The organism is Vibrio phycocola (assembly GCF_053850235.1).
The window spans coordinates 172197-229867 of sequence record NZ_JBSQDJ010000007.1 but is presented as its reverse complement, the minus strand read 5'-3'; the positions used below and the strand labels follow the sequence as shown (position 1 = coordinate 229867).

55 protein-coding genes (2 of these 55 cut by a window edge) are annotated in these 57671 nt (G+C 42.1%); 30 read left to right on the top strand and 25 right to left on the bottom strand.

All coding sequences use genetic code 11. From position 1 onward, the window contains the following. On the top strand, positions 1 to 2760 hold the 3' portion of the coding sequence (locus ACWU4D_RS12445) for a valine--tRNA ligase (RefSeq protein ID WP_456051755.1). 102 nt of this gene lie to the left of the window's left edge; only the last 2760 of its 2862 coding nucleotides appear in the window; the start codon falls outside the window, past its left edge; the stop codon is at positions 2758 to 2760. A gap of 204 nt (positions 2761 to 2964) precedes the next feature. On the opposite strand, the gene ACWU4D_RS12440 is transcribed toward ACWU4D_RS12445, so the two are convergent. The 4 genes from ACWU4D_RS12440 to rapA all read right to left on the bottom strand — a co-directional run bounded on the left by ACWU4D_RS12440 (position 2965) and on the right by rapA (position 9426). Next, positions 2965 to 4320: a hypothetical protein gene (locus ACWU4D_RS12440; RefSeq protein WP_456051754.1), complete on the bottom strand. Its 1356-nt coding sequence runs from the start codon at positions 4318 to 4320 to the stop codon at positions 2965 to 2967. Between the two features lie 337 nt (positions 4321 to 4657). Continuing rightward, complete coding sequence (locus ACWU4D_RS12435; protein ID WP_456051753.1) at positions 4658 to 5620, bottom strand: D-2-hydroxyacid dehydrogenase; 963 nt, start codon at positions 5618 to 5620, stop codon at positions 4658 to 4660. 20 nt (positions 5621 to 5640) lie between these two features. Further along, on the bottom strand, positions 5641 to 6378 hold the full coding sequence (gene rluA / locus ACWU4D_RS12430; protein WP_456051752.1) for a bifunctional tRNA pseudouridine(32) synthase/23S rRNA pseudouridine(746) synthase RluA: 738 nt from the start codon (positions 6376 to 6378) through the stop codon (positions 5641 to 5643). 153 nt (positions 6379 to 6531) lie between these two features. Further along, complete coding sequence (gene rapA, locus ACWU4D_RS12425) at positions 6532 to 9426, bottom strand: RNA polymerase-associated protein RapA (protein WP_456051751.1); 2895 nt, start codon at positions 9424 to 9426, stop codon at positions 6532 to 6534. A 414-nt stretch (positions 9427 to 9840) separates the two neighbouring features. On the opposite strand from rapA, the gene ACWU4D_RS12420 reads away from it, so the two are divergent. From ACWU4D_RS12420 to ACWU4D_RS12400, 5 genes are all read left to right on the top strand, one after another. Further along, the gene (locus tag ACWU4D_RS12420; RefSeq protein ID WP_456051750.1) at positions 9841 to 11202 is read left to right on the top strand and encodes a PhoH family protein; all 1362 of its coding nucleotides are present in this window, start codon (positions 9841 to 9843) and stop codon (positions 11200 to 11202) included. Positions 11203 to 11342: 140 nt separating this feature from the next. Continuing rightward, positions 11343 to 12347, top strand: a complete 1005-nt coding sequence (gene argF / locus ACWU4D_RS12415; protein WP_456051749.1) for an ornithine carbamoyltransferase — start codon at positions 11343 to 11345, stop codon at positions 12345 to 12347. A 248-nt stretch (positions 12348 to 12595) separates the two neighbouring features. Further along, positions 12596 to 13525, top strand: a complete 930-nt coding sequence (pyrB, locus tag ACWU4D_RS12410) for an aspartate carbamoyltransferase (RefSeq protein ID WP_456051748.1) — start codon at positions 12596 to 12598, stop codon at positions 13523 to 13525. A 15-nt stretch (positions 13526 to 13540) separates the two neighbouring features. Then, positions 13541 to 14005 (top strand): aspartate carbamoyltransferase regulatory subunit, encoded by a 465-nt coding sequence (gene pyrI, locus ACWU4D_RS12405; protein WP_456051747.1) that lies wholly within the window; start codon positions 13541 to 13543, stop codon positions 14003 to 14005. 142 nt (positions 14006 to 14147) lie between these two features. Next, complete coding sequence (locus tag ACWU4D_RS12400) at positions 14148 to 14537, top strand: RidA family protein (protein WP_456051746.1); 390 nt, start codon at positions 14148 to 14150, stop codon at positions 14535 to 14537. A 71-nt stretch (positions 14538 to 14608) separates the two neighbouring features. Here the strand turns inward: ACWU4D_RS12400 and ACWU4D_RS12395 are convergent, their stop codons facing one another. The 8 genes from ACWU4D_RS12395 to mlaF form a co-directional block, all read right to left on the bottom strand. Then, positions 14609 to 15334, bottom strand: coding sequence for a 1-acylglycerol-3-phosphate O-acyltransferase (locus ACWU4D_RS12395; RefSeq protein ID WP_456051745.1), 726 nt, complete (start codon positions 15332 to 15334; stop codon positions 14609 to 14611). Between the two features lie 110 nt (positions 15335 to 15444). Further along, positions 15445 to 16707 (bottom strand): UDP-N-acetylglucosamine 1-carboxyvinyltransferase, encoded by a 1263-nt coding sequence (gene murA / locus ACWU4D_RS12390; protein WP_456051744.1) that lies wholly within the window; start codon positions 16705 to 16707, stop codon positions 15445 to 15447. 14 nt (positions 16708 to 16721) lie between these two features. Beyond that, complete coding sequence (gene ibaG, locus ACWU4D_RS12385; protein WP_456051743.1) at positions 16722 to 16976, bottom strand: BolA family iron metabolism protein IbaG; 255 nt, start codon at positions 16974 to 16976, stop codon at positions 16722 to 16724. Next, complete coding sequence (locus ACWU4D_RS12380) at positions 16969 to 17298, bottom strand: STAS domain-containing protein (protein WP_456051742.1); 330 nt, start codon at positions 17296 to 17298, stop codon at positions 16969 to 16971. The genes ibaG and ACWU4D_RS12380 overlap by 8 nt, the downstream gene beginning before the upstream one ends. Beyond that, on the bottom strand, positions 17298 to 17924 hold the full coding sequence (locus ACWU4D_RS12375) for an ABC transporter substrate-binding protein (protein ID WP_456051770.1): 627 nt from the start codon (positions 17922 to 17924) through the stop codon (positions 17298 to 17300). Before ACWU4D_RS12375 ends, ACWU4D_RS12380 begins: the two co-directional genes overlap by 1 nt. 53 nt (positions 17925 to 17977) lie before the next feature. After that, positions 17978 to 18457: an outer membrane lipid asymmetry maintenance protein MlaD gene (mlaD, locus tag ACWU4D_RS12370; RefSeq protein ID WP_456051741.1), complete on the bottom strand. Its 480-nt coding sequence runs from the start codon at positions 18455 to 18457 to the stop codon at positions 17978 to 17980. Between the two features lie 2 nt (positions 18458 to 18459). After that, the gene (gene mlaE, locus ACWU4D_RS12365; RefSeq protein WP_456051769.1) at positions 18460 to 19239 is read right to left on the bottom strand and encodes a lipid asymmetry maintenance ABC transporter permease subunit MlaE; all 780 of its coding nucleotides are present in this window, start codon (positions 19237 to 19239) and stop codon (positions 18460 to 18462) included. 1 nt (position 19240) lies between these two features. Further along, positions 19241 to 20044, bottom strand: coding sequence for a phospholipid ABC transporter ATP-binding protein MlaF (gene mlaF, locus ACWU4D_RS12360; protein WP_456051740.1), 804 nt, complete (start codon positions 20042 to 20044; stop codon positions 19241 to 19243). A 335-nt stretch (positions 20045 to 20379) separates the two neighbouring features. Between mlaF and ACWU4D_RS12355 the strand changes: the two genes are divergently transcribed. The 13 genes from ACWU4D_RS12355 to ACWU4D_RS12295 all read left to right on the top strand — a co-directional run bounded on the left by ACWU4D_RS12355 (position 20380) and on the right by ACWU4D_RS12295 (position 31022). Further along, entirely contained in the window at positions 20380 to 21345 is a 966-nt protein-coding gene (locus ACWU4D_RS12355) for a calcium/sodium antiporter (protein WP_456051739.1), read from the top strand. Positions 21346 to 21367: 22 nt separating this feature from the next. After that, positions 21368 to 22345, top strand: a complete 978-nt coding sequence (locus ACWU4D_RS12350) for a KpsF/GutQ family sugar-phosphate isomerase (RefSeq protein WP_456051738.1) — start codon at positions 21368 to 21370, stop codon at positions 22343 to 22345. After that, positions 22345 to 22896: a 3-deoxy-manno-octulosonate-8-phosphatase KdsC gene (gene kdsC / locus ACWU4D_RS12345; protein ID WP_456051737.1), complete on the top strand. Its 552-nt coding sequence runs from the start codon at positions 22345 to 22347 to the stop codon at positions 22894 to 22896. Before ACWU4D_RS12350 ends, kdsC begins: the two co-directional genes overlap by 1 nt. Next, positions 22893 to 23456, top strand: coding sequence for an LPS export ABC transporter periplasmic protein LptC (gene lptC, locus ACWU4D_RS12340; protein ID WP_456051736.1), 564 nt, complete (start codon positions 22893 to 22895; stop codon positions 23454 to 23456). The genes kdsC and lptC overlap by 4 nt, the downstream gene beginning before the upstream one ends. Then, on the top strand, positions 23437 to 23928 hold the full coding sequence (gene lptA, locus ACWU4D_RS12335) for a lipopolysaccharide transport periplasmic protein LptA (protein WP_456051735.1): 492 nt from the start codon (positions 23437 to 23439) through the stop codon (positions 23926 to 23928). The genes lptC and lptA overlap by 20 nt, the downstream gene beginning before the upstream one ends. 9 nt (positions 23929 to 23937) lie before the next feature. Then, entirely contained in the window at positions 23938 to 24663 is a 726-nt protein-coding gene (gene lptB / locus ACWU4D_RS12330; protein WP_456051734.1) for an LPS export ABC transporter ATP-binding protein, read from the top strand. Between the two features lie 50 nt (positions 24664 to 24713). Next, positions 24714 to 26192, top strand: a complete 1479-nt coding sequence (locus ACWU4D_RS12325; RefSeq protein WP_456051733.1) for an RNA polymerase factor sigma-54 — start codon at positions 24714 to 24716, stop codon at positions 26190 to 26192. Positions 26193 to 26219: 27 nt separating this feature from the next. Next, a complete protein-coding gene (hpf, locus tag ACWU4D_RS12320) occupies positions 26220 to 26507 on the top strand; it encodes a ribosome hibernation promoting factor (protein WP_456051732.1) in 288 nt (95 codons plus the stop codon). Positions 26508 to 26509: 2 nt separating this feature from the next. Then, positions 26510 to 26962, top strand: coding sequence for a PTS IIA-like nitrogen regulatory protein PtsN (ptsN, locus tag ACWU4D_RS12315; RefSeq protein ID WP_456051731.1), 453 nt, complete (start codon positions 26510 to 26512; stop codon positions 26960 to 26962). A gap of 13 nt (positions 26963 to 26975) precedes the next feature. Then, the gene (rapZ, locus tag ACWU4D_RS12310; protein WP_456051730.1) at positions 26976 to 27833 is read left to right on the top strand and encodes an RNase adapter RapZ; all 858 of its coding nucleotides are present in this window, start codon (positions 26976 to 26978) and stop codon (positions 27831 to 27833) included. An 11-nt stretch (positions 27834 to 27844) separates the two neighbouring features. After that, positions 27845 to 28123, top strand: coding sequence for an HPr family phosphocarrier protein (locus ACWU4D_RS12305; protein ID WP_456051729.1), 279 nt, complete (start codon positions 27845 to 27847; stop codon positions 28121 to 28123). A 119-nt stretch (positions 28124 to 28242) separates the two neighbouring features. Further along, complete coding sequence (mgtE, locus tag ACWU4D_RS12300; RefSeq protein WP_456051728.1) at positions 28243 to 29598, top strand: magnesium transporter; 1356 nt, start codon at positions 28243 to 28245, stop codon at positions 29596 to 29598. Positions 29599 to 29732: 134 nt separating this feature from the next. Beyond that, positions 29733 to 31022 (top strand): methyl-accepting chemotaxis protein, encoded by a 1290-nt coding sequence (locus tag ACWU4D_RS12295; RefSeq protein ID WP_456051727.1) that lies wholly within the window; start codon positions 29733 to 29735, stop codon positions 31020 to 31022. Positions 31023 to 31128: 106 nt separating this feature from the next. Here ACWU4D_RS12295 and pmbA read toward each other — a convergent pair whose 3' ends face one another. Beyond that, entirely contained in the window at positions 31129 to 32475 is a 1347-nt protein-coding gene (gene pmbA / locus ACWU4D_RS12290; protein WP_456051726.1) for a metalloprotease PmbA, read from the bottom strand. Between the two features lie 109 nt (positions 32476 to 32584). On the opposite strand from pmbA, the gene yjgA reads away from it, so the two are divergent. After that, entirely contained in the window at positions 32585 to 33109 is a 525-nt protein-coding gene (gene yjgA, locus ACWU4D_RS12285) for a ribosome biogenesis factor YjgA (RefSeq protein ID WP_456051725.1), read from the top strand. 53 nt (positions 33110 to 33162) lie between these two features. Here yjgA and thiQ read toward each other — a convergent pair whose 3' ends face one another. The 5 genes from thiQ to mpl form a co-directional block, all read right to left on the bottom strand. After that, entirely contained in the window at positions 33163 to 33867 is a 705-nt protein-coding gene (gene thiQ, locus ACWU4D_RS12280; RefSeq protein WP_456051724.1) for a thiamine ABC transporter ATP-binding protein, read from the bottom strand. Then, positions 33861 to 35495, bottom strand: a complete 1635-nt coding sequence (gene thiP, locus ACWU4D_RS12275) for a thiamine/thiamine pyrophosphate ABC transporter permease (protein WP_456051723.1) — start codon at positions 35493 to 35495, stop codon at positions 33861 to 33863. Before thiP ends, thiQ begins: the two co-directional genes overlap by 7 nt. After that, on the bottom strand, positions 35467 to 36450 hold the full coding sequence (gene thiB, locus ACWU4D_RS12270) for a thiamine ABC transporter substrate binding subunit (RefSeq protein WP_456051768.1): 984 nt from the start codon (positions 36448 to 36450) through the stop codon (positions 35467 to 35469). Before thiB ends, thiP begins: the two co-directional genes overlap by 29 nt. A gap of 228 nt (positions 36451 to 36678) precedes the next feature. Beyond that, positions 36679 to 37314 (bottom strand): flavin prenyltransferase UbiX, encoded by a 636-nt coding sequence (locus tag ACWU4D_RS12265; protein ID WP_456051722.1) that lies wholly within the window; start codon positions 37312 to 37314, stop codon positions 36679 to 36681. Beyond that, entirely contained in the window at positions 37315 to 38667 is a 1353-nt protein-coding gene (gene mpl, locus ACWU4D_RS12260) for a UDP-N-acetylmuramate:L-alanyl-gamma-D-glutamyl-meso-diaminopimelate ligase (protein ID WP_456051721.1), read from the bottom strand. It lies immediately after the preceding gene. A 274-nt stretch (positions 38668 to 38941) separates the two neighbouring features. On the opposite strand from mpl, the gene fbp reads away from it, so the two are divergent. Both fbp and ppa read left to right on the top strand, forming a co-directional pair. Beyond that, positions 38942 to 39955 (top strand): class 1 fructose-bisphosphatase, encoded by a 1014-nt coding sequence (gene fbp / locus ACWU4D_RS12255; protein ID WP_456051720.1) that lies wholly within the window; start codon positions 38942 to 38944, stop codon positions 39953 to 39955. A 148-nt stretch (positions 39956 to 40103) separates the two neighbouring features. Then, positions 40104 to 40631, top strand: a complete 528-nt coding sequence (gene ppa, locus ACWU4D_RS12250) for an inorganic diphosphatase (protein WP_456051719.1) — start codon at positions 40104 to 40106, stop codon at positions 40629 to 40631. A gap of 78 nt (positions 40632 to 40709) precedes the next feature. Here the strand turns inward: ppa and ACWU4D_RS12245 are convergent, their stop codons facing one another. Next, on the bottom strand, positions 40710 to 41504 hold the full coding sequence (locus ACWU4D_RS12245; protein ID WP_456051718.1) for a TSUP family transporter: 795 nt from the start codon (positions 41502 to 41504) through the stop codon (positions 40710 to 40712). Positions 41505 to 41600: 96 nt separating this feature from the next. On the opposite strand from ACWU4D_RS12245, the gene ACWU4D_RS12240 reads away from it, so the two are divergent. After that, entirely contained in the window at positions 41601 to 42515 is a 915-nt protein-coding gene (locus ACWU4D_RS12240) for a LysR family transcriptional regulator (protein WP_456051717.1), read from the top strand. 4 nt (positions 42516 to 42519) lie between these two features. On the opposite strand, the gene ACWU4D_RS12235 is transcribed toward ACWU4D_RS12240, so the two are convergent. The 3 genes from ACWU4D_RS12235 to tamA are packed head-to-tail and all read right to left on the bottom strand — an operon-like array spanning position 42520 to position 48354. Next, positions 42520 to 42876, bottom strand: a complete 357-nt coding sequence (locus ACWU4D_RS12235) for a gamma-glutamylcyclotransferase family protein (protein ID WP_456051716.1) — start codon at positions 42874 to 42876, stop codon at positions 42520 to 42522. 10 nt (positions 42877 to 42886) lie between these two features. Further along, on the bottom strand, positions 42887 to 46645 hold the full coding sequence (gene tamB / locus ACWU4D_RS12230; RefSeq protein WP_456051715.1) for an autotransporter assembly complex protein TamB: 3759 nt from the start codon (positions 46643 to 46645) through the stop codon (positions 42887 to 42889). Then, a complete protein-coding gene (gene tamA, locus ACWU4D_RS12225) occupies positions 46642 to 48354 on the bottom strand; it encodes an autotransporter assembly complex protein TamA (RefSeq protein ID WP_456051714.1) in 1713 nt (570 codons plus the stop codon). The genes tamB and tamA overlap by 4 nt, the downstream gene beginning before the upstream one ends. A gap of 126 nt (positions 48355 to 48480) precedes the next feature. On the opposite strand from tamA, the gene msrA reads away from it, so the two are divergent. The 6 genes from msrA (at position 48481) to ACWU4D_RS12195 (ending at position 53615) form a co-directional block, all read left to right on the top strand. After that, positions 48481 to 49113: a peptide-methionine (S)-S-oxide reductase MsrA gene (gene msrA, locus ACWU4D_RS12220; protein ID WP_456051713.1), complete on the top strand. Its 633-nt coding sequence runs from the start codon at positions 48481 to 48483 to the stop codon at positions 49111 to 49113. Positions 49114 to 49310: 197 nt separating this feature from the next. Further along, complete coding sequence (zrgA, locus tag ACWU4D_RS12215) at positions 49311 to 50027, top strand: zinc uptake protein ZrgA (RefSeq protein ID WP_456051712.1); 717 nt, start codon at positions 49311 to 49313, stop codon at positions 50025 to 50027. A 66-nt stretch (positions 50028 to 50093) separates the two neighbouring features. Next, the gene (locus ACWU4D_RS12210) at positions 50094 to 50795 is read left to right on the top strand and encodes an ABC transporter ATP-binding protein (RefSeq protein WP_456051711.1); all 702 of its coding nucleotides are present in this window, start codon (positions 50094 to 50096) and stop codon (positions 50793 to 50795) included. Next, on the top strand, positions 50792 to 52063 hold the full coding sequence (locus ACWU4D_RS12205; RefSeq protein WP_456051710.1) for an ABC transporter permease: 1272 nt from the start codon (positions 50792 to 50794) through the stop codon (positions 52061 to 52063). The genes ACWU4D_RS12210 and ACWU4D_RS12205 overlap by 4 nt, the downstream gene beginning before the upstream one ends. Before the next feature lie 12 nt (positions 52064 to 52075). Continuing rightward, positions 52076 to 52576 carry a DUF3299 domain-containing protein gene (locus tag ACWU4D_RS12200; RefSeq protein ID WP_456051709.1) on the top strand — a complete coding sequence of 167 codons (501 nt, stop codon included), beginning with the start codon at positions 52076 to 52078 and terminating at the stop codon, positions 52574 to 52576. Positions 52577 to 52715: 139 nt separating this feature from the next. Continuing rightward, the gene (locus tag ACWU4D_RS12195; RefSeq protein WP_456051708.1) at positions 52716 to 53615 is read left to right on the top strand and encodes a TIGR03899 family protein; all 900 of its coding nucleotides are present in this window, start codon (positions 52716 to 52718) and stop codon (positions 53613 to 53615) included. Positions 53616 to 53661: 46 nt separating this feature from the next. Here ACWU4D_RS12195 and cobA read toward each other — a convergent pair whose 3' ends face one another. The 3 genes from cobA to ACWU4D_RS12180 form a co-directional block, all read right to left on the bottom strand. Then, positions 53662 to 54537, bottom strand: coding sequence for a uroporphyrinogen-III C-methyltransferase (gene cobA / locus ACWU4D_RS12190; protein ID WP_456051707.1), 876 nt, complete (start codon positions 54535 to 54537; stop codon positions 53662 to 53664). A gap of 193 nt (positions 54538 to 54730) precedes the next feature. Next, entirely contained in the window at positions 54731 to 56116 is a 1386-nt protein-coding gene (gene dbpA / locus ACWU4D_RS12185) for an ATP-dependent RNA helicase DbpA (protein ID WP_456051706.1), read from the bottom strand. A gap of 114 nt (positions 56117 to 56230) precedes the next feature. Then, positions 56231 to 56857: a LysM-like peptidoglycan-binding domain-containing protein gene (locus tag ACWU4D_RS12180; RefSeq protein ID WP_456051705.1), complete on the bottom strand. Its 627-nt coding sequence runs from the start codon at positions 56855 to 56857 to the stop codon at positions 56231 to 56233. A gap of 232 nt (positions 56858 to 57089) precedes the next feature. On the opposite strand from ACWU4D_RS12180, the gene ACWU4D_RS12175 reads away from it, so the two are divergent. Next, a protein-coding gene (locus ACWU4D_RS12175; RefSeq protein ID WP_456051704.1) for an FKBP-type peptidyl-prolyl cis-trans isomerase crosses the window boundary here: on the top strand, positions 57090 to 57671 show its 5' portion. Its footprint extends 39 nt past the window's final position; only the first 582 of its 621 coding nucleotides appear in the window; it begins with the start codon at positions 57090 to 57092; its stop codon lies off the right edge, out of view.

The window sequence follows — 57671 nt, the reverse complement described above, 5'->3', positions numbered from 1 at the left end:
TACAGCATCATGATTCCACCACCGAACGTTACTGGTAGCTTGCATATGGGCCACGCCTTCCAAGACACCATCATGGATACGCTTATCCGCGCGCAACGTATGAAGGGAAAAAACACCCTTTGGCAAGTAGGTACTGACCACGCAGGTATCGCGACTCAAATGGTCGTCGAGCGTAAAATTGCAGCCGAAGAAGGTAAAACAAAACACGACTACGGCCGTGAAGCGTTTATCGATAAAATTTGGGATTGGAAAGCAGAATCCGGTGGCACCATCACCAAACAGCTTCGTCGTTTAGGCGCATCTGTCGATTGGGATCGTGAACGTTTCACTATGGATGATGGCTTATCAGCTGCGACTCAAGAAGTGTTTGTTCGTCTCTACGAAGAAGACCTTATCTACCGTGGTAAACGTCTGGTTAACTGGGATCCTAAACTGCATACTGCGATTTCAGATCTAGAAGTCGAAAACAAAGATAAAAAAGGGTTCATGTGGCACCTTCGCTACCCATTGGCAAACGGTGCAACCACGGCCGATGGCAAAGACTACTTAGTCGTTGCAACCACTCGTCCAGAAACCGTCCTTGGCGATACTGGTGTTGCGGTAAACCCAGAAGATCCTCGTTATAAAGATCTGATTGGTAAAGAGATTCTACTTCCTGTCGTAAATCGCTTAATTCCTATCGTTAGCGATGAACACGCCGATATGGAAAAAGGCACTGGTTGTGTGAAAATCACGCCAGCTCATGACTTTAACGATTACGAAGTCGGTAAGCGTCACCAATTACCAATGATCAACATCCTAACCTTCAACGCTGATATTCGTGAGACTGCTGAAGTCTTCACAACTAACGGCGAAGAAAGCGATGTTTATTCTGCTGAGCTTCCAGCGAAATTCCGTGGTATGGAACGTTTCGCAGCGCGTAAAGCACTTGTTGCTGAATTTGAAGAACTCGGACTACTAGAAGAAGTAAAAGATCACGACTTAACGGTACCTTATGGGGATCGTGGTGGCGTGATTATCGAACCAATGCTAACCGACCAATGGTACGTACGTACTGCTCCGTTAGCAGAGCCCGCAGTCAAAGCCGTTGAAGACGGTCAGATTCAGTTCGTTCCTAAGCAATATGAAAACATGTACTTTGCGTGGATGCGTGATGTACAAGATTGGTGTATTTCTCGTCAGCTTTGGTGGGGACACAGAATCCCGGCATGGTACGACAATGACGGCAAAGTGTACGTTGGTCGCACCGAAGAAGAAGTGCGTGAAAAGAACAATCTAGCGCCAGTGGTTGTGTTACGCCAAGACGACGATGTACTTGATACTTGGTTCTCTTCAGCGCTTTGGACATTCGGTACTCAGGGTTGGCCAGAAAATACTGACGCACTGAAAACCTTCCACCCATCAGATGTGTTGGTATCCGGTTTTGATATCATCTTCTTCTGGGTTGCTCGTATGATCATGATGACCATGCACTTCTGTAAAGATGAAGATGGCAATGCTCAAGTGCCATTTAAAACCGTTTACATGACAGGTCTTATTCGTGATGAAAATGGCGACAAGATGTCGAAATCAAAAGGGAATGTACTTGACCCAATTGATATGATTGACGGTATCGGTCTTGAAGAGTTAGTTGAGAAGCGTTGTGGTAACATGATGCAGCCTAAACTGGCCGCTAAGATCGAGAAAAACACGCGTAAAACGTTCGAAGATGGCATTGAGCCATACGGAACCGATGCACTTCGTTTCACCCTAGCTGCCATGGCTTCAACTGGTCGTGACATTAACTGGGACATGAAGCGCCTCGAAGGCTATCGTAACTTCTGTAATAAGCTATGGAATGCGAGCCGCTACGTTCTTATGAACACCGAAGAGCAGAATTGTGGTTTTGCCGCTGGAGCAGAACTTGAGTTCTCGCTTGCCGATAAATGGATTGAATCTCAGTTTGAACTGGCTGCCCGTGATTTCAACAATCACTTAGACAATTATCGTCTCGATATGGCTGCCAATACTTTGTATGAGTTCATTTGGAACCAATTCTGTGACTGGTATCTAGAGCTTACTAAGCCGGTATTGTGGAAAGGCAGTGAAGCTCAGCAACGAGCAACGCGTCAAACTCTGATTACCGTACTTGAGAAGACCTTACGTTTGGCACACCCAATCTTGCCATACATCACCGAGACAATCTGGCAAAGTGTTAAGCCGTTGGTTGAAGGTGTTGAAGGCGACACGATTATGCATCAGCCATTGCCTCAGTATGATGAAGCTAACGTCCATCAGGAAGCGTTAGATGACATCGAATGGGTGAAAGCGTTTATTTCGAGCATTCGTAACCTTCGTGCCGAATACGATATCAACCCAGGTAAACCGCTTGAAGTGATGTTGAAGTCAGCTTCTGATGTGGATACTGCTCGCGTAGAAGCAAACAGCGCAGTATTGGTGTCTTTAGCGAAGCTTGAGAGCATTCGAATTCTTACGGCTGGAGAAGAAACCCCGGCGTGTGCAACGGCATTGGTGGGTAAATCAGAAATGATGATCCCAATGGCAGGCTTAATCGATAAAGATGCTGAGTTGGATCGCCTTGCTAAAGAAGTAGCTAAAACTCAAGGTGAAATCAAACGCATCGAAGGTAAGCTTAATAACCAAGGGTTTGTCGCAAAAGCACCAGAAGCTGTGGTTGCGAAAGAACGCGAAAAACTTGATGGCTATAAAGAAACCTTAGTGAAACTGGAAGAACAAAAAGCAACGATAGCCGCGCTTTAGTTAACCCCTCATTAATACGCAAAAAGGGTCGATAATTCGACCCTTTTTTGTGCTTGAATTCTATGCAAATTAACAATATTGAAGGTGAGAGTGTTAATACCTGAGTACGAAGCCCTTACCCTCTTTGTGGCTTGTTTTTGGTCAGAAACGTATTGAATAAAAAATAAAATGAGTATTTTTTAAATCGTTTTGTCTCAACTTGCTTTATTTTTGTTGAGTTATTTTTTCCTTTTCTTTTCTCACGTGGTTAATTAGTGAGAGTTTAGGTTGGAACAGCTCGGGAACTTGTTGAAACGGAAGAAAGTATATCTTAGGGATTAATGGTTCGAGGATTTTTTCTATTTCTTCATATAGCTCTATTCGTTCTTTATGAGAATCTGGATTTAGAATCATACTTCTATAAAATAGTGCGTCCGCAACCAAAAATTGGCATTCAGGATTAGTTGATTCACTATATAGCTCTATCAACTTGTCGGCAGTTTCTTTTGCTTCTTCCTTTAGATTATTAGTTCTACTCAGAACTTTTATTTTAGCACTTAGAGTTCTAGCAAGTAATTCTTGTTCCTCAGGATCTACAGATTGATGATAGTCATGGAAGACTTTATCAATCGGCCCAACTAGCATTTTCGACAAATCTTCACTTACATCAATGTTTTCAATGGTATTTTTTTCACTCATGGCTTGAATCTGAAATATCGTAGCATAGGCAACTTGCTTCATTATTCTAGTGTTAGATGAGCGACTGAATAACGTTAATACCTCACTGAATGCTTCGATCGCTTTTTCTAAATTTTTGTATTGAGGATTTGTTATAAATATTAGGCCTTTTCTAATTAATGCCATTGCAACATAGTCTTGTATCTCGGGTTCAGAGAAGTGTTTAAATTTAGACACTAAATCATCATACGTAGAAATTTCGGTATTGATGCTTTTCTGTTTAGAATACTCGGTTGCATCTTCAAACTGCCTCATAGCTATTAATTGATTACTTTGACTTGAAAGCTTACTATTAAGCTCTCGAAAGTCATTTTCTATCTTGCTTGTAAGTTTATTTCGAGCCTCTTCAAATCTGCTTTTTTCTTCTTCAATAAATCGCTTACCTTCTTCATCAAAATATTTATTTGCTTCGGATTTCGCTTCAGCAATAGCTCGTTCTTTAGCTGACCAACCTAAGAAAATTGCGGCAATAGTAACTATTAACCCTAGGATCCCTAGAAAGAATCCAGTCGAATTCATGTAGAAAGAGAGGTCAGATATTCTATTATTTAGGTTAGAAAATTCCCGATCACGATTGACTGAGTGATAAGACGACATCTCTGTCAGCTTAAATACTTTTTCATCTAAACTTTTAATTTTTAGTTCATTCTCATTTGAAGTTTCAGCAATGACTTGTAATTTGCTAAACTCCAACTGTCTATCGTTGTTGGATACTTTGATAAAATGACTATCTTCATCTTCGCTTGACAATGTTCCTTCAGCGCTGAGATGTGTAGAAAAGCTTAAAGCTGAAATCACTAAAAAAATAGTTGTAGATAAAAGAAATCGATTTGAAGAAAACATTTAAACCCCTTTTTATATTTCAACTTTATCTCTTGAAAAATTTGAATGGTACTAATTTTCACATCTTCTTTTGACTGTAAATGTAATCCACATCTATATCATCATATTGTCTACTTTCTGATAAAACTTGCAAAAAATTAAAAATCAAAAGCTTATGTCAACTATCAATTTGCAGTAGCCATTTTTTATTATGGACATAGCTTGGTTGTTGTAGGAACTATATTTGGGACCAAAAAGGAGTCACAACAATTAAGAATTTAACTTTCTCGATATTGGTCAATCTTGAGCAGCGATTCTCACCTTGCTGTGCACTACCAAACCGAATAGTTGCTTTGTTTTACACCACTCGATTCTGTTCTCCACCGTTCAAATACACCTCGATATTATCAATCAATATATTGGCGAGCTTTTGGATCGCACTATCACTTCCCCATGCGACATGAGGTGTTAATAATAAATTCGGCATATCGATATTCGCCAGCAACGGGTTAGTTTCATCTGCCGGCTCTTGGGTAAACACATCAACACCCGCCGCTGCGATACTCCCTTGCTTTAACGCCTTAACTAAATCGGATTCATCAACCAAACCACCGCGGCCGGTGTTAATTAAAATCGCTGAGCGCTTCATCTTCTCAAGTTCAGGTTCCGCTATTAGATTTTCCGTTTCTTTGCTCAGCGGACAGTGCAACGAAATCACATCGGCTTGGCATAATAACTCTTCAAAAGGTACGAACCCTTCTCGGCATTCGGCTTTCCCTTTACGCTCGGCAAAAATAACCTTCATCCCAATGGCACGCGCTAGCGTTGCCGTCGCTTGGCCTAATACACCAGAGCCGATAATCCCGAGCGTCGACCCTGCAACATCACCAATACTATGAGTGAAAAAACAGAACTGTTTGTTGCGCTGCCATTCACCATTTTCAATATCTCGATGATAGCCAAAAAGGTTGCGGCGCAGTGCGTAAATCATTCCAATTACATGCTCTGGGACAGACTGGGCGGCATAACCTTGAATATTCGTCACGGCGATATCACGCTCACGACAACAGTCTAAATCGACATTATTTACGCCCGTTGCCGACACCGCGATCAATTTCAGCTTGGGTAGTCGCTCTAATATATCTCGGTCTAAATGCACTTTATTGGTAATGATAACGTCGGCATCTTTTACTCGATCATACAACTCATCGCTTGAGGTGCTTTCATACTCTACCCATTGATGATCACATTGTAGCTTCGGTAAGGTTATTTGAACCGGAATGGTTGAACGATCGACAAAAACGATGGTTGAAAATGTCATACTTTCCTCTTTTGAGCCGGTTATGGTCGTGGCAAGGTTTTATAATCTGGAAGTGTCGGTAAAGGCTGAAAATATTCCACGATAACGGAATGCGCTTGAGTAAAAAAATCACAAGGTATAAAAAGCGTATTCACCTGATTCGTTTCAGGATGGTAATAACTTAATTCAGCCGCATGCAGATGTAAACGAGATGAATGCGCTTGTGCCTCGTCATGAGCATAAAACTCATCACCCACAATCGGGTGACCAATCGCCAACATATGAACACGCAGTTGATGAGAACGACCGGTAATAGGAAATAACCGCACTAATGTAGTTTTTTCCCTACGCTCAACCACTTGATAATGAGTTTGTGACGGCTTGCCTGTTTCGTGACATACCATCTGCCGTGGTCGATTTGGCCAATCACAGATTAGCGGTAAATCCACCTCTCCTTGGTCTTGTTCCAGCGTACCCCACACTTCGGCAAGATACACTTTATGCGTCAAACGATACTGGAACTGCTTTTTAATCGCACTTTCCGCAGCTTTGCTTTTTGCTAATAGCATTATGCCTGAAGTCGACATATCCAATCGATGCACAACCTGAATCTCTGGGTAGATCTCCACCAACCGACTCCACATACTGTCATAGTGTTGTGGCTCTCTGCCGGGTACAGAAAGCAGCCCTGAAGGTTTGTTCACCGCGAGTAAATATTCATCTTCAAAGACGATATCCACCCAAGGTTGCGTTGGAGGGGAGTAATTGAGCATTGCCATTATGGCTTCTCCAGAATCAATAATGTCGCGATTATATCAGTCGTAACCCAATCACTAAATGATGATGTTTATCAAAAAGAAAAAAGGGGCATACCCTATGGTACGCCCCTTTGTATTTACTCTCGGTGATAGTAAACCGGAAAACTGTGTGCGTTAATTATGCGCGACAACAATCACTCGTAAGGAATCGAGCTGGAATTGAGCTTGGCTGATGTAGCCATCAAGTTCGCTCATCTGCTGCTCTAGAACGGTTAATTCATCTTCACGAATCGTTGGATTGACCGCTTTAAGTGCTTGTAGTCGCTCCAATTCATTATTAAGTGAATTCTTCATCTCTTTATTCGCCGCTTCTCGAACTTGAATAACTTTGTTCTCGACAACCGCTTCGCCACCTTGAATAAGCTTCACTATTTCAGACTGAACAGAAGAAGCTAACTTAGATGATAACTGGCGGTTAACTGGGCTAAGTTGGCGATGAAAACTTTCAAACTCCACCTGATCAGAGAGATCATTCCCATTGCTATCGAGCATCACTCGAATTGGTGTCTTCGGTAAGAAGCGTCCAATACCACTGCGTTTCGGCGCTTGAGCATCAACAACGTAAATTAACTCAAGCAACAAGGTTCCAACAGGTAGAGCCTTATTTTTTAAGATCGAAACCGCAGACGTTCCCACCCCTTCGGTCATCAGTAAATCGATGCCACCTTCAATCATTGGGTGTTCCCAACTGATGAAATTCATATCTTCGCGTGATAATGCCGTTGTACGATCAAACGTGATGGTTGCTCCTTCATACGGCAATCCCGGATAACTCGGGACCAACATATGTTCGGATGGCGTCACGACTAAAGCTTGACTGCCTTTATCGTCTTGATTCAGCCCGATGGTATCGAATAAGCCCAATGCAAATGACACCAGTTCAGTGTCACCATCAGAAGCAGCAATTGCTTCAACAATATTTGCTGCTTGCTCACCACCATTTGAATGCATCTCTAATAAGCGATCGCGACCTTGTTCCATCTCCAACTTCAATACCTGATTGAGCTTACTCGATTCATCGATCAGTTCACTCAAACCCGTTTCGTCTGATTTAGCCAACAAGTGATTTAGATCAGATTCAAATCGGTCAAATACTGTGCGTCCTGCTGGGCAAGTATCTTCAAATGCATTTAAGCCATGATGGAACCAACGCGCCAATATCTCTTGTGCGCCACCTTCAAGGTAAGGCACATGTATATCAACATCTCGAGTTTGACCGATTCGATCTAAGCGACCAATTCGTTGTTCAAGTAAGTCTGGATTCATCGGCAAGTCGAACATAACTAGCTGATTAGCAAATTGGAAGTTTCGACCTTCTGACCCAATTTCACTACAGATCAAAACTTGTGCGCCACCTTCATCTTGAGCAAAGTAAGCTGCCGCTTTATCGCGTTCAATAATCGACATACCTTCGTGGAATACCGTCGCTCGAATCCCTTCTCGCTCGCGTAAGGCTTGTTCAAGTTGTAGAGCTGTCTGAGCTCCCGCAGCAATCACGAGTATTTTCTCACTGCGCTTTGATTTTACTTTTTCTAGCAACCAATCGACGCGCGGATCAAAGTTCCACCAACAAGAAGATTCACCTTCATATTGTTGAAATAACGCTTCTGGGAATAGACGTTGCCCCACTTCTACATCACCAAACATCCCTGCCACTTTCATTGAGTTTTCATATTCACTCGGCATTAGCATTGGTAATAAGAACACATTTCGTTTTGGAAACCCTTTAATGGCAGCGCGAGTATTACGGAACAGGACTCGGCCAGTACCATGACGATCCATTAGGTTAGAAATTAACTCATATCGAGCATCGGCTTTCTCTTCTTCACTGCCATGACTTTCTATCGAGCGGAACAGTGGCTCAACATCTTGCTCAGAAAGCAGCTCAGTAATACTGTTTTTCTCTTCATTGCTAAGCTTATTTCCTGCCATCAAAGCACTAACGGCATCGGCGACCGGTTCATATTGTGCTTCTTCATCAACAAAGCTTTGATAATCGTAAAAACGATCGGGATCGAGCAAGCGTAAACGCGCAAAGTGTCCTTCACGGCCCAGTTGTTCAGGAGTGGCCGTCAATAGCAATACGCCTGCTGTTTTTTGCGCTAAGCCCTCAACCATCTGATATTCATAACTTGGCGAATCGACGCTCCACTCTAAGTGATGCGCTTCATCCACCACCATTAAATCCCAGCTTGCAGCCAGAGCTTGTTCAAATCGTTCTGGATGGTTCTTCAAAAAACCTAATGAACACAATACAAACTGTTGCGATTCAAATGGGTTACTTGATTCATTTTCAGCTTCAACGCAACGCTCTTCATCAAAAATAGAAAAGTAGAGGTTAAAACGACGCATCATCTCAACTAACCATTGATGCTGTAGCGTTTCAGGGACAATGATTAAGACTCGCTCAGCACGAGAGGTGAGTATTTGTTGATGAATGATCATCCCAGCTTCGATGGTTTTACCAAGGCCAACTTCATCAGCAAGCAGGACTCTTGGCGCATAACGACGGCCAACTTCATGAGCAATGTGCAATTGATGGGGAATCAAACCCGCACGCATACCACACAATCCACGTAATGGACTTTTTTGTTGGAGGTGTTGATTACGCAACGCTCGATAACGCAACGCAAAGTTATCCATCCGATCAATCTGCCCAGCGAATAACTTATCTTGAGGCTTGTTGAAGCGAATCTGATGACTCAGGAAAATTTCCCGCAGTTCAACATTCGCCTCTTCGGTATCTTCTCGCGTCCCGATATACGTGAGAACACCGTCGCTTTCAGTAACGTGATCCACCAAAAGTGCCCAGCCGTGTTGGCAGTCAATCACATCACCGGCACTAAAAACAACGCGAGTAATCGGTGCACTATTACGCGAATAAACTCGATTTTCTTCACATGCTGAAAACATTAATGTCACTGTACGCTCATCGACGGCGACAACAGTCCCTAAACCTAGGTCATTCTCAGTGTCACTAATCCAACGTTGCCCAACAGTAAAAGTCATCGCTTGACCACCTTGCTACTTATAAATTTCAAAAAATTGTTATGGTGTCGAAACCAAAGCCCGTTTAATTATGGCTCGAATTGAGACTCCATACAGAAAAGGTCGCTAATCTTACTTGAACACGTGATAGAGGTCACGTGAATGTGACGGAATTAATTTCAATCTCTCAGAGACATAAAAATGTAAAATAAACATGTCATTGATAACTAAGATACAAGGTGTTTACGCTCAATATAAAAAGCATTTCATGTGCGAATTGGCATAAACCATGCTAAGTTTTAAAGTAGTAAGACAATGAGTATCAAAATAGCTTTGCAGTCAGTCATGAGACATCTGGGAGCACCTAACACTCAATGACTCTGTTTGACGCAAGCTCTTCCTTAATCTGAAGCCATTATTGGCAAGGAGACGCTTATGGGCGATACCGAACGGAAACTGTTTGTACTAGACACCAACATCCTCCTTCACGAACCTTTTGCCATCTACTCCTTTAAAGAACACGACGTCATTATTCCTATGACAGTCCTCGAAGAACTTGACCGAATCAAAGACAGTAAGCGCGATGTAGCTCGAGACGCCCGAGTTGCCATTCGTGCCATGGAAGATATTTTCAAAGATGTCACACCTGAAGAAATATCAGCAGGTATCCAATTAAATGACGGCACCATCTCTATTTTCTCTGATTATGAGCTCGACGACAGCGTAAAAGCGTTCGCAGATAAAGCCGGAGACAATCGAATTCTTAACGCTGTACTTCATTTACAAAATATTCACTCCCCACGAGATGTCGTCTTAGTGACGAAAGACATCAATATGAGATTGCGCGCTAAAGGTGCAGGCGTGCGCTATGTTGAGGATTATCGTAGCGATCAGCTGATCGATGACATCCAATATCTCACGAAAGGCTTCCAACAGCGTCCCGGAGAATTTTGGAACTCTGTCACAAATGTTGAAAGTAAAAGCTTAGCTGGAAAAACCTACCATGTTTTGGACAGAGAACCTTTCGACCCAACATTTATCAATCAATATGTCATTGACGAAGAAAGTGACTTTGCCGCTCGCGTTACTGAAATCGATAGCGATAAAATCACATTAAAAGACATGAGCCGTGAAAGAATGATGCACCGCCGAGCTTGGGATATCACACCTAAAAATGTATACCAAGCGATGGCGATGGACGCACTTCTCGACCCGGATATCGACCTAGTCATCCTAACGGGCGCTGCGGGTAGCGGAAAAACGTTATTGGCAATGGCAGCAGCCCTAGAGCAGACCATTGAGAAGAAGATGTTTGATAAAGTGATCGTCACTCGTAATACTCCGGATATTGGCGAATCTATCGGTTTCCTACCTGGCACAGAAGAAGAGAAGATGATGCCATGGCTAGCCGCAGTAACAGACACTCTTGAAGCATTGCATAAAAACGACCATTGCACGGAAGGATCCATGCGATATATTTGTGACAAAGCCAATATTCAATTTAAATCGATCAACTTTATGCGCGGACGTTCTATTCAAAACGCGTTTGTTTTGCTCGATGAATGTCAAAACCTTACCGCCTCTCAAATCAAGACCATCATTACTCGCTGTGGAGAAGGAACAAAAATAGTCTGTTCGGGTAATCTAGCCCAAATCGATTCTCACTATCTAACGCCAGTCACATCTGGACTCACTTACATGGTTGAGCGCTTCAAAAACTTTGAAGGAAGTGCCAACATTCACCTCAATGGCGTCGTCCGAAGTCGCCTTGCTGAATTCGCCGAAGAGAATATGTAAGCAAAAAGTGCGAGGTATTATGTTATACCTCGCACTTTTATGAAAATATTTATTCACATTTATCGGTGATTTATGCTTTACTACTCAATCTTATTTTTATTCTAACTTTTATGTTAACTTTTGATTCTAGGTAACAAGATATGGCTTTCAATTTACGTAACCGTAACTTTCTCAAACTTCTTGATTTTACGCCGAAGGAGATTCAATTTTTATTGGATTTGGCTGCCGATCTAAAAAAAGCAAAGTACGCCGGTACGGAACAAAAGAAACTGTTAGGTAAAAATATTGCACTCATTTTTGAAAAGTCATCAACTCGTACGCGCTGTGCATTTGAAGTGGCGGCTCATGATCAGGGAGCTCAAGTCTCTTATCTTGGTCCATCAGGTTCACAAATTGGCCATAAAGAATCCATGAAAGACACCGCTCGTGTATTGGGTCGCATGTACGATGGTATCGAATATCGTGGCTATGGTCAGAGCATTGTTGAAGAACTTGGTGAGTTTGCAGGCGTGCCAGTCTGGAACGGATTGACCGATGAGTTCCACCCAACTCAAATACTGGCTGATTTTCTGACGATCCTAGAACACAGCCGAGGCAAAGCCCTTCATGAAGTAAAACTTGCCTACCTAGGTGATGCTCGTAACAACATGGGCAACTCTTTAATGGTAGGTGCTGCGAAAATGGGCTTAGATATTCGCCTTATCGCACCAAAAGCATTTTGGCCTGAAGAAGAATTAGTCGCGCAATGCCAAGCCATCGCAGAAACAACTGGCGCAACCATTACACTGACAGAAGATGTCGCTCAAGGTGTGAAAGGGTGTGATTTCCTTTATACCGATGTATGGGTATCCATGGGTGAAGCGGCAGAAGCATGGGATGAACGTGTTGCTCTGATGACACCATACCAAATCAATATGGATGTGATTAAGCAGACTGGAAATCCAAAAGTTAAGTTTATGCACTGCTTGCCTGCGTTCCATAATGATGAAACCACATTAGGTAAAGAGATCGCAGACAAATACGGGATGAAAGGCTTAGAAGTTACTGAAGAAGTGTTTGAATCCGCTCACTCCATCGTCTTCGATGAAGCGGAAAACCGGATGCATACAATCAAAGCTATTATGGTTGCGACACTTGGTGCCTAAAAGCAGATAAATAGCTTGCAGAAAAAGCGAAGCGCAATCGCTTGCGCTGTTCACTGTAAGGCGTATAATTCCCAGCAATTTGTCAAAGGGGAACAACATGAGCGTCAACATTGTAGTAATACGGCAATGGCATCATGGTAAGCAATTCATCTTACCGGGTGAGCTAGTTTCCCTAAAATAATAGATTTTAAGCCTCCCTTGGTTGGGGGGCTTTTTTATGACTGTCAGAAACGATAGGGAAGATGAACATGGCGAATTCGCTCTACAAAAAGCACATCATTTCAATTTCAGAACTGACTCGCGAAGAGTTGGAATTGATTGTAGAAACAGCGGGAAAACTAAAAGCTAAGCAGATGCCAGAGCTAATAAAAGATAAGGTCATCGCAAGTTGCTTTTTTGAACCTTCTACACGGACCCGTTTATCCTTTGAAACGGCTATTCAGCGTATTGGTGGCAATGTTATCGGGTTTGATAATGATGGAAACACCTCATTAGCAAAAAAAGGGGAAACACTTGCCGATTCAGTTCAAGTCATCTCTTCATACGTTGATGCGTTTGTTATGCGTCATCCTCAAGAAGGTGCAGCTCGTTTAGCATCAGAATTTTCCAATGGAACTCCGGTCATCAATGCTGGCGACGGTGCCAACCAACACCCGACACAGACGTTGCTTGATCTCTTCTCTATCGCCGAAACTCAAGAGCGTTTAGATAACCTCAATGTCGCGTTTATTGGTGACTTAAAATATGGCCGCACCGTGCATTCATTAACACAAGCGTTGGCCAAGTTCAGTAATGTTAAATTCTTCTTCGTTGCACCTGAAGCGCTCGCCATGCCAGATTATATTCTTGAAGAATTAAACGAGGCTGGCATTCAATACAGCACCCACACGGAAATAGAAGAAGTTATCCCTGAATTGGATGTTCTCTATATGACTCGAGTTCAAAAAGAGCGCTTTGACGAGTCAGAATATGCGCACATTAAGTCGGCCTACATTCTACGAGCTTCACACCTAACCAACGCTCGAAGCAATATGAAAGTCCTTCACCCACTTCCTCGAGTCGATGAAATTACAGTAGATGTTGATAAAACACCGCATGCCTATTTCTTCCAACAGGCCGAAAATGGTGTTTATGCTCGTGAAGCCTTATTAGCCCTTGTGTTAAACGAAACACTGTAGTCGAGGAGAAAAGAGATGAATAAAGAAACTCAATTGCAGGTAGAAGCAATCAAAAACGGCACGGTTATCGACCATATTCCTGCTCATATTGGCATCAAGGTTTTAAAGCTGTTTGACATGCATAATTCACAGCAGCGTGTCACGATTGGCTTAAACCTTCCATCGTCAGCGTTGGGTGCGAAAGATTTGCTCAAGATTGAAAATGTGTTTATCAATGAAAGCCAAGCAAACAAGCTAGCACTTTACGCTCCGAATGCAACGGTCAACCAAATCGAAAACTATGAAGTGGTGAAGAAGTTGGCTTTGTCGCTTCCAGAACAAGTGAACAATGTCTTTGCTTGCCCGAACAGCAACTGTATTTCACACAACGAACCAGTTGAAACAAGCTTTAATGTTATCGAGAACAAAGAGATTATTCGCCTCAAATGCAAATACTGTGAAAAAGTATTTTCTCGTGAGATTGTTACCGAGCGTGATTAATTTTGTTCACCAGTTAGATTTTTAACCGGTTGATTAAATTGTAATAATAAACAAATAGATATGCACAGACTCTTTACCAATTTAAAGAATAAGAGCAAACTGATAAGTCTTATATTTACTGTAGAAAATGGAAATAACAACAATGACTAAAGTACTTCACACAGAATCCGCGCCAGCCGCTATTGGTCCTTACGTTCAAGGTGTTGATCTGGGAAATATGGTAATGACTTCAGGTCAAATCCCTGTAAACCCAGTCACCGGTGAGGTTTCTGCTGATATCGCTGTCCAAGCTCGTCAGTCCTTAGATAACGTAAAAGCGGTAGTAGAATCTTCTGGCCTAACAGTTTCAGACATCGTAAAAATGACGGTATTTGTTAAAGACTTAAACGACTTTGCAACCGTAAACGAGGCTTATGGCAAGTTCTTTGATGAGCACAAGGTTGCGAACTACCCTGCTCGCTCATGTGTCGAAGTTGCTCGTTTACCTAAAGATGTCGGTATCGAAATCGAAGCAATTGCGGTTAGAAAGTAATTAGATCGCTCGAATAACAAAAAAGGCTGAAGATCACTCTTCAGCCTTTTTTCAATTTTTAGCTTCGTAAACTACTGTTCATTACGTTGCGCGACTTCTTCATCAAGTTCGGCTAATTTCTCTTTCATAATATTTCGACAATGAGTCGCTAGCTTACGCACATTCTCACGCTCATACTGCGAAATATCAACGGGATCAAGAATTTCCACGATCACGTGTCCATTATTCCATTTGTTAAACTTTAGGTGACCCGTTGAGCTACAAACAATCGGAATGATAGGAAACTGAGCACCAATGGCAGTATGAAACGCGCCGGTTTTAAACGGCAATAACCCTCGTCCTCGTGAACGTGTTCCTTCAGGAAACATCCAGATAGACACCGCACTCTCTTTCATTGACTTGATAACCTGATCGATAGTGCCTTTCGCTTTGGCTTTATTTTCACGATCGATCAGAATGTTTCCAGTAATCCAATAAATTTGACCGAAAAGAGGCATCCAAACCAAACTCTTCTTTCCTACTGTAACCACATTAGGTGTTACTGCTCCTGATACGGTAAATAAATCCCAGTTATTTTGGTGGTTTGCGATATATACGTGCTGACCTCGCTCTAAAGCTCCTTCAGGCATTCTCAGTTCAAGCTTAATCCCCAATACCGGAGCCATTTTGCTAAATAGACGACCGATGATGTAAACATTTTTAGGATTTCGAGGACTAAATAAGCAATAGATACAACCGAATACGAACAATAAAGTTCCTAACACAGCAACCATTATTAGTCGAAATAGAGCAACCATATTGTTCTCCAACAATCTGAAAGTAGGCTTCGCACCTACCATACACAAACAAAAAATCGAATAAAAAAGCCGAAACCACTGTTTCGGCTAAGCAATATTATCTAATGAAGTTAAGCCGATTGATAACGCTCAATATTGACACCTAGTGCTGTCAATTTCGCTTCAATCCGGTCATAGCCACGATCAATATGATAGATACGGTCTACAATGGTTTCACCTTCAGCAATGCACCCTGCAATAACTAAACTTGCAGAGGCCCTTAAGTCTGTCGCCATAACTTCGGCACCGCTTAAGGATGTCACATCACCACAAATTACCGTATTCCCTTCAACTTCGGCTTTCGCTCCCATACGCATAAGTTCAGGAACATGCATGAAACGATTCTCAAAAATCGTTTCAGTAATCACGCCACCACCTTTTGCCATCATGTTCAGCAAAGTAAATTGAGCTTGCATATCGGTTGGGAAACCCGGATGAGGAGCAGTACGAATAGATACAGCTTTTAGCTCTCGGTCTGTCATATCCAGTGAAATCCAATCATCACCGACTTCGACGTTTGCGCCAGCTTCTTCTAACTTAGCCAACACAGCTTCGAGTAAATGCGCGTTGGTATTGTTACATTTGATACGACCACCAGAGACAGCAGCAGCCACTAAAAACGTCCCGGTTTCGATACGATCGGCAACAACACTGTGCTTACCACCTGATAGACGCTCAACACCTTCGATACGAATAGTATCAGTGCCCATACCGGTAATTTTTGCACCGATAGCATTCAAAAATAGAGCGGTATCGACAATTTCTGGCTCTCGAGCCGCGTTATCAATCACCGTTTCACCTTCGGCTAAGGTTGCTGCACACATGATCGTAATCGTTGCGCCAACACTCACTTTATCCATGACAATATGAGCGCCTTTTAAGCGACCATCAACGTTGGCTTTTACATAGCCATCTTCCAGCGTAATCGTAGCGCCAAGCTGCTCTAGACCATGGATATGTAGATCCACAGGGCGAGCTCCAATTGCACAACCACCAGGTAAAGATACTTGCCCTTGACCAAATCTTGCCACCAATGGGCCAAGTGCCCAAATCGATGCACGCATTGTTTTCACTAAATCGTAAGGAGCACAAAATTCATTTATAGGTCCGGCATCAACATTAACACAGCCATTACGAGATACTTTTGCGCCCAAACGCTGCAAAAGCTCCATGGTGGTATCAATATCGCGAAGGTGAGGAACATTGCTCACTTCAACGGGGCCTTCGGCCAAAATAGCGGCAAAAAGGATTGGGAGTGCGGCATTCTTTGCCCCAGAAATTGTCACTTCCCCCGTAAGAGGAGCGTTAGAACCTATTATGCGAAACTTTTCCATCAACTTATTTACCCTTACAGTGACATCAGTTTTTTATCACGCGCCCATTCATCTGGCGTGAATGCTTTAATCGATACCGCATGGATATCATTGCGTTTGATGTACTCCATCAGAGGGGTGTAAATTAGTTGTTGTTTTTTAACTCGGCTCATCGATTCAAAGCAGGTGTCAATCGCTACAACTTCGTAATGACTGTTTTCACCTTTAACATGAATTTCTTGGAGGGAAAGTGCGTCGTTTAATATCTGTTGTACTTGGGCGCTATCCAAAATCGGCTCCTGATTCATTCTTTAAGTGTTGAGCAACGATACTTTCAACGTTGCTCAATTGAAATAATGTACGCAGCTTAGCTGGCACGAAGTCGAACATTATATGACAGTTATTATTTTTTGCATGCTCTATTAAGTGGATTAACAACACCATTCCTGCGGAATCTACTCGATTGACCTTTTCTAATGAGACAGAAACCGCATTTTCGGTCGGTTTCCATTGTTGTATAACAAGCCATAAGTTGGATGTAGAATCTCGGTCTAAATCACCTGATAACTCTATAACCCCTGACTTTGTTACGTCCCATTGTCCATGACTCATTAAGCTTTACCTTTATAGTTAATCGGTTGCTTAGCAATAGCCTCGAGTTCCTTTGCAACAGATAAGATTCCATCTTGACGAATTTTACCATTCCACTCTGATTGTTTTGCGGATAGTAAACTAATTCCCTCAGCAATCATGTCATAGGCTTGCCATTGATTGGATTTATTTTTGCGTAACTTAAATTCGATATTAATGTTCGAAGAAGGCGCATCTAAAATGGTAACTTTTGCACTTGCAATTCTATCCTCTGGTCCAATCGGTGTTTCTGGCCCAAAGCGCAATTCTTGATCTGTGTACTGAGCTAATATTTGTGCATAGTTTGTCACCAAATAGCCACGAAATGCTTTAATGAACTCTTTAACGTCGTCCTTCTTAGCGCCTTTTAAGTTCGAACCCAATAGCTTCAATGCCGTATATTGAGAGTTAACATAAGGCATCAGTTCATCTTCAACGACCACTTTTAAATAATCATGGTCTTGCTGAATCTTTGGCTGTTCTGCTTTTAGGCGAGCAAATGTATTCTCCGCAACTTGAGTAATTAACTGGTACGGATTACTACTATCAATCTCCTCAGATGACACCTGAAACGAAAACATCAGTGTCGCTAGCACTAAAAAACACATTCTAATTTGATTAAACATTTTCATCATTTATTACTCACTTTACCTATTTATTACTATTCATCTGAGTCGCCATCACGATAGAGGAATTGACCGATAAGATCTTCAATTACAAGCGCTGATTGAGTATCTTCAATCTGATTACCATCAACTAACATTGCGTTATCATCTTCCCAAACAAAGCCGGGCTCTAAACCTAAGTATTGCTCACCAATCAAACCTGCTGTCAGGATCTTCAGGCTTGAATTCTCTGGAAATTGGTCATAGCGAGATTCAATGTCTAATGTGACAACCGGCTGCAATGACGCCTCGTCTAATTTAATATCGGTGACTCGACCTACGACAACACCACCCACTTTGACGGGGGCCTTTTCTTTCAAGGTTCCAATATTGTCAAATTTTGCAGTAAGACGATAAGTATCACTCGATCCTAACCCTGTTACATCAGCGACTTGAAAAATCATTACCAGAATTGCGCAAATTCCAGCAAGGATAAAACTACCCACTAACAGTTCAATTTTTCGTGTTTGTTGCATGACTAATTCCCAAACATCAGTGCAGTAAGAATAAAGTCCAATCCCAGTACAGCTAAAGAAGAATGAACTACGGTTTTTGTCGTTGCACGACTAATGCCTTCAGAAGTCGGAACGGAATCATACCCATTAAAGAGTGCAATCCAAGTAATTGTTAAGGCGAAAACGATACATTTAATTGCACTATTGCCAATATCACGCCCTAACTCCACGGAAGATTGCATGGTTGCCCAAAAGCTACCGTGATCGATACCTTTCCACTCAACGCCAACTAATTGTCCTCCCCAGATACCTACCGCCATAAAGATCATCGCGAGTAAAGGAAGTGAAATAACACCAGCCCAAAAACGAGGAGCGATGACTCTTTTAAGAGGATCTATTGCCATCATTTCTAAGCTGGAAATTTGCTCCGTCGCTTTCATTAAGCCGATTTCTGCGGTTAGTGCAGAGCCCGCTCGACCAGCAAACAGTAAAGCAGTAACCACAGGACCAAGCTCTCGCAATAGTGAGAGTGATACCATTTGTCCCAAGCTTCCTTCTGCACCGTAATCGATTAAAATAACGTATCCTTGCAAGCTTAAAACCATGCCGATGAATAAACCTGAAACAAGGATAATGGCTAACGATTGAACTCCAACGCTATAAAGTTGCTTAACCAACAAAGGAAAATTCTTTATTGGTTGAGGACGTCCTACTAAAGCACCAAATAGCATCAAACTGGCACGACCAAAGGCTTCGCAAATACTCATCGCACGATGACCTAAACCGGCAACCCATTCGGCCATATTATTCAACATGGAATAAATCCTTTTCTATTGGTTCTGCTGGATAACGAAATGGTACTGGACCATCAGCTTCACCACGAAGAAACTGCATCACTTTAGGATCGCTGTTTTCTCGTAACTGTTCCGGAGTGCCTTCTGCAATGACTTTACCATCAGCCAAAATATAAACCCAATCAGCAATACTCATCACTTCAGGTACATCATGCGATACCACAATAGAGGTAAGATCAAGCGCATGATTCAAGTTGCGAATCAATTGCACCAACACCCCCATTGTCATTGGATCTTGGCCAGCAAAAGGCTCATCGTACATAATTAAGTCTGGATCGAGAGCAATGGAGCGAGCCAATGCTGCTCGACGTGCCATACCTCCCGATAGTTCACTAGGCATTAATTGCGCTGCACCACGCAATCCTACTGCTTCTAACTTCAACAATACCAAGGTATGAATCAGGTCTTCCGTTAGATCCGTATGCTCTCGTAATGGAAACGCCACATTATCAAAGACACTGATATCCGTAAAAAGTGCACCCGATTGAAACAACATACTCATTTTTTTTCGTGCTTGGTACAAAGCATTCCGGTTGAGCTTGGGGATATTTTCACCATCAAACCAAATTTCGCCCTCTTCGGGAAGCAACTGGCCACCGATCAATCGCAAGAGCGTAGTTTTCCCTGTGCCCGATGGCCCCATAATCGCAGTCACCTTTCCTTTTGGAACTCGCAATGTGATGCCATCGAAGATTGCACGTTGAGAACGTGAAAACGTAAGGTTGTTAATGGTAACAAGATCTGAATCAGACATAGTCACGACCAAATACATAAATAAAATAATCAATCATTAATCATAGGCACAATTTGACGAAATTAAAAGCACTGTTCGATTAGGTAATATAAACAACCGTAAAATATAAACATTTTTTCGCGGTATCTGAGGAATAGTGATATTATAGCGCGCCTTTTATCCACCAATTTTGATTAATTAGAACGAGTAAACCGTAACACTTGCTTACAATAGGTGATTATTTGCCCTCATAAGCACGGTTACTTCGCTGTCCGTTCTACTGTTCCATTTTTACTTTGCTAAAAGTAAAAATGGTTAGCTATATTATTTATCACTAACATGGATTAGGAATTGTCATGCTTGAAACTGTTATTTTTCTCATTATTGGACTCATCTTACTCGTCTGGAGTGCAGATAAACTGGTATATGGCGCAGCTGCCTTAGCTAGAAATGTAGGAATTTCTCCTTTAATTATTGGTATGACGATCCTCGCTATGGGCTCTTCTGCCCCTGAAATGATGGTATCAGCAACGGCAGCGCTTGCCGGAAAAACAGATACAGCCGTTGGTAATGTCATTGGTTCCAACATTGCCAATATCGCGCTTATTTTAGGGATAACGGCCATCATTAAACCGTTATCAGTGAGTTCGGGAATATTACGCCGCGAACTGCCTCTTATGCTCATCGTCACCGTGGTTGCTGGTGCTATTTTGTGGGACAGCACCTTAAGTCAATTTGATGGTATCGTTCTTTTTGTTCTTTTCGCGTTATTTATCATCACCATGATATACATCAGTCGTAAAGAGAACCATAAAGACGATATAATGCTAGAGGAACAAGAATCAGAAATACCTGAAGGGGTAAGTAATAAAAGTGCAACTTTTTGGCTTATTCTTGGACTAATTCTCTTACCACTTTCAGCTAACATGTTAGTAGAAAACGCCGTTGTCATAGCCAAATATTTCGGCATGAGCGACCTAGTTATTGGTTTAACAATCATTGCGATAGGTACGAGTTTGCCTGAGTTAGCAGCGTCACTCGCTGGTGTACTAAAAGGCGAAGACGATATGGCGCTTGGTAATATTATTGGTTCTAATGTCTTCAATATATTAGCCGTCATGGGAATACCGGGATTACTTAATCCATCTATCATCAGTCCTCATGCGATGGAAAGAGACTATTGGATTATGCTAGCCCTATCGCTCATATTGGTTCCTATGGCTCTAGGAAAAGCACGTCGCGTTAATCGCGTTGAAGGCTTCTTGTTATTTGCTTCTTTTGTCTGCTATCAAGCTTTTTTATTTTTCAACATGACCGCTTAATACAGCGCTTCGGAGTACGTTAATGTCGAACGATTTTGATTTTTGTCTTACTGGTAAACAGGTTCTAGCAACTGAGATTGCCGGACTACAACAACTAGAGAGCTACATTAATGAGGATTTTGATCGCGCATGCGATCTCATCCTGAATAAAACCCGAAGCAAAGTCATCGTCATGGGCGTAGGAAAGTCTGGCCATATTGGTAATAAATTAGCGGCAACGCTCGCCAGTACGGGTACGCCTTCTTTTTTTGTTCATCCAGGTGAAGCGTCACATGGCGATTTAGGTATGATATCTGAAGGCGACGTGGTACTTGCTATCTCCTATTCAGGGGAATCATCAGAGATTCTTCCGCTGTATCCTGTTTTAAAAAGGCGCTCGATTCCTATCATTGCCATGACAGGTAATCCGAATTCTAACATGGCGACTCTGGCTAATATCCATTTACAAATCACGATACCTGAAGAAGCCTGCCCTTTAGGCTTAGCGCCAACCACAAGCTCAACAGCGACTTTAGTGATGGGTGATGCGTTAGCGATTGCTCTATTACAAGCACGTGGATTTACCAAAGACGACTTTGCTCTTTCTCATCCCGGTGGCGCGTTAGGTCGGAAGCTATTGTTACTCCTTTCCGATATTATGCATAAAGAAAACGAGCTGCCAAAAGTCAGCCCAAAAGCTTTTATCCGAGACGCCTTGCTTGAAATCAGCCAAAAAGGTTTAGGGATGACTGCAATTGTTGATGAAAATGACGTTCTACTAGGTATTTTTACTGATGGAGACTTACGTCGCATTTTGGACAAGCGTATCGATATTCACACCGCGTACATCGAAGATGTCATGACACGTAACCCAACCGTATCGTCGCCTAACCTTTTGGCAGTCGAAGGGTTGAATTTAATGCAAAATAAGCGGATTAATGGCTTAATGCTGACCGATGATAATGGACATCTAGTTGGCGCTCTCAACATGCATGATCTATTAAAAGCAGGAGTAATGTAATGTTAATTGATACTTTGTATGGTCCTGTCGACAACGCTATTTTCTCTATAGCCAGCAAAATTAAGCTACTGATATGCGATGTTGATGGCGTATTTTCTGATGGCTTGATTTACATGGGAAACAATGGTGAAGAGCTAAAAACATTCCATACCCGAGATGGCTACGGCGTCAAAGCACTTATGAGCGCTGACATTAATGTTGCGATCATTACCGGGCGTCAATCAGCCATTGTTGAAAACAGAATGACCGCACTCGGTATCTCATTAATTTATCAAGGCCAAGACAATAAACTCCAAGCCTATGCTGATATTTGTCAGCAACTTAATATCGCTCCAGAACACACCGCATATATCGGCGATGATATGATTGATTGGCCGGTGATGGAAAAAGTTGCGTTAAAAGTTTGCGTAGCGGATGGTCACCCTTTACTCGCTAAAAAAGCCAATTATGTCACTCAAACCTTGGGTGGCAGAGGTGCAGTAAGGGAAGTGTGCGATCTTATATTACAAGCTCGTGGAGAGTTAGAGATGCACAAAGGTTTAAGTATATGACCTTTTCGCGCTACCTTTATATCGTCTTGATAGGAATATCAGGATGGTTAATCTACTATATAAATGCAGACAACAGCCAAGTGGACATCCAAGTAACACCGGATATTGAATTACCTGCATTTAGTGGTAGTGAACTTAGCAATACCACTTACGATCCTCTTGGTATTCGAAACTATCAAATTAAATCCACAAGTCTGGAATATTATTCGACCAGTGGTAATACAACGTTTGATGCTCCAATATTGTTTGTTTACCGAGAAGGGACTTTGGTTGAATGGAAGATTACATCAAAGCGTGGCATTCTAGCTAAAGACCAAGTGTTAACGCTCTATGATGATGTCGTTGCAGAAAATATGTTAGAAGGTGCCAGTTTCGATACGCTAAAGACTGAAAAGTTAAGCATTCACCTCGGAACCAATGATTTCTGGACAGATAATGATGTCGTCACTAAAGGGCCTCAATTTGAAAACTTTAGTCATGCATTAAAAGGCAACTTCAACGCTCAAGAGGCGGAACTTTATAACCATGTGCAGGGTGTATATGAAAATCTCATACCTTAGTTTATTTGCTGTTTTAGCCCTATCCAATTCGGCTTCTGCGCTTACCACCGATTCTGATCAGCCTGTCTACATCGATTCGGATAGCCAACGCTTGAACCTGAAAAGTAACCAAGTCACATTTCTAGGTAACGTTACATTGACTCAAGGCTCAATCAATATCAAAGCGGATAAAATCATCGTTATTCGAGATTCTGAAACGGGCAATGTCAATGAAATTCAAGGTTATGGTAACCTGTCAACGTTTTCCCAAGAAACTGACGAGGGTGACACGCTATACGGTGAAGCAAAGCAGCTGCTATATAAAATGTCAGACGAAACACTCACCATGATAGAGAGCGCTAAGTTATCTCAAGAAGACAGTGTGATTAAAAGTTCTAAAATTCGCTATAAAATAGCCGAACAAACTTTAATCGCTGACAGTGATAAAAACCAACGTGTATCGACCGTCTTCCACCCTAATGCGGAAAAATAATAATTCGTTATGTCCATACTTAGAGCACAACACTTAGCTAAGAGCTACAAAAAACGTAAAGTCGTTTCTGACGTTAGCCTGGAAGTAAATTCGGGACAAATTGTGGGCCTATTGGGTCCAAACGGCGCTGGAAAAACCACGTCGTTTTATATGATTGTTGGTCTAGTTGCTCGAGATGAAGGCACGATAACCATCGACGACGAAGACATCAGTATCCTACCTATGCACAGTCGTGCTAGGATGGGGATTGGCTACTTACCTCAAGAAGCATCCATCTTTCGCAAATTATCTGTGGAAGATAATATCATGGCAGTACTACAAACTCGTGATGAAATCACTCGAGAGCAGCGCCAAGATAAACTGGAAGAATTACTCAAAGAGTTTCATATCCAGCACATCCGCAAGAGTGCAGGTATGGCATTATCTGGAGGGGAGCGCCGCCGAGTTGAGATTGCTCGTGCTTTAGCCGCCAATCCGCAGTTTATTTTACTTGACGAACCCTTTGCGGGCGTCGACCCCATATCGGTCATCGATATCAAAAAGATTATCGAGCATTTACGGGATCGTGGTTTGGGGGTATTAATCACTGACCACAATGTAAGAGAAACCTTAGATGTCTGTGAAAAAGCCTATATCGTGAGCCAAGGGCAACTTATTGCAGAAGGCACGCCAGAGGCAGTGCTAAACAATGAACATGTGAAACAAGTTTATCTCGGCGAACAATTCCGTCTATGATTAAATTAGATAGAAGCTCAATTTAAGAACGAAAAGGTAACTTATACCGAATGAAAGCGTCATTACAACTTAAGTTAGGTCAACAGTTAGCGATGACACCGCAGCTGCAACAAGCCATTCGCTTGCTGCAGCTTTCTACGCTTGATCTCCAACAAGAGATTCAAGAAGCATTGGAATCAAACCCTCTTCTCGATGTTGAAGAAGCGTTTGAAGAACTCGTGCAAGCGGAAAATGCTCAGAACGAAGCCAAACCAGAAAAAGAACCGACCGTTGAAGTCGTTGAAGTAGATACCCAAGATAGTTCTGAAGTTATTGAAAAATCAGAAATTAGCGCCGAGCTAGAAATCGATACGACCTGGGAAGATGTTTACAGCGCAAATACAGGCAGTACTGGCATTGCCAGCGATGATGATTTACCGGTATATCAAGGTGAAACAACTCAGTCTTTGTATGATTACTTACTATGGCAACTCGACCTAACACCGTTCACTGAAATCGATCATATGATAGCACTCGCCATCATAGATGCAGTTGATGACTATGGTTACCTAAATCAATCTCTTGAAGAGCTGCTTGAAAGTGTTAATAGCAACAGTGAAGCCGAAGAGATTGAACTCGATGAAATTGAAGCTGTTCGCAAACGGATTCAGCAATTTGATCCTTTAGGTGTGGCTTCTATTAACTTGCAAGACTGCCTCCTACTTCAACTTGCTACGTATCCTGAAGAGACTCCATGGCTTAAAGAAGCTAAGTTAGTTTTGAGTGACTATATTGATCAGCTCGGAAATCGTGACTACAAAATCATCTTAAAAGAGACAAAACTCAAAGAGGATGAGCTGCGCAATGCGATGCAACTTATCCAAGAGTTAAACCCTCGACCAGGTAGCGATATCAATACCGATCACGCGGAATATGTCGTCCCTGATGTTTCAGTCTACAAAGATCTCGGCAAATGGGTCGTGACAATCAACCCTGATAGCATTCCAAAGTTAAAAATCAATCAACAATATGCTGAATTAGGCCGCGGAAATAGCGCTGATAGCTCTTATATCCGAACGAATTTACAAGAAGCCAAATGGCTGATTAAAAGCTTAGAAAGCCGCAATGAAACCTTACTAAAAGTCGCCAAATGTATTGTAGAGCATCAAAAAGAATTCTTTGAACAAGGCGAAGAAGCGATGAAGCCAATGGTACTAAATGATGTTGCATTAGCAGTAGAGATGCATGAATCGACCATATCGCGGGTTACCACTCAAAAATATATGCATACCCCTAGGGGAATATTCGAACTTAAATACTTTTTCTCTAGCCATGTAAGCACTGATAATGGCGGAGAATGTTCATCGACTGCAATTCGAGCACTAATTAAAAAATTAGTCGCTTCAGAAAGCTTAGCTAAACCACTTAGTGACAGTAAAATTGCAGCACTGCTCGCTGAACAAGGGATCCAAGTTGCCCGAAGAACCATTGCTAAATATCGTGAATCCTTGGGAATTGCCCCATCTAGTCAGCGAAAACGTCTACTTTAATCACTAAAGAAGAGAGAAGGAACGTATATGCAAATTAATATTAGTGGCCATCACATTGATCTTACCGACTCGATGCAAGAATATGTCAGGACAAAATTCAACAAGCTTGAACGTTTTTTTGAGCATATTAACAGTGTTCAGGTTATCCTTAAGGTCGAAAAAAATCAGCAAATAGCAGAAGCAACTCTTCACGTAAACAGTGGTGAGATTCATGCGACAGCTGATAACGAAAATATGTACGCAGCGATTGATAGTTTGGTGGATAAACTGGTTCGCCAACTCAATAAACATAAAGAAAAATTAAGTAACCATTAATTATGCAATTAAGTGATGTATTAGCATTGGACTGCACTAAAAGTGGAGTCCAATGTTCAAGTAAAAAAAGAGCCCTAGAAATCATCAGTGAAATAGCAGCTCAGTACTCAGGGTTAAGTTCTCATGATCTGTTTGAATGTATGCTGTCACGTGAAAAAGTAGGGACAACAGGAATTGGTAATGGTATTGCGATTCCTCATGCTCGGATGACATCACTAGATAATGCCGTTGCGGTTCTCATTCAATGCGAAGAACCTATCGATTTCGATGCTATCGATCATCGACCTATTGATATTCTATTTGCTCTTTTAGTCCCAGAAGATCAATGTCAGGAACACCTAAAGACGTTGTCTCTGATGGCAGAAAGACTCAATGATAAGCAAGTACTAAAAGCGCTACGCAAAGCAGAAAGCGATGAAAGCTTGTATAATATAATGCTCGGTCAACCAAATTAGTTGAGATTAAATTATGCGTGTTATCGTCGTCAGTGGTCAATCTGGAGCAGGAAAGAGCGTTGCATTACGTGTCTTAGAAGACCTTGGTTACTATTGTGTCGATAATTTACCTGTCAGTTTACTCGACCCATTTATTCAATCTATTCAAAACGGCAAGCAAAATGTGGCCGTTAGTATCGATATTCGAAATCTACCTAAAGACCCAGAGCATATTCAGCAGACACTTGGTGAGTTAAAAGACAGTAACGATGTTAATGTCTTATTTATCGATGCAAGCAAAGAAACATTACTCAAACGCTACAGCGAAACCCGACGCATTCACCCTCTCACCATCTCCGATAGTCGTCTTTCTTTAGATCAAGCAATTGAATTGGAATGTTCGCTACTAACAGCTCTGCGTGAACATGCAGATCTTCTGATCAATACAACAGATAAATCTATCCATGACCTGAGTGAAATGGTTAGAACCCGAGTAGAAGGCCGAGAACGTAAAGAGCTCGTCATGGTGTTTCAATCGTTTGGTTTCAAATATGGCCTACCAAGCGATGCAGATTATGTTTTTGATGTCCGTTTTTTACCAAACCCTCACTGGGAACCAGAGTTAAGAGTCTTCACTGGACTTGATACTCCAGTACAAACCTTTTTAGAAAGTCATCAAGATGTTGTCGATATGAAGCTGCAGATCCAGAACTTTTTCGAGCATTGGCTGGATGCCTTAGAAACCAATAACCGCAGCTACCTTACGGTCGCTATTGGCTGTACTGGGGGCAAACATCGTTCAGTCTATTTGACTCAAAAAATTGGCGAGCACTTTATCGCTAACGGTCATCAAGTACAAATTCGTCATACCTCATTGGAAAAAAATCAGTAGGACCCTTTCTTATGTCGCAAGCTAACCGTACTGTCTTAATTCAAAATAGACTTGGCTTACATGCACGAGCTGCAATGAAACTCGTTGAACTTGCTCAGTCCTTCTCTGCTATTATCTCCATTCAAAATCAAGAAGGAAAAGAAGCAACAGCGGATAGTGTAATGGGATTACTTATGCTGGAATCAGCGCAAGGACAGTACGTTACCATTTCAGCAAACGGTGACGATGCAGAATCCTCATTAGAAGCAATTTGCCATCTGATTGAAGATAAATTCGAAGAACAAGAATAAGCGATATTGCTGCTTCTAGCGGATTAAAAATACTATTTAAAACGATTAACTTGAGTTGATTGCTCAACAAGATACGTTACTATTAGCGGATAAAAGTTAGAAAATAGAGGGTAGAAAAAATGGCAGAGCAAATAGAGTACGACCAAGCTCACCAAACCCTCCAGCAAATAGCAGATGCGCTCGATAACGGCCGATATGTTCATGTCCGCCGTCAACTCCAAGATATGGAGCCAGAAGATATTGCCATTCTTCTGGAAGCTTCCCCTCGAAAAAGTCGTCAAGTTCTTTGGCAATTAACCGACCCTGAAGATTACGGCGAAATTCTTGATGAACTAAACGAAGATGTGAAAGATGCTCTGGTTTCTACCATGGCTCCTGAGCTTCTCGTTGAAGCGACAGAGGGGATGGAAACCGATGATGTCGCCTATGTACTGCGTAGTTTACCTGACGATCTTTCCAAAGAAATTCTGTCTCAAATGGATGAGGCAAATCGTCAACGAGTAGAAATGGCCCTTTCCTATCCGGAAGACAGTGCTGGCTCATTGATGAATACCGATGTCATAACGATTCGGGGCGATGTTGATGTTGACGTGGTATTACGTTATTTGCGAATAAAAGGAGAATTACCTCACGCAACCGATGCGCTCTATGTCATTGATGCCGAGAGTAAATTAATTGGTCATTTATCGCTCACCACACTGATCACAACTCAACCCGATGTCAAAATAGTCGATATCATGGATGACGCCGATGAAGCCATTTCCGTTGAAACTCCAGATAGCGATGTGGCAAGCCTATTTGAACGCCGAAACTGGGTGTCAGCCCCAGTTGTCGATCAAAACGGTCACTTAGTCGGTCGTATTACCATCGATGATGTCGTTGACGTCATTCGTGAAGATGCCGAACACACCATGATGAGCATGGCAGGTATGGACGATGAAGAAGATACCTTTGCTCCAGTTGTAAAATCGGCCCGAAAAAGAAGCATCTGGCTTGGTGCTAATGTCCTTGCCGCTCTAGCTGCAGCATCAGTCTCCAATATGTTCGAAGCCACATTAGAAGAAATGGCTGCGGTTGCAGTATTAATGACTATAGTTCCCTCAATGGGCGGTGTGGCAGGAAACCAAACTGTCGCCTTGGTTATACGAGGTCTTGCGTTGGGGCATATCGGTGAAAGTAACCAACGTGAATTACTTCTAAAAGAAGCGGCAATTGGCTTACTCAATGGCGTAGCTTGGGCGGTCATTATTGGTGGGATCGTTATGTTCTGGAAAGGAAGTATGATGCTTGGCTTGTTTATCTCCTGTGCCATGCTAACGAACTTAATCGTTGCCGGTGTTGCTGGCGTGAGTATTCCTATCTTACTCAAGAGAATGAAGATCGATCCTGCATTAGCGGGTGGGATGGCATTAACCACAGTCACCGACGTCGTTGGATTATCTGTTTTCTTGGGTCTCGCAACACTATTTGCATAATTGTTACATTAATAACCATATTTTTGTTACGTGGATAACACTTCTAAATGTGCAGAAGATCAAATTTTTAGCAAACTAAGGAAAAGTAACTATAGTTTCAGGACTAATTTATAATAATAAAACCTGAGGCAAGTATGTTTTTTAAAAAGAAAGCCGAACCAAATCCATCTCCCGAAGCTCAATGGGAGCATAATATACTTGAGTCATTGAACCAATCAATGGCAACCATTGAATTTGATACTCAAGGTAATATCCTAAAAGTAAACTCCCACTTTTTAGGCGCTCTGGGATATCAGGAAAACGAAGTCATTGGCAAGCATCATCGAATGTTTTGCGACGCTAACTATACAAACTCCAGTGAGTATCGTAATTTTTGGGATGAGATATCCAAGGGAGTTCCTCAGAAAGGTACATTTAAACGTTTCAAAAAAGATGGTGAATTAATTGTTATAGAAGCTACTTACTTCCCCATTTTTGAACAAGGTGAAGTTAAAGGAGCAATGAAAATTGCTTCTGATGTGACAGAGGACTTTCTAAAAGCTCAAAGTAACAATGACCGGCTCATTGCTATAGATAACACTTACGCAGTTATCGAGTTTGAAACTGATGGCACAATCATTACAGCAAACTCCAATTTTCTAAATGCTTTGGGTTACTCTTTAGATGACATTAAGGGGCATCATCATCGGATGTTCTGCTTCGATGATTTTTACCAAGAAAACCCTAAGTTCTGGCAAGATCTAAGCAACAATCAATCGTTCACAAATCGATTTCAGCGTAAAGATAGTCGCGGCAATGAAATCTGGATTCAAGCATCATATTGCCCTATTCTCGACCAAAACAACAAAGTCTATAAAGTGGTGAAATTTGCGGTCGATGTTACGCATCGAGTTAATGATGAACGACAAGTCAAAGAGACCGCTCAAATCGCTTACAACACAGCGTTAGAAACCTCACAAATCGCCCAAGAAGGCAGCCACACGTTAAAAGAGTCTGTAGAAAGTTCAAATGAAATGAATCAGAGCATTGTGTCATCAATTGAGAAAATTGAGCAACTCGTCAATCTTTCTCAAGACATCTCTGAGATCGTAAAAACAATTCAAGGTATCGCCGATCAAACCAACTTGCTCGCACTAAACGCTGCGATTGAAGCAGCTCGAGCAGGAGAACAAGGCAGAGGGTTTGCAGTCGTTGCTGATGAAGTAAGAAAATTAGCCACTCACACATCCACTGCAACAGGCGAAATCAATAAAGTGGTCGAACAAAATATATCTCTGACCGAAAGTGTCACTGGGATTATGTCTCAAGTCTCTGAACTTTCAGAAACAACAAACTCTCGAATTGCAGAAGTATCAACCAAAATCGATGATATTCATGAAGGTGCGGAAAGTGTTTCGCAAGCAGTAAGTAACCTTAAACTGTAAATCGGCTTTTTAAATAGCCCTATAACAAAAAGCCGCCACATAATTTCATTAATGTGGCGGCTTTTGTATATTGGCTAAATAACGATGCCAACCTTTCAAATAAGTCCTACTCGCCCGCTACCTTCATCGATTCAATCAAAATTGAACCGGTATGAACTTGCGAACGCACATCAACATCATTACCTACCGCGACAATGTTTTTAAACATATCAGGTAAAGAGCTCGCAATGGTGATTTCTGAAACTGGGTATTGAATTTCCCCATTTTCGACCCAAAATCCCGCTGCGCCACGAGAGTAATCGCCATTAACGATATTCACCCCTTGCCCCATGACTTCCGTTACCAAGAAGCCGGTGCCAAGCTCTTTCAACATCTGCTCAAAATTCAGATCCGATGACGAGGCGACAAACCAGTTATGAATTCCCCCGGCATGGCCAGTTGGGTTCATTTTGAGTTTTCTTCCAGAGTAGCTGGTCAGAAGATACGTCGCCAACTGTCCGTCGGTAATAATGTCTAAGTCGGTCGTTTTTACCCCTTCGCTATCAAAAGGCGTTGAAGCTAAGCCACGTAATACATGAGGTCGCTCAGTGATGTTGAACCAAGTAGGAAGAATGGTCTCACCAAGTTTATCCAGTAAAAATGAAGATTTACGATAGAGGTTACCACCACTAATAGCCATGACTAAATGACCCATTAATCCAGTTGCAACATCAGGGGCAAACATAACCGGGTATTGCCCTGTCTTAAGTTTTCGAGGATCAAGTCGGCTAACGGTACGCTCTGCGGCTAAATGCCCTACTTTACTCGCCGCCCATAAATCATCTTTATGTCTTGCAACGCTGTAGCTATAGTCGCGCTCCATCTCACCATTTTTCCCTTGACCAATGACGCTACAGCTAACACTGTGTCGGCTTGAGGCATAACTTGCAAGTAACCCATGGCTGTTACCATACACTCGAACACCATAGTGACTGTCGTAACTTGCACCATCGCTCTGCTTAATACGCTCGCTATAATTCAATGCAGCTTGCTCAGCCTCAATGGCAACCTTGGCTGCATGATCAGGATTGGGCTCATCAGGGTGGAACAGGTCTAAATCTGGAATCTCTTTGACCAAAAATTCTTTATCCGCCGGGCCAGCACAAGGATCTTCAGAGGTATATTGAGCTATATCAAGAGCCGCAAAAACCGTTTGTTCTATCGCTTTTTCACTCAGATCAGATGTGGATGCGCTGCCTTTCTTACCTTTGCGGTAAACCGTGATGCCAAGCGCCCCATCACTGTTAAATTCAACATTCTCTACTTCACAAAAGCGAGTCGATACACTCAGGCCTGTACTCTTATTAATGGCGACTTCTGCCGCGTCTGCGCTTGCTGATGCCATTTCAAGAGCCTTTGAAACTGCCGACTCTAATTCAGCTCTTTGTTGTATTACTTGCTGTTTAATATCCATAAATCGTCAATTCTCTTTTTTATATTTAGATAGCATAACAAGAATTTCACTTTCTCCCCATAATTCTTGCTAAAATAGCGTATATCGCAAACGGCAAAGTAAAGAGATCATGGCTCGTAAAAATCAAAAAGCCCCTTGGGAAGAAGAAGAAGAAATCATTTTGGTCAGTAAAACCGAGATGAAAAACGATATGCTCATCCTACAAAAGTTAGGAGAAGAGTTAGTGGAACTCAAGCCCTCCGTGTTAGAGAAGTTTCCTATTCCTGAAGATCTAGCGGATGCGATTCACAATGCTCAGCGATTTAAGAACGAGGCTCGTCGCCGTCAATTGCAGTATATTGGCAAGGTTATGCGCTCCATTGATCCAGAGCCAATTCAAGCAGCACTAGACAAATATCACAACAAACATGCCCAATCTACAGCCGCATTACACAAGCTAGAACAGTTGCGTGATAGAGTCGTCACTGAAGGTGATGAAGCCGTAGAAGCCGTTTTAGCACTTTATCCCAATGCAGAGCGTCAACGCTTGCGTCAACTTGCTCGCCAAGCTAAAAAAGAAAAACAAAACTCAAAACCCCCTCGTGCTTCTCGCGAAATATTTCAACTCATCAAAGAGTTAGACGACGAATTTTGATTCTGTAAAAACAAATATCCTAAAAAACTCGAGTTTATCTCGAGTTTTTCTTTTTACTCCCCTGCGATAACAAAATCAGCTAACTGAGTATTCAGGTGATTTCGATCCAATGCTGCAATCTCCCCCACCTCAAGCACCTGATGTTCCGCAACAAAAGCAAACCGGTCAGCAATAGCTCGAATATCATTCAAATGATGCGACACCATGATCACCGTAATATCACGCTCTTTAGCGAGGCTTTTTACCAAAGCGAGCATCTCAACGCGCAATATAGGATCCAATGCCGAGAAAGGCTCATCAAGAAGCCAAATAGGATTAGGTTGAACAAAACAGCGAGCCAACGCTATTCGTTGTCTTTGTCCTCCTGATAGCTCACTAGGTAGCCGTTCAAGCAAGTGCCCTATTCCAACCTGTGCCGCTGCATCCATGACTTGTTGTTGTTGAGCCACATTCAGTTTCAAGCTCGGATTAAGACCTAACGAAATATTCTCTACGACACTAAGATGAGCAAACAAATTGTGTTCTTGGAATAACATCGAGAATGGACGCTGATATGGAGACAGGCCTAACACAGACGTTCCCTTCACCTCAATGCTCCCCGACTTAGGCTGAATAAACCCCGCTATCAAGCTAAGTAATGTTGACTTCCCAGCCCCACTCGCCCCCATTAATGCCAATATCTCACCTGAATGAACGGTTAAATCAAACTTAAACCGCTCACTGTCGTATTCGTAGCTCACTTGATCCAACGTCAACATGTTGATTCTCCCGTTCGATCTTTAAACACACGCTCAGCCAGATAGAAACAGAGTAAGCAAATCAGCAGCATAATAAATGCAACCGCAGCGGCCGCCTCCATTTGATAACTTCCCAGCAAGCGATAAAGATAAAGTGGTAACGTCTGAAAGTCTTGAGTACCAAATAAGGCAATCGCACTCAAATCACCGAGCGCAACTAAAAAACTGATCACAAATGCATACGACATAGGCCGCCGCATGGCTCGCCATTCGACCAACCGCCAGCGTGACCAGCCCTTTATCCCTAAGCTGGTACTCAAACGCTGATACTGTTTTGCCAAAAGCCACATTGGCTGGGTCAGAGTTTTGATAACATAGGGCAATCCCATCAAAGCATTCACACCAACAACAATCCAATAGCTCAAACTAAATACATCGGTAAAAGAACGAAAAAGCAAAAATAATCCAGTGCTCAACACTAAACCTGGCGTCAACAAGATAATAGTGCCCGATAAATCCAATAGGTCTGCTTTTCTATTTTCATGACGTAAGCGCCATATTCGGCTACTACTCAAAATGGCAACGCCACTAAAAAGCGCAATCACACTGGCAAGAATCGCAATACGAAATGAGTTAAATACTGCGAGCCAAAATTCTGAGTCTTGCACAATGGAAATGAGTTTACCGTTCAATCCACTAAAAATAACCGAGCAAAGAGGAGGCGTGACGACAATAATGACCAATGCAATCCAAAATCGGTCCCACCATCGAGCCATTGCAGAATCTCGGAATAACACAAGGCGCTTGCCTCCAGTTTGTGTTGAGACTTCAATCGGTTTGGCAAAGCGTTGAATCGTTAGAGATAGACTAGAACAAAGTAGGATTTGCCAAAGTGATAATAGAGCGGCTGCTTGTAAATCAAAGTCATATTTAATGGCTTGGTAAATGGCCAATTCAATTGTTGTGGCTTGCGGCCCCCCGCCAAGTGCCATTACCGTGGCAAAGCTGGTAAAACAAAGCATAAAAACCAGCCCAACAACATGGGGCAGTTGCTGTCTTATTCTTGGCCATTCGACAAGACGAAAACGATGCCAAGGCGTTAACCCTAAATGCAGAGCCAGTTTTTCTTGTTCAACAGGAATAGATTCCAAACTAAGTAGGAACAACCGCGTCGCGTAAGGTAGGTTGAAGAAAATATGAGCTAATAAAATGCCGTTTAAACCGTAGATTGAAAATGGCAATGACATATCAAGTAAGCCGAGTAAATCATTCAACCAGCCACTTTGACCATAAATAGTGATAATACCTAAGACACCAACTAAAACAGGTAATACTAAGGTCGTAGAAAATAACTTAATCAGTAGCGACTTAGCGATAAAATGACGACGATGAAAACCAATCGCAACAAAAATGGCAGGAATAACACTAAATACTGAGGATAGTAATGCTTGATAGAAACTAAACTGCGTAATATGAAGATAATAACTGTCTAGCCATAGCAACTCTGGGTTTAAATCGGGCGCATAAGAAACTAACGCCAGTAGTGACGATAAAACAAAGGTCACGACGAATGCCGCGACCCCTAGACCTAATTTCGGTACAGAACGTCCCTTCACTGGGTTATTTAGCGAGTGCGTTTTGCCATTCACGTATCCAAGTTTTTCGGTTAGAAGTCACTGCTTCTTGCTCAAAACTCAACGCATTTTCTGGAGTACTTAACGTTTCAAAACCTTCAGGTAAGTCGATATTTGTCGCAGGGTACATCCAGTTACCTGTTGGAATAATGGTTTGAAATTCATCGGTTAACATAAACTCTAGAAACTGCTGAGCAAGCTCTGGCTGAGATGACGTATTTAAACGCGCGGCAACTTCAACTTGTAAGTAGTGTCCTTCTTCAAATGAAGCAGTAGCATAATTATCATCGCTCTCTGCGATTAAATGGTAAGCAGGTGATGTTGTATAAGACAGCACCATATCCGATTCACCCTTAAGGAACATAGAGTAGGCTTCTGACCAACCTTTTGTCACCGTCACCGTTTTAGAAGCTAGTTGACTCCATGCTTGTGCTGCATCATCGCCATATACAGACTTCATCCAAAACAAAAAGCCTTGTCCCGGAGTTGACGTTCGAGGATCTTGATAAATAACCTTGATATCGTCTCTTTGTTCTACAAGCTCTTTCAAGCTTTTAGGTGGGTTCTCAAGCTTGCTTTTGTTATACACAAACGCAAAGTAGCCGAAATCAAACGGTACGAAAGTATCATCTTCCCAGCCAGTGGGTACCGCTAGCTCTGAGAAGTCAACTTCAGTTTTTTCCAGTAACCCCGTGGTTTTGGCTTCAGCGATCAAACTGTCATCTAGCCCTAGAATAATATCTGCTTTCGTATTTTTACTTTCTAGCTTCAGACGATTAAGAATAGAAACACCATCATCTAACGCGACAAAATTAAGATCACAATCACATTGCGCTTCAAAGGCTTTTTCAACCGCCGGGCCCGGCCCCCATTCAGAAGCAAATGAATCGTAAGTATAAATAGTAAGGCTGTCTTGGGCTAATACAGACGACGATGCAATAATAGAAAGGGTTAGAAGGGGTTTGGTCATGTTCACTGTTCGCTCTCCTTGGTTGTGAACAGCACAGGGAAGAAGAATAGCGATATAGAATCAAACTATCTCATTTCCTACGCCAGCATTATCTGGTTCAGGTATGCTAATCGATCATTGATTAGCGTTACGGGTCCCAAGTACAACTTGATCTCAGCGTTAACTAGTTATTGACTAGCTTGCTCCCCGATGAGTAGATTGGATTCTACTTAATAATAGTGAATTAAGCTACTGTGCTCGGCGAGAATCGTATCCCCAGCGTGTGCTCATATTATGCTCGATTGATAGGTGATCTAAAATTCTCGCGACCATAAAATCAACCAGATCATCAATGGTTTTGGGTTGGTGATAGAAACCCGGTGCGGCGGGCATTATTGTTACCCCCATTTGCGACAATTTATGCATATTTTCCAGATGTAACGTCGAGAAAGGCGTTTCACGAACGACGAGCAGCAATTGGCCTCTTTCCTTCATTACCACATCGGCTGCACGCTCAATCAAGTTATCCGACATTCCATGAGCAATCGCCGCAACACTTCCAGCAGAGCAAGGGCACACTACCATCTGTTTTGGCGCTGCTGAGCCTGATGCCACAGGGGAAAACCAATCTTCCTTACCACAAACCGTCAATTGACTTGGATCGCAATTTAAGTGCTTTACCAAAACATCTTTAGCCGCACTCGGACCACTCGGCAATTTTAAACCATGTTCCGTTGCCAGCACGACTCGAGCTGCAGACGAAATCAATAGGTAAACATGGTAATCGGCAGCAATGAGGCATTCGAGTAAACGCAACCCGTAAGGAGCGCCTGAAGCACCAGTAAAAGCTAAGGTTAGTGAGCGTTGCGAGTCATTTACCGTCATTTACTTGTTCAACTCCTCTAGCAATTTGTCGTGAATAGCCCCGAATGCGCCATTACTCATCACCAAAATTGAATCACCAGGTTCAACCACATCACAAAGGTGCTGCACGAGGATTTCTATTTTATCACTAACAAAACTGGGTTGTTCACATTGCTCAGCGATCTCATTTACTGACCAAGGAAGATTATCCGGTTGATAAAGAGTAACACTATCGGCTTTTTGGAGTGACGCTGCGAGTAATTGTTTATGCACGCCAAGTTTCATTGTTGCTGAGCGAGGTTCTAACACTGCATGGATACGCTGATTTCCAACCTTATTTCTCAATCCATCTAGGGTTAATTCAATCGCAGTCGGATGATGCGCAAAATCATCGAATACTGAAACACCATTGACCTCGCCTTTGAACTCTAAACGGCGTTTGGTGTTAATAAACTGGCTAAGCGCCTCGCAAGCGAGTTCAGGAACAACCCCAACATGGCGAGCAGCGGCAACAGCCATGACCGCATTATTGACGTTGTGATCACCAATCAAATCCCACTCAACCGTTCCGACAACGTCATTTTGGAACAAAATCTTAAATTTGGAACCATCTGGTGCCATCTTTTGGGCTTTCCAGTGGGCATCATCACCGAAAAACTCGGTTTCACTCCAACATCCTCGAGATAAAACATCAGAAATTGCGACTTCACAGCTAGGAGAGAGTATTCGACCATTACCTGGTACTGTTCTAACTAAATGGTGAAATTGTCGTTTAATCGCTTCAAGATCGTCGAAGATATCGGCATGATCGAATTCTAAGTTATTTATCACTAAGGTTCTTGGATGGTAATGAACAAACTTAGAACGCTTATCGAAAAAAGCACTGTCATATTCATCAGCTTCAACGACAAAAAACATACTTTCGCCCAATCTCGCAGAGATACCAAAATTTCCCAGCACACCACCAACAAGAAATCCCGGCTGGTAACCACACTTGTCCAATATCCAAGTCACCATGCTCGATGTTGTCGTTTTACCATGGGTTCCTGACACTGCAATTACCCAACGATCATGCAATAAAAATTCTTGTAACCATTGCGGGCCAGAGAGATAACGTAGATTACTATTGAGAACATACTCAACACATGGATTACCACGACTCAATGCATTACCAATAACAACAAGATCAGGACTCACCTCAAATTGAGAAACATCATAACCTTCAATTATTTCAATACCTTGAGACTCCAACATTGTGCTCATTGGGGGATAAACATTCGCGTCAGAACCCGTCACTTTATGTCCAAGCTGGCGGGCGAGCACAGCAACTCCTCCCATAAAAGTGCCACAGATCCCAAGAATATGTATGTGCATGTTTTTCTCTCTATTTTCCTCAAGATTGTATCAGCCACATTATCCCGATTCAGCCAATAAAAGCGAGTAAGATTATGGTCATATATATAGGAAAAAAGACCGATATTTATCTCGAATGTATGTTGCATATAATCAACACCAAAAGTGTGAAGTTGATCGGTTAGTTCAGTACCAATAATAAGATCTAGCTCATAGAATTAAATATAACGTCAATACAACAACTAATTAAAACAATTGACTGCTCCCACTTTAAATACATGCTAAAGGAAATAACATGTCTCAATTACGCACTCTTGGCGAATTTATAGTTGAAAAGCAAGCTGATTATCCTAATGCCAGTGGTGACCTATCGTCACTTCTTGCATCAATTAGTTTGGCTTCTAAGATTGTCCACCGTGAAATCAATAAAGCAGGCTTGGTTGATATAACTGGTGCAGTCGGTACAGATAACGTTCAAGGTGAAGCCCAACAAAAACTTGACCTTTATGCTAACGAAGTATTTAAATCAGCCCTTGAAGCCAGAGATAGGGTATGTGGCGTCGCGAGTGAAGAAGAAGATGAAGCCGTCACTTTTAATAAAGAATTAAATAAAAATGCGAAATACGTATTACTGATGGATCCTTTAGACGGCTCAAGTAATATTGACGTTAATGTTTCGGTAGGAACCATTTTTTCTATCTATGAGCGTATTTCTCCAATTGGTACCCCCCCAACAGCTGAAGACTTCTTACAAACCGGTGACAAACAAGTTGCTGCTGGTTACGTAATATATGGCTCATCGACCATGCTAGTGTATTCAACAGGAAACGGTGTGAATGGATTTACTTATGATCCATCAATTGGTTCTTTTTGTTTATCGCACGAAAATATGATGATTCCAGAACGTGGTCGCATATACTCAATCAACGAAGGTAACTATATTCGTTTCCCAACGGGTGTTAAACAGTACATTAAGTATTGTCAGGCAAATGTACCAGCAGAAAATCGTCCTTATACGTCGCGCTATATTGGTTCACTGGTTTCCGATTATCATAGAAACTTACTACAAGGTGGTATCTACATGTACCCAAGTACAGCAAGTTACCCTAATGGTAAGTTGCGCTTGCTTTATGAATGTAATCCAATTGCATTTTTGATGGAGCAATCGGGCGGTGTTGCCACTGATGGGGCGACACGCATTCTTGATATTCCACCGACAGAACTCCACCAGCGAGTGCCATTTTTCGCTGGCTCACCAAAGATGATGGATAAACTGCACCAATTTATTGAAACATTTAAAAGTGAGTAATGAAATAAACGCCCTATCAAGGGTGTTTTTTTTAAATCGATTACAAATTTCTACATTATTCGTCGTAACAGCTTTGCGTTCATCTTCTAACTGAATAATAATAGGCGTCGATATTTTTGAAGTCCGAATAACGAAAAGGAATACTTTAATGAGCTTGAACAATGTGCCGGCTGGCAAATCACTTCCTGATGATCTTTATGTGGTTATCGAAATCCCGGCAAACGCGGATCCAATCAAATACGAAGTAGATAAAGATTCTGGTGCTGTGTTTGTTGATCGTTTCATGTCAGCGCCTATGTTCTACCCATGTAACTACGGTTACGTGAACAATACGCTTTCTCTTGATGGCGATCCAGTTGATGTTCTCGTCCCAACTCCTTACCCATTAATTCCAGGTTCAGTTATTCGTTGTCGTCCAGTGGGCGTACTTAAAATGACTGACGAGTCTGGTGAAGATGCTAAAATCTTTGCTGTTCCACACTCGAAGTTATCAAAAGAGTACGATCACATCCAAAATGTAAGTGACATCCCAGAGTTACTAAAAGCTCAAATTACTCAGTTCTTCGAGCGCTATAAAGAGCTAGAAGCAGGTAAATGGGTAAAAGTTGAAGGTTGGGAAGATATTGATGCAGCACGTGCCGAAATTCTTGAGTCTTTCGAACGCGCTAAAAAATAATCTAGATTCCGTACCAAATAACAAAAACCAGCGAACATGTTTCGCTGGTTTTTTATGCCTATAGAACCCCTACCTTAGTTAGATAAACCCAATGGCTGGTAGGTTTTCATATATCAATTTCGCGGTCATAGTGATTGTCACCCCAATAAAAATAGGGCGAACTAAGCGACCTCCATATGAAATAACGCACTTACTACCTACAATGGACCCAATAATCTGCCCAACTCCCATAATGAAGCCCATGGTATAATCGACATGCCCTAACATAATGAACAAAATCAGCGATACGATATTCCCAACAAGATTCAGTGGTTTTGTCGCCATTGTCGCCTGCTTAATGGTATATCCAAGTAATATCACGAATGCTACCATCCAAATTGAGCCAGTGCCTGGACCAAAAAAACCATTATAAAAACCAATCAACAATCCACCGAACATCATAAATCTAGATGTCGATAACTTCGCTTCACTCCTGTTTGTCGCTTTTAATTTTTTAGACATAATGGAATAAATCGTGATTGCCCCCATCAAAATAGGCAACAAGATTTCAAGCGATTCTTTATCAATAAGACTCACGACAAAAGAGCCGACTAAAGCCCCAATAGAAGTGAACACGATTCCTATCAACATACCCTTTAACAGGATTTGCTGGCTTTTAATAAACATCAATGACGTCGTCAACTCGCCAATGACAGCCTGAAGTCGATTGGTTCCCAAAGCTTGCATCGGTGGGACGCCTACCAACATCAAGCCTGGAACTGTAATCAATCCACCACCACCAGCAATCGCATCAACCACACCAGCAATGAGCGCGATCAAAAATAAAAATAGATACACCCATTCAGCATGAGCAACATTCAATATAGATTCCATTTCATATCCCTTATTTACTACGTGATATGATTTGTAACATTGGCTAGGATATAGTTAAATTTATGCTTACTAACTTCTAAGTTAAGGTTGAACTTAATGATATCTTCTCAAGACATCGCTTTCTTTGTCACCATTGCCGCAAATCAGTCACTTGCTGCGGCGGCTAGAAAATTAAATGTAACCCCTCCAAGCGTTTCTCAACGACTACAAAATATTGAACAAAAACTGGGGGTGAAGTTAGTAGAGAGAAACCCACGATCGATTTCGTTAACCAGTGAAGGGGAAGCTTTTGCAAAAAGAGGGCAAAAAATCTTGCTTGATTTAGACAACTTACAACAGGACCTGTCTAATGAGAAACTGGCAATATCAGGAAACATTAAATTGATCTCCCCTATTGGTTTTGGAGAGCGGCATATTGGGCCAATAGCAGCGGAGTTTCAGAACCTATACCCACTGACCACAATCGAATTAAATTTGTCAGATATCCCCAAATGGTCGATACATAATAGCCCTGATATCATGTTCTACATTGGACATTTGGAGGACTCTGCACTTAAGAGAGTTGTGTTAGCTAAAAACCAACGCTTCTTATTAGCGTCGCCAAATTACCTAAATTCATCAAAACCACTCGAAGAACCTAATGACCTAGAACATCATAGATGCATTGCACTAAGAGAGAATGATGAAGACGCAACCATGTGGCGCTTTTGTGATACCACGACACGAGCCGACATCAACATAAGAATATCCCCGGTGCTCTCAAGTAATGTAAGTCAAGTCACCAAGGATTGGTGTATTGAAGGGCAAGGTATCATCCAACGCTCAGAGTGGGATGTGCAACATGAATTAGCCAGTGGACAACTAGTCAGGGTGCTGCCGAATTATCAATTAGCCAGCGCCGATATTGTGGCATTGTTATCTTCAGAACGCTTCCATCGTTCGAGAAAAGTGACAACCTTTCTGAACTTTGTCCAGCAACGATTAGCACAACGAATTCTGCTCACAAATTGATTCGTTATTCCTGATGCTCTCGTGTGCACCAGTCGCCAGACGGAATTAATTGTTCCAATTGGCGTTCATCTTGATAAAGGTATATCCAAGCCTGACCAAGTGATGTTTGAAGCGTGTCACGACGATATTCGGTTGGGACCTCTTCAAGGCGATCTAACGCTTCTAACGTTGTTTCATTCACTTGATAAACTTCACCGATAATGGCGGCATCTCCTTCAATTGCTCCCGGATATTCGCCTAAGTCGTATAATGAAAAAAGAGGTTGAGTTTGAACCTTGCCCAGAAACTCGCTGTGTTCGAGTAAGTAATGATTACTCTCCCCCCGACGTAAAGTCCCATAAACAAACACCAAGTTTGTCATGACTCATCTCCTAATCAAACTCAAATTGATACAGCAAATCAACAGCACTATTAAGACCAGATACCGCTTCAACATAGAAGTTTTTCATCAAACGATAACGAACCGTAAACTCCCCTACAGAAGTAAAAATACCAACACCATATTTTACTTGAAGTCCGGGTAAAACATAGCCACTGACTGTAACCTGAGAATCATCGCCCGAGCCCGCCGTATCGAGCTGTAAATCATCAACACCAAACGCTTGACCAAGTTCCCCAACCACTTTTCCGCTCTGTGCCAAGCTTAACCCAATCAGTGTACTCGTGACGGTATTGCTACTACTGCTACTATCATCTGACTCTGTCTCTAAATCTTGTCCTCGAAGTAAATAAGAGAGTGCGTTAGCTTGTGCCATCACTGGTTCAGAATAGACGGTAACCGATGGTGCATCAGCTGAACCAGTTACTTTAATACCGGCTTCGACATCATCTTCGATATTATCTGGATTACGAATCGCGGTAATCGAAACGTAGGGCTGATCAACCGGCCCATGCATCAGGATTTGTCCTTTCTTGATCACCAGATCCTGACCGAATGAGCTATAGGTTCCATTGACAATATTGACTTCTCCAGTCACAAAAGGAGAGTTATCACGTTGAGTAACATTAAGTAAGCCAGTTAAATTGCCACTCAACCCAAATGCTTCAATGCTAAATTCATCACCAATATTCACCCGAATATTCGTATCTATTTCAAAGGGAAATTGATGCTTTTCCTCTATCGGTGTTAGATTTTCATCTACAATCACCAAATCACTCGATACCTTAGTCGCACTCTCGGGCAGCTCTTCAACAACAATTTCTCCCCAAGGTAAATTAATATCTCCAGCGATTGTCACTTTTTGAGGTGTCATCGAAAAGTTAATATCTGGGCTCGATTTAATGTCTACCATAGGGGGAACTTTGATATTCAATTCATCCGCAAAGATATGACTATTAAACGTCCATTTATCTATATTTTGCCAATCAGCATCGCCCGTCACATTTAGCTGACCATCTTCCGTAACCAATCCAGCCTCTAACTCAGCTTGATACCCCAAAAAGCGAATTGAAAACTGCCCATCACTAATATCAAATGGTGTCACTTCCCCTTCAGCTGCAATATTCGTTATTGCCAACTGGCCCAATATTTGGGGTTGAAGTAATGACCCATTTAAGTCAACTTGGCCATTCACCACAGCGTTCACATGCCCATAATCGCCTAATAGTGGCCCTAACGCTTCAAGCGTAACTTGATCGATATGAAATTGCCCATCAACGGTTTTATCATCAATATCAAGACCACTGACCTCAGCATTCAGCTGAATGTCGCCATTATCAGTTAAGTTAATACGTCCAGAACTGACCAGCTTATTTTCCGCCACGTTGATTTGCAGAGATACATCATCCCATCCAACAGTCACAGGCTCACTCAATTGTTGAACAACTTTACCTTTACCAAATTTAACATTGGCATCGAGTTTTGGTGCCTCTCCCGATTCATATTCAACTAAAATATCTGCATTAACATCACCATCCAATTCAGTATATTCAGGAATAACTTGTTGAATTTGTGAAAAGTTAAAATTAGATAACAACCATCGTGCTTGTGATTTCTCAGCAGAAAAGATACTGCGTTCCTGTAAACATAAACTGGCTTCACTCTCACGCCAACAATGTGCATCAACGGTAATTTCTTGATCGGTAATATTTGCGATTACGGAGGTTGGTTTTTCAAGATAAAGTCGACTTGGTTCGCTTTCCAGGACGAACTGATGCAACTCTCCAACCCATTTGGTCATCTCTTGGTCTAGTTGCCCAGTGATTTCTAACTCACCTTTTCCCCATGGCGCTTCTGTTGTGAGATAGACGGCATGTTTGGCTAATTCTCCTGCAAGGTGTACATCAACTTGATCAAGCTTTTCTCTTTGGTAATCCACCGTATCCATCGCAAGAAGAACATCGGCAGAAGGAGTATGTAGCGGCCATACCTTGCCCTTTAATGTCGCACTTGCAATCTTTATCTGATCTTGCCAATCAATATCATTTGCGGATACGTCAAGATCAACTTGCGGTTCGGTCGTATCACCCCGAAGTTGAATCTTCCCGTTAACCTGTCCAGCAAGGTTAGGGATACTTTTATCGATATCAGGGATCATTAAGTCAACATCCATATCCCATTGCTGTGCGAGCTCTCCGGATGCAAAGATCTTATTTTCACCGTGAGCGAATGTGAGCCCAGATGTAGAGAGCTGAATAGGAGCACCCGCTTGAGTTTGAACGCCTTCTAGAACACCATTAACATCCAAGGGGTAATTAAGAAGATCACCTTGAATATCCAATGTCGAAACCTGTGTTTGCCATGCATTTTCTCCGCCGATCGAAGCAGACGCCACAAGATGGCCACCGATTAACCCCGGAATTTCAGGCCAATGTTGATCTGGTTGTATCTTATCTAAAGTAAGATTCGTATTAATCTCAATACTATCTCCCCAACTTGCAGTCACTCGTCCTTCAACGTCACCACCCAGTGTTGCGAGATAAATCTTAGGTAAATCTATGTTGGTTTGACTTCCACTACCTTGAAGTTCAAGAGATGTATCTGGAAACGCGTTACCCGACACATCTCCTCGTAGGCTCAAAGTAAATTTATCCAAACTACCTGATATTTCGCCATTTATATCATCCACTTTGACATCAGCCGATTGGCTCACAATTGGCCATTGCCCCTTTAGCTGATCGATAGAAAGATGAAAGGGTAACTTCGGCTCCAAAAGCTGTACTTGGCCACGAATATCACCTGTCGCTTGGTCACTTAAAGCCAAGTCGAGCTCCAGTTTCTCAAGACTACCGGACAAGCGTGCTTTAACCGATTGCCCTTTCGCTTGTTCTAATTTAGCTATGGATGAAAGTTCAAACTCTAGTGGGTAACTCTCCTTCAGAGAAATGTTGCCATTTGCACTAACATCAACTTCTGGCATATCGAGAGCAAAACCAGTCAATTCGATATCATTTTGGAAAGCACTCACAGAAAATGTCAGCTCGTTCACGACAACTGGAGTATCTTGATGCAAAGTAAAACGTTCCATATTGAACTGAGTAACATCAATATTCAAAGGAACCCACACTTCAGGTAACACTATCGGGGAGTTCGATTTTTTTTCTTCAGTTTGGTCTGAATCTGTCGTGGCGACATGAACATCAATATCACGCCACTCGGTGTTACTCACGGTAAGCTTGCTTCTTCGCCACTCAATTCCAGTTGAAAACTGCTTCCAGCTCACCTTATTACCAAGTGCCATTAATGAAATATCGTTTAACTCAATACCATCGATACGAATGGGTAAAGGCGCTTTGACTAATTTCAAAGGTTCTGTTGGCTCATTCTCTTCTTCAGAATCGGGGGCTTTTGGCATATCAAAGCTAACACCCGACGCTTGTACTGAATTCAAACATATTGCTGGCTGAAACAGACATTTAGCTTCGAGAGCGAGACTTAACGACTCTACACTGAAATCCAATTTAGGTTCTGCTCGATGGTACTCAACGTGATTCAAAGAAAATGACCTACCTAAGACACCGTTCGCTTTGCCAATCGTTAATTCTGGTACCGATTTTTCAACTCCCCAAGTCGCAAGTCGCAGTCCACTTTCAGTATAAAGTAACCCGACACTGAGTAGAAAAATCAGTAGAATCAGCAGCACAGTACTAATGAATAGCCACTTGGATACACGAAACATGGCTTTAATCATAATTCAGGCCCTAAAGTAAAGTGGATATGGAATTGATCACTCGGCTCTTCATCTAATCCCCAAGCAAAATCAAGGCGAAGTGGCCCAATTGGAGAAACCCAACGCGCGCCAAAACCTACACCGTGTTTCAAATCAGGCATATCATCAAACGCATCGCCAATGTCGTAGAAAAGCGCTCCCCACCAATTCCCATAAACGTGATACTGATACTCAACTGAAGAGGTAATTAAGAACTTTCCGCCCACGACATCACCATTGGAATCCGTTGGGGAAATAGACTCATAGTCATAACCTCTGATACTGTTGTCTCCACCAGCATAAAAACGCAGTGACGGTGGGACTTCGCCAAAATCATCAATTAAATTTGCCCCACCTGCTACACGAAAAATGGTTCGGTGAGTATCGGAAAGCGTTCGAATTAAAGCGCCTTCACCGGTTAGATGTAAAATGTCCGTATCAGAGAAAAAATCTTCATTCCCGTACTCTGCAGTTGCTGTAATTTTATCTCCCCAATGAATTAACCGAGTTCCACGGCTTCGAGTTCGAGAAAACGTAATACCTGGCAGGACAAAGTGAGCAATATCGTCTAATGACCCTTGCTCATAGTTTTCAATTAAATAGCGAATCGATAACGTGCGATTCCAGCCATTATCAAAATGCAAAAATCGCTTTAGAGCTAAGTTTGATTCAATACTTTGAGTGTCGGAGCTGTCTTCATTTTTTAACCCATACTGAATGACATAATATTCATCAATAGGATTATCTAATGGAATCTTATAACTTGCTGTGACCGTTTGTTCCGTTTCGGAAAGCGACAGATTACTGGAAAAAGAGTGTCCTTTTTCATTCAACCAGGGCTTATTCCAGATAAAAGAACCTCGAACGCCAACATCGGTAGAATACCCAATCCCCACTTCCATTTTGTTTTTCACAGCGGGCAAAAGTGTTACATCGATAGGAAGTACATTGTTCTCACCAGCCTCGTCTAAATTTGGCTGAATTAAGACAGTGGAAAACCACCCTGTATTGGAAAGCTGTTGATTGAATTCACCCAACTCGGAAACCAAATATTTATCACCTTCGTCAAACGATTTTAATAATTCAACTTTTGACTCTAAAATTTGACTGCCTTCTATATTGATCTCACCATAACGAAAACGTTCACCACTGTCATAATCGAGCGTAACAAATGCTTGGTTAAGTTGAGGAGATATCGCTAAACTGCTTTGGCGAAATTGGCCGTTGAAGTAACCTTTATTCACCGCCAAGCTTTGAATACTCGCTTTTAAACTGTCATATTCGCCTTGGTTTATCACGCTTCCAATTTTTAGTGAGCTCTCTTCGATAAGCTGCACAAAATCATTATCCGTGTTCGCTTCACCGTCGAGCTGAATATCCAAGCTTTTGATGACAGTGGCCGGTCCACGATCAACGTTCACCACCAATTCTTGGCCATCGTCTTCTACGCGAAATGAGATCTCTGGGTGATAGTATCCAAGAGCATTGAGAGCCAGCGTTATTTCATCTTTCAACCGAGAGCGAAAGCGTAAACTCGTTGAATAATCATCTTCGTCGATTGACGATAAGTAAGCATCAATATTTTCTTTTTCTGCTCCTTTTACCCCCTTAATCGTTAAATCAACATCGGAGTATGCACTGGAAGACATAAGGAAAAGGCTAATAGCTAGTGAGGGTAACAACAATCTCATACAACAATTTTTGGGGAAATAGGCTAATTTTGCATATCTTAACGGTTTCGAAACACACTGTCTGTATCCTTACCGCGAAATCTAGATTATGGTTGGTAACAACATTCCTTCTTATATAGGTACTGTATGTCGAATAATAACGAAATGCCCATTATTGATACTCCTCCAAAAGGGAGAGCAACACCACTTCAAATCGACGATATTCACTACGTCAATCAATCGATTTTATCTGCTGAGCCCAAAAACGGACAACAAAAAATCATTGTCGGCATGGGATGCTTTTGGGGTGCAGAACGATTATTTTGGCAAATAGACGGTGTGCTTTCTACTGCTGTTGGTTATTCAGGCGGGCTAACTCCAAACCCAACCTATGAAGAAGTATGCAGCGGAACCACTGGGCATACCGAAGTTGTCCGAATTATTTATGATCCCAATACCCTGACTCTCGATCAGCTATTAGCGTATTTCTGGGAACATCACGATCCTACACAAGGTATGCGTCAAGGGAACGATATCGGTACTCAATATCGCTCAGCGATTTACTATTACAACGACGAACAAAAAGCGATCATCGAACGCTCGCAAAAAAAGTTTCAACAGCTATTAGAGTCTAAATCACTGCCTGTAATTACCACCGAAATCCAGCCTGCTAAACCTTTCTATTATGCAGAAAGTTACCACCAGCAATATTTGGCTAAAAACCCTGATGGTTACTGTGGTCTGAAAGGAACAGGGGTTTGTTTTCCCTCTCAAGATTAAGACTTGTCTCTGATAGGAATTGTTATATTATAACAATTCCTACTTTCCATATATAAGTTGATGCGCTCTTCAATATTTAATCCGCACAAATTCACCACTCAGCAATAGTATCGATATTACTGAGGAATGAGCTTTGCATTTATCGAGCATCAATTTGATCGTGACAAAGAACACCTAATTTGAATTTGGAGAACAACATGTACAAGCAACTACCTTTATCTATCCTAGTTGGATTGGCTCTTTCAACCCCATCTCTAGCAAACGAAGAAGTTCGTCAACACGGCGCTCATGTTCATGGCAATATCGAAATGAACATTGCTCAAGATGGGCATGACTTGCTGATTGAAATCACGTCACCAGGTATGGATATTGTGGGTTTTGAACATCATCCAGAAAATGAACAAGATCATAAAAAAATAGATAATGCCGTTGAGATCCTAGAAGATGCCAACAAGTTAGTCTCACTAAATTCAGCAGCAAACTGTTCATTGGAAACCGCTCACGTACATGCGCCAGGTGAAGAGCACGAGGAGCATGACCACGAAGGTCATGAAGACGGGCACAAAGACCATGACCACGATAGCCATGAAGATGAGCACAAAGATCATGACCACGATAGCCATAAAGACGAACACAAAGACCACGACCACGATAGCCATGAAGGCGAACACAAAGATCATGACCACGATAGCCATGAAGAAGGTCACGAAGGACATGACCACGAAGAAGGGACACACAGTGAGTTTACTATCGAATACACTTATCATTGTGAACAAATAAGCGAGTTAAAGTCGTTAACCACAACTTGGTTCACTGCATTCCCAACTACGCATGAAATCGACGTAAACGTGTTTACCGACAAACAGCAAACCGCTGTCGAACTTAACGCTGACCAACCGACTGTTCAACTTTAATTAATACGTCCACCCACCCGTAAAAGTAAGTCGGCTCTTACTTTTACGGGACATAGGCAAAAGACCATGAGCAATTCATCCCCTGTTATCGATCTCTCTAACGTGAAGTTTCACTGGCCTAAAGCGTCGACATCTATTATCGATATCGAAAACCTAACGGTTAAACGCGGTGAGCATTTATTTATCAAAGGCCCTAGCGGATGTGGCAAGTCCACACTTCTGAGCTTACTCACTGGTATCAACTCAGCAACATCAGGAAAAGTGAGTATTTTAGAGACTCAACTTGGCCACTTGAAACCACAACAGCGTGATCAATTTCGAGCCGATAATATTGGGTATATTTTCCAACAGTTTAATTTACTGCCATATTTATCAGTAATCGAAAATGTCGCTTTGCCATGTCAATTTTCAATTCGCAGACGCGCTAACCTCCACGACGATGTGCTATCAGACAGTGAACAGTTGCTCACTCGTCTAAAACTGGATAAGACCTTAATGCATCAACCAGTGGTAGAGTTAAGTATTGGTCAACAACAGCGTGTTGCTGCGGCGAGAGCACTAATAGGCTCGCCACAACTTCTTATTGCAGATGAACCCACTTCCGCTCTAGATTATGACTCGCGCAGTGCATTTATAAGCTTATTGTTAGAAGAGGCCAACCGAGTCAACTCAACGGTTGTCTTTGTTAGTCATGATCCAACTTTAGAAACTAAGTTTTCTCGTGCAATCAGCTTACCTGAACTTAACCGCGCTGGAGGTCAACAATGAACGTGATTGCAAACTTAGCGTGGAAGAGTGTTCTTAACCGAAAAACCACGGCCATTCTGACGATTCTTACCGTTGCTATATCCGTTATCTTATTGCTCGGTGTCGAACGGATCAGAACTCAAGCTAAAAGCAGCTTTGCCAATACTATCTCAGGGACTGATCTCATTGTTGGCGGGCGATCTGGCCAAGTTAATTTATTACTCTATTCGGTATTTAGAATTGGTAATGCCACCAATAATATCGACTGGAAAAGCTACCAGCACTTTAGCGAAGATTCCGCTGTAAAGTGGTCGATTCCCATTTCTTTAGGTGATTCACACAGAGGTTTTCGAGTCATGGGTACAAACCTCGACTATTTTGAACACTTTCACTATGGTCAGAAACAAGCACTCACCTTTGCGACAGGTAAACCATTCGATGGGCTATTTGATACCGTGATTGGTGCTGATGTTGCAAAAAAACTTGGCTATACCGTTGGATCAGAAATCATTATCGCACACGGGATCAGTGACGTTGGATTTAGCCGACATGATAATTTACCCTTTACCGTCACTGGTATTTTAGCGCCAACAGGAACACCAGTAGACAAAACGGTACATGTTTCACTGCAAGCCATTACCGCCATCCATGTTGGGTGGGAGTCCGGTGCGCATATTGGTAAAACACCGGATGCTGAGACCTTGAAGGCAGCAGCCAATTCCGAACGTTTACAGCCTAAAGAGATCACCGCAATGCTGCTTGGATTGAAATCGAAGATAAAGACATTTGCGTTGCAAAGAGAAATCAACACTTATCGATTTGAACCACTGAGTGCAATTTTACCTGGAGTGGCGCTGCATGAGCTATGGCAAATGATGTCTGTCGCAGAGCAAGCATTAATGGCCGTATCTATTTTTGTTGTCATTGCCGGTCTATTGGGGATGCTTAGTAGCCTCCTAACCAGCTTACAAGAACGTCGACGAGAAATGGCAATATTACGAGCAATGGGCGCTCGCCCGAAACATGTGTTTTCACTGTTAGTCAGTGAGGCCAGTGCGCTAACGTTCTTGGGAATAATTACTGGTGTGCTAGGATGCTTTCTATTAATGTCAATTGCTGCACCCATTATCCACAACCAATATGGCATTGCGATTACGTTATCAACGCTTACTGCTCATGAGTGGATATTATTGGGTTACGTTCAATTTGCAGGTATGATCATCGGTATTATTCCAGCTGTACGAGCCTATCGCCAATCATTGGCTGATGGCATGACAATCCGAATTTAAAAGGGAATCTTTATGACCAACCCAAGAAGGTGGTTTACTATTTTACTTATGCTTGTCATACCGCTTTGCCAAGCGCAAGCAGAACCTGAAAAGCTAGACTGGATTGATCTCGTGCCAGTAGAAGAACGCAACCAATTTAACGATCAAGGCTTAGCACTGTTAACTGATCATGAAGGGAACTCTCCAGCAGAACAAACAACAGTAGGAAAAGTTCGCCCAGAACTAGATGGAACTCTGATTAAAATTCCGGGGTTTGTCGTGCCACTTGAGGGAGATGAAAATACGGTTACAGAATTTCTCTTAGTCCCTTATTTTGGCGCTTGTATTCATGTACCGCCGCCGCCACCGAATCAAATTGTGTATGTTAAGTTCCCAGATGGCGCACCGGTTCAAGAACTTTGGGACGTCATCTACGTTGTAGGTACACTAAAATCAGAAGCATTTGATAGTGAGTTTGGTCAAGCAGGATACATTCTCGAAGGTAAGAGTATTGAAGAGTACGATGATATGTAATAGCTAATAAGCCGATGAAAATTCGGCTTATTTAACGTGAGTATCGCAAGACCTCTCGAACTAAGAAAACTAGACTGGCTGAATTAACAAATACAGGCTAGATTAATACTTACTAGAATGAGTAATGGGTGACTCAAGCATGGAAAAGGAAAAAACGTCGGTTATTATTGCCCCTCCCACCGAAACAACATCGAATACCCAAAAGCGCACTAAGAACCACATTAAAGATAGTGCTAGTCAAGTGATGCAAATCGCTCAATCTCATGGTCTTGATGCATTATTGGTTAAAACCAAAGATCCCCTTTCCCCATTAGAGAGAGCAATAGACCGCGAAAATCGCCTCAAAGAACAGCGCCAAAAAAACTTAGAACAGATCATGAAGATCGCACTATCAAGCTGTAAAAATGAGACCGCAGGTGAGCCTGATCAAGATTGGTTACTTCGCTTTTTTACCATGGCACAAGAAATCCATAACAGTTCAATGCAACGTTTGTGGGCTCAAGTACTAAAGCTCGAAGTCACCAATCCAGGTTCAACGTCGATGAAAGCATTAAAAGTGCTTAAAGACATGACGCCAAAAGAAGCACAAATTCTCCAACGCGCAGCAACAATAGCCTGCAGTTTTGGGCAAGATAGTAGCAAGAAAATTTGTGTAGGCATAAAGTCTCAAGGTTCAATTTTTAGCTTCGGTAAGCGAGATAACTCCATTAGCATTAGCCTTGGCAATTTTCATTTACCTTATTCAAGCTTGCTCGTATTAATAGAATTAGGGTTATTGCATGCCTCTGAATTAGAATCTGGTGAAATTGAACTCAACCCACCACTTGTTTTACATTACCAAGCAAAGCGAGTATCACTATCCCCTTTATCTAAAGGTATTCGATTACTCTACTTTCGTTTCAGTCCAACAGGCAATGAGTTGTGTAAATTACTTGGTAATAAAAGTAATGCCGATTACTTTGAACAATTAAGTACCCTGCTAAGCCAGAAATTCACCATTGAAAGTGATGAACCAGGCTCAATCGATCACACGATATAGGCCCCTATGTACCACAATACTTAGCTCTCTCGCTTAATAGCGAAAACTAAGCATATTGATTCTTTTCTACTTGTGTATTGGGTAAGAACCAATTCAGTTTGTCAGACAAGCTAACCACTTCTCCTATTACAATTAATGATGGTGATTCAGCACCCGCTGCTAGCTGGGACAAGTCAGAGAGTTTACCTTTAAATACCTGTTGTTTTGACTGCGTACCGCGTTCAATAATCGCAATCGGGGTATCGCCTTGCCGACCATGCTTCAGCAGTTGTTTCTGAATATAATTAGACTTCATCAATCCCATATAGATAACGAGAGTTTGACGTCCTCTGGCTAAAGTCGACCAATCTATATCATCATTTTCTGCTTTAACATGCCCGGTCACAAATATCGCTGATTGTGCATGATCTCGGTGAGTTAATGGAATGCCTGCATAAGCCGTAGCACCTGCCGCGGCGGTAATCCCAGGGATCACTTGAAACTTGATTCCAGCATCAAATAACACTTCAAGCTCTTCTCCACCACGACCAAACATAAAAGGATCACCACCTTTAATACGGACGACTCGATGGCCTTGTTTAGCAAAATCGACAATCAATTGATTGGTTTTTTCTTGAGGAACACTATGATGACCAGCTCGCTTGCCTACACAAACCAAAATCGTACTGCTAGGAATCAATGACATAATATCTTCGGATACTAAATAATCATAAAGCACAATATCAGCCTGCTGAAGATAACTCAGAGCTTTAACCGTTAAGAGTTCAGGGTCTCCAGGACCCGCTCCAACTAAGGCGACTTCTCCAGCTTGTAACTGACTTTTTGTCACACGAGACAGAGTCAGTTGTGACTCTGCGTTCTTAACCTTAATGCTAACAGCTTCAGCGGAAGCAAGTTGAGCCACCTTTTTGTTACCTATCATGCCACGTTACCTATCAACTTATCATCTATACGCATTATGACGGGTTATAGTTATAACTTGAAATTCTAAAATTACATTTTTTATTCGAAAATCTGATAAGTAAATCATGCTCACTAAACCAAAAGATAAACTATAGACATAAAAAAGCCGCTGTTAATTTAGCGGCTAATCTTACTAATTTATCATTCTAATGTTACTTCAAAATTCTTGCTCGGAATTGGCGACCTTTCATTTTACCGTTTTCCAATTGTTGCAATGCTTTCTTAACCAGCTTGGTTTCGACCGCAACATACGCCCGCATTGGCAGTACATTAATCTTCCCAATTTGATTTCCTTGGAGTGTACCATTTGCCGTCAGTGCTCCTAGAATATCACCCGGTCTTACTTTCTGTTTCTTTCCACCATCAATTTGTATTGTTTGCATCGGTGCATAATAAGGTCGTTGACTCAAAACCTCTTCACTAGGCAATACAGCTGGTGTAATCGGTTTCTCCAGGGAATCTTCTATTTGGGCAATCCGATAACCGTCTTTCTCTCCATAGAAGCTCAATGCCAAACCTTTACTCCCCGCTCGACCTGTTCGGCCAATTCGATGAATATGAACTTCAGGGTCACGAGACAACTCAAAATTAACAACGGCATCTAGGTTATCGACATCTAAACCACGCGCCGCAACATCCGTTGCAACCAATATCGAGACACTTTTATTCGCAAATCGTATTAATGCTTGGTCGCGTTCGCGCTGTTCTAAATCCCCGTGGAGCTCAACCACACTAAAACCTTGGTTTACCAACTCATCTGCAACATCCTGTACCTCGCGCTTAGTATTGCAAAATACGACAGTCGATTCAGGTTTATAATGAAGAAGTATTTGACGCAAAGCTACATCTCGATTTTCATGCCCTTCAACTTTATAGAAATGCTGCTCAATACTCGATGTATCGTGCTTTGATTCTACTTTGATTAATTCAGGATCCCGCATGAGCTTTTCAGCAAGTTGTTTAATCTCTGTAGGGAAAGTGGCGCTAAATAGTAGCGTTTGACGCTGCTTTGGAGCATGAGAAATAATCTCATCTAATGCATCTTGAAAGCCCATTTCCAGCATTCGGTCTGCTTCATCCAATACTAAAGTATTCAGTTCTGAAAGATCTATTCTGCCACGCCCTAAGTGGTCCAAAATACGCCCAGGAGTGCCTACTAATATATGGGCACCATGCTCAAGCGACCCAATTTGTGGTCCCATTGGCATACCACCACACAAAGTGAGTACTTTAATATTGTGAATCGAACGAGCTAAAGTGCGAATTTCCGTTGCGACCTGGTCAGCAAGCTCTCGAGTTGGACAAAGCACCAAAGATTGAACACGGAAACGCTTAACTTTTAAATTGGACAAAACGCCCAAACCAAATGCAGCCGTTTTACCAGAGCCTGTTTTTCCCTGACCAATAACATCTTTTCCCTCAAGAATTCGAGGTAAGCTCAGAGCTTGGATCGGAGTCATATTATGGAAACCAAGAGTGTCAAGGTTACTGACTAACGAAGGATCGAGTGAAAGATCTGAAAAAGGAGCATTACTCACTGTGGCATTCCTGTGGTTTACGAGCATCAGGCGCCTATTATCACTATTTGCTGCACGATAGCCAGTGAATCTTAAGCAGATCCCTATTTATCCGCTTATAGCTCAGACCTACTACTATTGGCCACGGCTAAAACCCCCTTTAGAAAGGCGGAAAAACATAATCGACTTACTTCCCTTTTCAAGTTGAAGCATATCAAGCTGCCCATTGTCATTTAACCTATAACGCACTAATTGACCTGGGCGAATATCACTAAGCGGTCTATCACTACCTTCTATAGCAATTAACGCTGCCAAATCAGACGATGACAACTTTCGCTCTCGAAATATCCGCGCGAGAGTGTCGCCTTGCTTAACTGTGTAAGATACCCAAGCAGATTGAACGAGTGCTCGGCTGGTCTCTTGAGTCCTTGTTTCCTTTGTGACTTTCGGTGTTGGTTCGAACGTTGATGCTTTTGGCGCTTTACTACCAGTAGTAACATTAAGAGAGACTTCTCTACGCGATCCCATATCTGAGTCATCTACGTTTTGCGCTTTTTCCAAAGAAGAAGGAAACGGCACCACCATAAGTAGAACCGTGAACGGAATCAATATTGACAATGCATGACGGTGAAAACGAGGGAGTTGAGACCACCTTTGCCGCGCTTGAGCAAACCATAACAACGAATGAAGATCTGACCACATTTGTTTAATAAATGCGAAGTCATAACTCTGAGGCTGCTTTTTTCTTTGCCGACGTTCCATTTAAATCCGACTCCTACAAAAACTACCTACAGTATAAAAACTCATCCAGACAGAGTACAGTCACATCAATAAGATATATCTTTTGTTAATATAAATCTGATTGTTGCTCTTGTTTTTCTTTGATATATCTCACATATTGGTTTGGATTTGATTTCTACATAATCCGACCATTTAATCGTACGCCGAGACCTGCTATCCTTGCGCTTTCGTTATCAAATAAAGAGTGACATTCATGTCTGACATCAAATTAGAAACAGTAGAGCAAAAAGCAAGTTACGGTATTGGCCTTCAAATGGGTCAACAACTTGCAGGAAGTGGCCTAGAAGGCTTAGAAGTAGCAGCAATCGCTGAAGGCATTGCAACATCACTTGCTGGTGAAATGCCTGCAATCGAAGTTGATGATATCAACAATGCCCTGCAAACTCTACACGGTAAAGCACAAGAAGCTCGTCAAGCTGCTGCAGCAGAAGCCGCCGCTGAAGGCGAAGCATTTTTGAAAGCAAATGCAGAACGCTCTGAAGTTACTGTTCTTGAATCTGGATTACAATATGAAGTAATCACTGAAGGTACTGGTGAAATCCCAACTTCAGATAACACAGTACGAGTTCACTATCATGGCCAACTTACTGATGGCACCGTTTTCGATAGTTCTGTAACTCGCGGTCAGCCTGCTGAATTCCCAGTAACTGGTGTTATCGCTGGTTGGGTAGAAGCTCTTCAACTTATGCCTGTTGGATCTAAATGGAAATTGTGCATCCCACAAAATCTTGCGTATGGTGAGCAAGGTGCTGGCGCTGCAATTCCTCCTTTTGCA

Coding starts and splice junctions, on each gene's coding strand:
- ACWU4D_RS12235 (WP_456051716.1), bottom strand. CDS start 42,876: ATGACAAACTTGGTGTTTGTTTATGGGACTTTACGTCGGGGGGAGAGT.
- ACWU4D_RS12180 (WP_456051705.1), bottom strand. CDS start 56,857: ATGGAACGTCGGCAAAGAAAAAAGCAGCCTCAGAGTTATGACTTCGCA.
- kdsC (WP_456051737.1), top strand. CDS start 22,345: ATGTTAATTGATACTTTGTATGGTCCTGTCGACAACGCTATTTTCTCT.
- ACWU4D_RS12420 (WP_456051750.1), top strand. CDS start 9,841: ATGGGCGATACCGAACGGAAACTGTTTGTACTAGACACCAACATCCTC.
- tamB (WP_456051715.1), bottom strand. CDS start 46,645: ATGATTAAAGCCATGTTTCGTGTATCCAAGTGGCTATTCATTAGTACT.
- lptC (WP_456051736.1), top strand. CDS start 22,893: ATGACCTTTTCGCGCTACCTTTATATCGTCTTGATAGGAATATCAGGA.
- lptB (WP_456051734.1), top strand. CDS start 23,938: ATGTCCATACTTAGAGCACAACACTTAGCTAAGAGCTACAAAAAACGT.
- mlaD (WP_456051741.1), bottom strand. CDS start 18,457: ATGCAACAAACACGAAAAATTGAACTGTTAGTGGGTAGTTTTATCCTT.
- mlaF (WP_456051740.1), bottom strand. CDS start 20,044: ATGTCTGATTCAGATCTTGTTACCATTAACAACCTTACGTTTTCACGT.
- zrgA (WP_456051712.1), top strand. CDS start 49,311: ATGTACAAGCAACTACCTTTATCTATCCTAGTTGGATTGGCTCTTTCA.
- ppa (WP_456051719.1), top strand. CDS start 40,104: ATGAGCTTGAACAATGTGCCGGCTGGCAAATCACTTCCTGATGATCTT.
- ACWU4D_RS12265 (WP_456051722.1), bottom strand. CDS start 37,314: ATGACGGTAAATGACTCGCAACGCTCACTAACCTTAGCTTTTACTGGT.
- ACWU4D_RS12350 (WP_456051738.1), top strand. CDS start 21,368: ATGTCGAACGATTTTGATTTTTGTCTTACTGGTAAACAGGTTCTAGCA.
- ACWU4D_RS12195 (WP_456051708.1), top strand. CDS start 52,716: ATGGAAAAGGAAAAAACGTCGGTTATTATTGCCCCTCCCACCGAAACA.
- ACWU4D_RS12375 (WP_456051770.1), bottom strand. CDS start 17,924: ATGTGTTTTTTAGTGCTAGCGACACTGATGTTTTCGTTTCAGGTGTCA.
- rluA (WP_456051752.1), bottom strand. CDS start 6,378: ATGGCAATGCTCAATTACTCCCCTCCAACGCAACCTTGGGTGGATATC.
- mlaE (WP_456051769.1), bottom strand. CDS start 19,239: ATGGCCGAATGGGTTGCCGGTTTAGGTCATCGTGCGATGAGTATTTGC.
- ACWU4D_RS12305 (WP_456051729.1), top strand. CDS start 27,845: ATGTCGCAAGCTAACCGTACTGTCTTAATTCAAAATAGACTTGGCTTA.
- ACWU4D_RS12210 (WP_456051711.1), top strand. CDS start 50,094: ATGAGCAATTCATCCCCTGTTATCGATCTCTCTAACGTGAAGTTTCAC.
- ACWU4D_RS12245 (WP_456051718.1), bottom strand. CDS start 41,504: ATGGAATCTATATTGAATGTTGCTCATGCTGAATGGGTGTATCTATTT.
- pyrI (WP_456051747.1), top strand. CDS start 13,541: ATGAATAAAGAAACTCAATTGCAGGTAGAAGCAATCAAAAACGGCACG.
- ACWU4D_RS12325 (WP_456051733.1), top strand. CDS start 24,714: ATGAAAGCGTCATTACAACTTAAGTTAGGTCAACAGTTAGCGATGACA.
- ACWU4D_RS12200 (WP_456051709.1), top strand. CDS start 52,076: ATGACCAACCCAAGAAGGTGGTTTACTATTTTACTTATGCTTGTCATA.
- thiQ (WP_456051724.1), bottom strand. CDS start 33,867: ATGTTGACGTTGGATCAAGTGAGCTACGAATACGACAGTGAGCGGTTT.
- ACWU4D_RS12205 (WP_456051710.1), top strand. CDS start 50,792: ATGAACGTGATTGCAAACTTAGCGTGGAAGAGTGTTCTTAACCGAAAA.
- thiB (WP_456051768.1), bottom strand. CDS start 36,450: ATGACCAAACCCCTTCTAACCCTTTCTATTATTGCATCGTCGTCTGTA.
- tamA (WP_456051714.1), bottom strand. CDS start 48,354: ATGAGATTGTTGTTACCCTCACTAGCTATTAGCCTTTTCCTTATGTCT.
- murA (WP_456051744.1), bottom strand. CDS start 16,707: ATGGAAAAGTTTCGCATAATAGGTTCTAACGCTCCTCTTACGGGGGAA.
- mpl (WP_456051721.1), bottom strand. CDS start 38,667: ATGCACATACATATTCTTGGGATCTGTGGCACTTTTATGGGAGGAGTT.
- mgtE (WP_456051728.1), top strand. CDS start 28,243: ATGGCAGAGCAAATAGAGTACGACCAAGCTCACCAAACCCTCCAGCAA.
- ACWU4D_RS12435 (WP_456051753.1), bottom strand. CDS start 5,620: ATGACATTTTCAACCATCGTTTTTGTCGATCGTTCAACCATTCCGGTT.
- ACWU4D_RS12240 (WP_456051717.1), top strand. CDS start 41,601: ATGATATCTTCTCAAGACATCGCTTTCTTTGTCACCATTGCCGCAAAT.
- rapZ (WP_456051730.1), top strand. CDS start 26,976: ATGCGTGTTATCGTCGTCAGTGGTCAATCTGGAGCAGGAAAGAGCGTT.
- argF (WP_456051749.1), top strand. CDS start 11,343: ATGGCTTTCAATTTACGTAACCGTAACTTTCTCAAACTTCTTGATTTT.
- pmbA (WP_456051726.1), bottom strand. CDS start 32,475: ATGGATATTAAACAGCAAGTAATACAACAAAGAGCTGAATTAGAGTCG.
- msrA (WP_456051713.1), top strand. CDS start 48,481: ATGTCGAATAATAACGAAATGCCCATTATTGATACTCCTCCAAAAGGG.
- ACWU4D_RS12440 (WP_456051754.1), bottom strand. CDS start 4,320: ATGTTTTCTTCAAATCGATTTCTTTTATCTACAACTATTTTTTTAGTG.
- rapA (WP_456051751.1), bottom strand. CDS start 9,426: ATGACTTTTACTGTTGGGCAACGTTGGATTAGTGACACTGAGAATGAC.
- lptA (WP_456051735.1), top strand. CDS start 23,437: ATGAAAATCTCATACCTTAGTTTATTTGCTGTTTTAGCCCTATCCAAT.
- ACWU4D_RS12380 (WP_456051742.1), bottom strand. CDS start 17,298: ATGAGTCATGGACAATGGGACGTAACAAAGTCAGGGGTTATAGAGTTA.
- ACWU4D_RS12355 (WP_456051739.1), top strand. CDS start 20,380: ATGCTTGAAACTGTTATTTTTCTCATTATTGGACTCATCTTACTCGTC.
- ACWU4D_RS12400 (WP_456051746.1), top strand. CDS start 14,148: ATGACTAAAGTACTTCACACAGAATCCGCGCCAGCCGCTATTGGTCCT.
- pyrB (WP_456051748.1), top strand. CDS start 12,596: ATGGCGAATTCGCTCTACAAAAAGCACATCATTTCAATTTCAGAACTG.
- ACWU4D_RS12395 (WP_456051745.1), bottom strand. CDS start 15,334: ATGGTTGCTCTATTTCGACTAATAATGGTTGCTGTGTTAGGAACTTTA.
- hpf (WP_456051732.1), top strand. CDS start 26,220: ATGCAAATTAATATTAGTGGCCATCACATTGATCTTACCGACTCGATG.
- fbp (WP_456051720.1), top strand. CDS start 38,942: ATGTCTCAATTACGCACTCTTGGCGAATTTATAGTTGAAAAGCAAGCT.
- cobA (WP_456051707.1), bottom strand. CDS start 54,537: ATGATAGGTAACAAAAAGGTGGCTCAACTTGCTTCCGCTGAAGCTGTT.
- ACWU4D_RS12295 (WP_456051727.1), top strand. CDS start 29,733: ATGTTTTTTAAAAAGAAAGCCGAACCAAATCCATCTCCCGAAGCTCAA.
- yjgA (WP_456051725.1), top strand. CDS start 32,585: ATGGCTCGTAAAAATCAAAAAGCCCCTTGGGAAGAAGAAGAAGAAATC.
- ptsN (WP_456051731.1), top strand. CDS start 26,510: ATGCAATTAAGTGATGTATTAGCATTGGACTGCACTAAAAGTGGAGTC.